General features: G+C 61.3%; 51 protein-coding genes and 1 pseudogene (1 of these 52 running past the window's edge). 32 read left to right on the top strand and 20 right to left on the bottom strand.

The features are described from left to right. Positions 1-314 precede the first annotated feature (314 nt). From acnA to GNZ12_RS42550, 5 genes are all read left to right on the top strand, one after another. A complete protein-coding gene (gene acnA / locus GNZ12_RS42530; RefSeq protein ID WP_172318816.1) occupies positions 315-2,915 on the top strand; it encodes an aconitate hydratase AcnA in 2,601 nt (866 codons plus the stop codon). A 2-nt stretch (positions 2,916-2,917) separates the two neighbouring features. Next, positions 2,918-3,991: a lactonase family protein gene (locus tag GNZ12_RS42535; RefSeq protein WP_172318818.1), complete on the top strand. Its 1,074-nt coding sequence runs from the start codon at positions 2,918-2,920 to the stop codon at positions 3,989-3,991. Between the two features lie 9 nt (positions 3,992-4,000). Then, positions 4,001-5,182, top strand: a complete 1,182-nt coding sequence (gene prpF / locus GNZ12_RS42540; RefSeq protein ID WP_172318820.1) for a 2-methylaconitate cis-trans isomerase PrpF — start codon at positions 4,001-4,003, stop codon at positions 5,180-5,182. Between the two features lie 113 nt (positions 5,183-5,295). After that, entirely contained in the window at positions 5,296-6,654 is a 1,359-nt protein-coding gene (locus GNZ12_RS42545; RefSeq protein WP_172318822.1) for a 2-hydroxycarboxylate transporter family protein, read from the top strand. A gap of 37 nt (positions 6,655-6,691) precedes the next feature. Then, a complete protein-coding gene (locus GNZ12_RS42550; RefSeq protein WP_172318908.1) occupies positions 6,692-7,435 on the top strand; it encodes an ABC transporter substrate-binding protein in 744 nt (247 codons plus the stop codon). A gap of 993 nt (positions 7,436-8,428) precedes the next feature. Here the strand turns inward: GNZ12_RS42550 and GNZ12_RS42555 are convergent. From GNZ12_RS42555 to GNZ12_RS42585, 7 genes are all read right to left on the bottom strand, one after another. Then, a complete protein-coding gene (locus tag GNZ12_RS42555) occupies positions 8,429-10,747 on the bottom strand; it encodes a sigma-54-dependent transcriptional regulator (RefSeq protein WP_172318824.1) in 2,319 nt (772 codons plus the stop codon). Positions 10,748-11,006: 259 nt separating this feature from the next. Continuing rightward, on the bottom strand, positions 11,007-12,623 hold the full coding sequence (locus GNZ12_RS42560; RefSeq protein ID WP_172318826.1) for a TolC family protein: 1,617 nt from the start codon (positions 12,621-12,623) through the stop codon (positions 11,007-11,009). Beyond that, positions 12,610-14,667, bottom strand: a complete 2,058-nt coding sequence (locus GNZ12_RS42565; RefSeq protein WP_172318828.1) for an FUSC family protein — start codon at positions 14,665-14,667, stop codon at positions 12,610-12,612. The genes GNZ12_RS42560 and GNZ12_RS42565 overlap by 14 nt, the downstream gene beginning before the upstream one ends. Next, on the bottom strand, positions 14,648-15,697 hold the full coding sequence (gene mdtN, locus GNZ12_RS42570; protein WP_172318830.1) for a multidrug transporter subunit MdtN: 1,050 nt from the start codon (positions 15,695-15,697) through the stop codon (positions 14,648-14,650). The genes GNZ12_RS42565 and mdtN overlap by 20 nt, the downstream gene beginning before the upstream one ends. After that, a complete protein-coding gene (locus GNZ12_RS42575) occupies positions 15,694-16,014 on the bottom strand; it encodes a hypothetical protein (RefSeq protein WP_172318832.1) in 321 nt (106 codons plus the stop codon). The genes mdtN and GNZ12_RS42575 overlap by 4 nt, the downstream gene beginning before the upstream one ends. A 247-nt stretch (positions 16,015-16,261) precedes the next feature. Beyond that, positions 16,262-17,281: a DMT family transporter gene (locus tag GNZ12_RS42580; protein ID WP_172318834.1), complete on the bottom strand. Its 1,020-nt coding sequence runs from the start codon at positions 17,279-17,281 to the stop codon at positions 16,262-16,264. Between the two features lie 31 nt (positions 17,282-17,312). Continuing rightward, entirely contained in the window at positions 17,313-17,942 is a 630-nt protein-coding gene (locus tag GNZ12_RS42585) for a TetR/AcrR family transcriptional regulator (protein WP_172318836.1), read from the bottom strand. A gap of 325 nt (positions 17,943-18,267) precedes the next feature. On the opposite strand from GNZ12_RS42585, the gene GNZ12_RS42590 reads away from it, so the two are divergent. After that, positions 18,268-19,638 (top strand): DUF1214 domain-containing protein, encoded by a 1,371-nt coding sequence (locus GNZ12_RS42590; protein ID WP_172318838.1) that lies wholly within the window; start codon positions 18,268-18,270, stop codon positions 19,636-19,638. Positions 19,639-19,711: 73 nt separating this feature from the next. Here GNZ12_RS42590 and GNZ12_RS42595 read toward each other — a convergent pair whose 3' ends face one another. Both GNZ12_RS42595 and GNZ12_RS42600 read right to left on the bottom strand, forming a co-directional pair. Beyond that, positions 19,712-20,041, bottom strand: coding sequence for a hypothetical protein (locus GNZ12_RS42595; RefSeq protein WP_172318840.1), 330 nt, complete (start codon positions 20,039-20,041; stop codon positions 19,712-19,714). 316 nt (positions 20,042-20,357) lie between these two features. Then, positions 20,358-20,555, bottom strand: coding sequence for a hypothetical protein (locus GNZ12_RS42600; protein ID WP_169485020.1), 198 nt, complete (start codon positions 20,553-20,555; stop codon positions 20,358-20,360). A 239-nt stretch (positions 20,556-20,794) separates the two neighbouring features. Between GNZ12_RS42600 and GNZ12_RS42605 the strand changes: the two genes are divergently transcribed. After that, positions 20,795-22,624, top strand: a complete 1,830-nt coding sequence (locus tag GNZ12_RS42605; RefSeq protein ID WP_172318842.1) for an ABC transporter transmembrane domain-containing protein — start codon at positions 20,795-20,797, stop codon at positions 22,622-22,624. Positions 22,625-22,651: 27 nt separating this feature from the next. Here the strand turns inward: GNZ12_RS42605 and GNZ12_RS42610 are convergent, their stop codons facing one another. The 4 genes from GNZ12_RS42610 to GNZ12_RS42625 form a co-directional block, all read right to left on the bottom strand. After that, positions 22,652-23,095 carry a cupin domain-containing protein gene (locus tag GNZ12_RS42610; RefSeq protein WP_172318844.1) on the bottom strand — a complete coding sequence of 148 codons (444 nt, stop codon included), beginning with the start codon at positions 23,093-23,095 and terminating at the stop codon, positions 22,652-22,654. 109 nt (positions 23,096-23,204) lie between these two features. Beyond that, positions 23,205-24,224 carry a MerR family transcriptional regulator gene (locus tag GNZ12_RS42615; protein ID WP_172318909.1) on the bottom strand — a complete coding sequence of 340 codons (1,020 nt, stop codon included), beginning with the start codon at positions 24,222-24,224 and terminating at the stop codon, positions 23,205-23,207. Between the two features lie 110 nt (positions 24,225-24,334). Beyond that, positions 24,335-24,733 (bottom strand): CopM family metallochaperone, encoded by a 399-nt coding sequence (copM, locus tag GNZ12_RS42620; RefSeq protein WP_172318846.1) that lies wholly within the window; start codon positions 24,731-24,733, stop codon positions 24,335-24,337. Between the two features lie 84 nt (positions 24,734-24,817). Beyond that, a complete protein-coding gene (locus GNZ12_RS42625; protein ID WP_172318848.1) occupies positions 24,818-25,015 on the bottom strand; it encodes a heavy-metal-associated domain-containing protein in 198 nt (65 codons plus the stop codon). 302 nt (positions 25,016-25,317) lie between these two features. Here GNZ12_RS42625 and GNZ12_RS42630 point away from each other — a divergent pair, with 302 nt between their 5' ends. The 10 genes from GNZ12_RS42630 to GNZ12_RS42670 all read left to right on the top strand — a co-directional run bounded on the left by GNZ12_RS42630 (position 25,318) and on the right by GNZ12_RS42670 (position 33,313). Continuing rightward, complete coding sequence (locus GNZ12_RS42630; protein ID WP_172318850.1) at positions 25,318-26,286, top strand: O-fucosyltransferase family protein; 969 nt, start codon at positions 25,318-25,320, stop codon at positions 26,284-26,286. Positions 26,287-26,488: 202 nt separating this feature from the next. Beyond that, positions 26,489-26,593, top strand: a complete 105-nt coding sequence (locus tag GNZ12_RS44060) for a potassium ABC transporter ATPase (RefSeq protein WP_216356524.1) — start codon at positions 26,489-26,491, stop codon at positions 26,591-26,593. Further along, complete coding sequence (gene kdpF, locus GNZ12_RS42635; protein ID WP_028193906.1) at positions 26,590-26,685, top strand: K(+)-transporting ATPase subunit F; 96 nt, start codon at positions 26,590-26,592, stop codon at positions 26,683-26,685. The genes GNZ12_RS44060 and kdpF overlap by 4 nt, the downstream gene beginning before the upstream one ends. Further along, entirely contained in the window at positions 26,682-28,490 is a 1,809-nt protein-coding gene (gene kdpA / locus GNZ12_RS42640) for a potassium-transporting ATPase subunit KdpA (RefSeq protein ID WP_172318852.1), read from the top strand. The genes kdpF and kdpA overlap by 4 nt, the downstream gene beginning before the upstream one ends. 13 nt (positions 28,491-28,503) lie before the next feature. Further along, complete coding sequence (kdpB, locus tag GNZ12_RS42645) at positions 28,504-30,639, top strand: potassium-transporting ATPase subunit KdpB (protein ID WP_172318854.1); 2,136 nt, start codon at positions 28,504-28,506, stop codon at positions 30,637-30,639. A gap of 18 nt (positions 30,640-30,657) precedes the next feature. Beyond that, the gene (gene kdpC / locus GNZ12_RS42650; RefSeq protein WP_172318856.1) at positions 30,658-31,239 is read left to right on the top strand and encodes a potassium-transporting ATPase subunit KdpC; all 582 of its coding nucleotides are present in this window, start codon (positions 30,658-30,660) and stop codon (positions 31,237-31,239) included. 147 nt (positions 31,240-31,386) lie between these two features. Continuing rightward, positions 31,387-32,085 carry a response regulator gene (locus GNZ12_RS42655; RefSeq protein WP_172318858.1) on the top strand — a complete coding sequence of 233 codons (699 nt, stop codon included), beginning with the start codon at positions 31,387-31,389 and terminating at the stop codon, positions 32,083-32,085. Positions 32,086-32,202: 117 nt separating this feature from the next. Further along, positions 32,203-32,418 (top strand): hypothetical protein, encoded by a 216-nt coding sequence (locus tag GNZ12_RS42660; protein WP_172318860.1) that lies wholly within the window; start codon positions 32,203-32,205, stop codon positions 32,416-32,418. A 6-nt stretch (positions 32,419-32,424) separates the two neighbouring features. Then, the gene (locus GNZ12_RS42665) at positions 32,425-32,772 is read left to right on the top strand and encodes a hypothetical protein (RefSeq protein WP_172318862.1); all 348 of its coding nucleotides are present in this window, start codon (positions 32,425-32,427) and stop codon (positions 32,770-32,772) included. 124 nt (positions 32,773-32,896) lie between these two features. Further along, complete coding sequence (locus GNZ12_RS42670) at positions 32,897-33,313, top strand: universal stress protein (protein WP_172318864.1); 417 nt, start codon at positions 32,897-32,899, stop codon at positions 33,311-33,313. A gap of 1 nt (position 33,314) precedes the next feature. Here the strand turns inward: GNZ12_RS42670 and GNZ12_RS42675 are convergent, their stop codons facing one another. Then, on the bottom strand, positions 33,315-35,288 hold the full coding sequence (locus tag GNZ12_RS42675; protein WP_172318866.1) for an APC family permease: 1,974 nt from the start codon (positions 35,286-35,288) through the stop codon (positions 33,315-33,317). A 253-nt stretch (positions 35,289-35,541) separates the two neighbouring features. Next, on the bottom strand, positions 35,542-36,165 hold the full coding sequence (locus GNZ12_RS42680; protein WP_172318868.1) for an ABC transporter ATP-binding protein: 624 nt from the start codon (positions 36,163-36,165) through the stop codon (positions 35,542-35,544). A 294-nt stretch (positions 36,166-36,459) separates the two neighbouring features. Here GNZ12_RS42680 and GNZ12_RS42685 point away from each other — a divergent pair, with 294 nt between their 5' ends. Continuing rightward, positions 36,460-37,770, top strand: coding sequence for an MFS transporter (locus GNZ12_RS42685; RefSeq protein ID WP_172318870.1), 1,311 nt, complete (start codon positions 36,460-36,462; stop codon positions 37,768-37,770). On the opposite strand, the gene GNZ12_RS42690 is transcribed toward GNZ12_RS42685, so the two are convergent. Next, positions 37,688-38,821: a helix-turn-helix transcriptional regulator gene (locus GNZ12_RS42690; protein ID WP_172318872.1), complete on the bottom strand. Its 1,134-nt coding sequence runs from the start codon at positions 38,819-38,821 to the stop codon at positions 37,688-37,690. The two genes, GNZ12_RS42685 and GNZ12_RS42690, sit on opposite strands and share 83 nt — an antisense overlap. Positions 38,822-39,115: 294 nt before the next feature. On the opposite strand from GNZ12_RS42690, the gene GNZ12_RS42695 reads away from it, so the two are divergent. From GNZ12_RS42695 to GNZ12_RS42720, 6 genes are all read left to right on the top strand, one after another. Next, complete coding sequence (locus GNZ12_RS42695) at positions 39,116-39,400, top strand: hypothetical protein (RefSeq protein WP_172318874.1); 285 nt, start codon at positions 39,116-39,118, stop codon at positions 39,398-39,400. 249 nt (positions 39,401-39,649) lie between these two features. Then, positions 39,650-40,477: a helix-turn-helix transcriptional regulator gene (locus GNZ12_RS42700; RefSeq protein ID WP_172318876.1), complete on the top strand. Its 828-nt coding sequence runs from the start codon at positions 39,650-39,652 to the stop codon at positions 40,475-40,477. A gap of 146 nt (positions 40,478-40,623) precedes the next feature. Further along, entirely contained in the window at positions 40,624-41,745 is a 1,122-nt protein-coding gene (locus tag GNZ12_RS42705; RefSeq protein WP_172318878.1) for a polyamine ABC transporter substrate-binding protein, read from the top strand. Between the two features lie 94 nt (positions 41,746-41,839). Beyond that, the gene (locus GNZ12_RS42710) at positions 41,840-43,363 is read left to right on the top strand and encodes a DUF3138 family protein (RefSeq protein ID WP_172318880.1); all 1,524 of its coding nucleotides are present in this window, start codon (positions 41,840-41,842) and stop codon (positions 43,361-43,363) included. A gap of 19 nt (positions 43,364-43,382) precedes the next feature. Then, positions 43,383-44,819, top strand: a complete 1,437-nt coding sequence (locus GNZ12_RS42715; RefSeq protein ID WP_172318882.1) for an amidase — start codon at positions 43,383-43,385, stop codon at positions 44,817-44,819. A gap of 52 nt (positions 44,820-44,871) precedes the next feature. Further along, positions 44,872-46,575 (top strand): amidohydrolase, encoded by a 1,704-nt coding sequence (locus GNZ12_RS42720; RefSeq protein ID WP_172318884.1) that lies wholly within the window; start codon positions 44,872-44,874, stop codon positions 46,573-46,575. 27 nt (positions 46,576-46,602) lie between these two features. On the opposite strand, the gene GNZ12_RS42725 is transcribed toward GNZ12_RS42720, so the two are convergent. The 3 genes from GNZ12_RS42725 to GNZ12_RS42735 all read right to left on the bottom strand — a co-directional run bounded on the left by GNZ12_RS42725 (position 46,603) and on the right by GNZ12_RS42735 (position 49,105). After that, entirely contained in the window at positions 46,603-46,848 is a 246-nt protein-coding gene (locus GNZ12_RS42725) for a hypothetical protein (RefSeq protein ID WP_172318886.1), read from the bottom strand. Between the two features lie 89 nt (positions 46,849-46,937). After that, the gene (locus tag GNZ12_RS42730; RefSeq protein WP_172318888.1) at positions 46,938-47,732 is read right to left on the bottom strand and encodes a sulfite exporter TauE/SafE family protein; all 795 of its coding nucleotides are present in this window, start codon (positions 47,730-47,732) and stop codon (positions 46,938-46,940) included. 188 nt (positions 47,733-47,920) lie between these two features. Beyond that, positions 47,921-49,105: an acyltransferase family protein gene (locus GNZ12_RS42735; RefSeq protein WP_172318890.1), complete on the bottom strand. Its 1,185-nt coding sequence runs from the start codon at positions 49,103-49,105 to the stop codon at positions 47,921-47,923. A 75-nt stretch (positions 49,106-49,180) separates the two neighbouring features. On the opposite strand from GNZ12_RS42735, the gene GNZ12_RS42740 reads away from it, so the two are divergent. From GNZ12_RS42740 to GNZ12_RS42760, 5 genes are all read left to right on the top strand, one after another. Beyond that, positions 49,181-49,441, top strand: a complete 261-nt coding sequence (locus GNZ12_RS42740; protein ID WP_172318892.1) for a hypothetical protein — start codon at positions 49,181-49,183, stop codon at positions 49,439-49,441. A gap of 65 nt (positions 49,442-49,506) precedes the next feature. Next, positions 49,507-50,613 carry an OpgC domain-containing protein gene (locus GNZ12_RS42745; protein ID WP_172318894.1) on the top strand — a complete coding sequence of 369 codons (1,107 nt, stop codon included), beginning with the start codon at positions 49,507-49,509 and terminating at the stop codon, positions 50,611-50,613. Positions 50,614-50,708: 95 nt separating this feature from the next. After that, positions 50,709-52,301, top strand: coding sequence for a tannase/feruloyl esterase family alpha/beta hydrolase (locus tag GNZ12_RS42750; RefSeq protein ID WP_235994089.1), 1,593 nt, complete (start codon positions 50,709-50,711; stop codon positions 52,299-52,301). Positions 52,302-52,511: 210 nt separating this feature from the next. After that, complete coding sequence (locus tag GNZ12_RS42755) at positions 52,512-53,438, top strand: ABC transporter ATP-binding protein (protein ID WP_172318898.1); 927 nt, start codon at positions 52,512-52,514, stop codon at positions 53,436-53,438. Next, positions 53,435-54,196, top strand: a complete 762-nt coding sequence (locus GNZ12_RS42760; RefSeq protein ID WP_074288289.1) for an ABC transporter permease — start codon at positions 53,435-53,437, stop codon at positions 54,194-54,196. The genes GNZ12_RS42755 and GNZ12_RS42760 overlap by 4 nt, the downstream gene beginning before the upstream one ends. Positions 54,197-54,273: 77 nt before the next feature. Here the strand turns inward: GNZ12_RS42760 and GNZ12_RS42765 are convergent, their stop codons facing one another. Next, a complete protein-coding gene (locus GNZ12_RS42765; protein ID WP_172318900.1) occupies positions 54,274-55,323 on the bottom strand; it encodes a histone deacetylase family protein in 1,050 nt (349 codons plus the stop codon). A gap of 268 nt (positions 55,324-55,591) precedes the next feature. On the opposite strand from GNZ12_RS42765, the gene GNZ12_RS42770 reads away from it, so the two are divergent. From GNZ12_RS42770 to GNZ12_RS42780, 3 genes and pseudogenes are all read left to right on the top strand, one after another. Continuing rightward, on the top strand, positions 55,592-56,980 hold the full coding sequence (locus GNZ12_RS42770; protein ID WP_172318902.1) for a purine-cytosine permease family protein: 1,389 nt from the start codon (positions 55,592-55,594) through the stop codon (positions 56,978-56,980). A 216-nt stretch (positions 56,981-57,196) separates the two neighbouring features. Next, entirely contained in the window at positions 57,197-57,487 is a 291-nt protein-coding gene (locus GNZ12_RS42775) for a hypothetical protein (protein ID WP_172318904.1), read from the top strand. A gap of 79 nt (positions 57,488-57,566) precedes the next feature. Then, a pseudogene (locus tag GNZ12_RS42780) lies at positions 57,567-57,671 on the top strand (IS110 family transposase) (its annotated part continues 443 nt past the right edge of the window); the annotation flags it as partial.

The raw sequence follows: 57,671 nt of genomic DNA on the forward strand, positions 1-57,671 counted from the left end.
CGCTCCCGTCCGGATTTCACGCAGTGCTGGTAGTCGGTGAAGGGCTTCGCACTCACGATGCTTGCGCCCCTGATCCACTTTTCTGCCGTCCCGTCACATTGCGTTTATTGATCATATAACGCATAACGCTTCTGCGCAAGCATTGTAGGCTTGCCCCCTCGAAAACCCCTAAAACCAGTCATAATCCCCCGCTACCTAGCCGAATTCCCAGGGTTAACATTAGGCATTTATGTCTTTGCGTAATGCATTTTATGATCATAAAATGCATTTTAACAAGGCGCATGACCGCATGCACGACCCTCGGAGAGACCCCCATGTCCCACAATCTTCCTAACCAGTCTGTTGATTTCGTCAGCGTCCGCGACGCCAGGGACGCGATAGACGCCACTCAATTCGCGAAGATGCCGTATAGCGTTCGCGTATTCGCCGAAAACATCGTGCGCAGACAGCCCGCCCCTGATGCAGTTACCTATCTGCGAGCGCTGACCAACCGCCGGCATGACATTGACTTTCCGTATTACCCGGCACGTGTGGTCCTGCAGGATCTGCTTGGTACGCCGGCCCTGGTCGATCTGGCCGGTATGCGGGATGCGGTGGCGGAAGCGGGGGGCGACCCGACCGCCATCAATCCGGTCGTGCCGACGCATCTGGTGGTGGACCACTCGCTGAACGTGGAAGTGGCAGGTACAGACCCGGAAGCGATCGCAAAGAACATGGCGATCGAGAAGAGCAAGAACGCAGAGCGTTTTGAATTTCTCGCCTGGTGCAAACAGGCTTTCACGAACCTCGACGTGCTGATGCCGGGCAACGGCATCTTGCACCAGGTCAACATTGAGTACCTGTCCCCTGTCATTCAGGTGAAGGACGGGGTGGCGTTCCCCGACACGCTCGTCGGAACCGACAGCCACACGACGATGATCAATGCGCTGGGCGTGCTCGGCTGGGGTGTCGGTGGAATTGAAGCCGAGTCCGTCATGCTTGGCCGTGCTGTGTGGCTGCGTCTGCCGACCATCGTCGGCGTTGAGCTGAAAGGTTTCCGGCAACCCGGCATCACCGCAACTGATCTGGTCCTCGCCATCACCGAATTCCTGCGCAAGCTGAAAGTGGTCGGCACCATCATCGAGTTTTACGGTGAAGGCGCTCGCGCGATGACGCTGAGCGACCGGGCCACCATCTCCAATATGGCGCCCGAGTTTGGTGCCACTGCTGCACTGTTCGCCATTGACCAGAAGACGCTGGATTTTCTGCGACTGACCGGTCGTACCGAATCCCAGATTTCGCTGACCGAGGACTATGCAAAAGCGCAAGGACTGTGGGCGGACGACTTCGCCGATGCCGAATATGACCGTGTGCTGTCGTTCGATCTGTCGAGCGTGGGTCGCGCGCTGGCTGGGCCGGCCAATCCCCACGACCGTGTGCCCCTCTCAAGCCTGATCTCGAAGGGTATCGCCCGTCCGTCGGAACCCGCCGCGCCTGAATCGGACACCACCAGGCCAGTCAAGCTGGCCGATGGCGCGGTAGTGATCGCGGCCATCACCAGTTGCACGAACACATCGAACCCACGCAACATGATCGCCGCTGGTCTGGTCGCCCGAAAGGCGGTTGAACTCGGTCTTCAGCGCAAGCCATGGGTAAAGACATCTCTCGCGCCTGGCTCGAAGCCGGTCGAGAGCTATCTCCGGTCTGCGAACCTGATGACGCCGCTCGAAGCGCTGGGCTTCGGCATCATCGGATTCGGCTGCACGTCATGTAATGGCATGTCGGGCCCGCTGCCAAAAGAGATCGAAGCCGACATCGTCAGTCGCGATGTACGTGCCGTGGCAGTGCTTTCTGGCAACCGGAACTTCAACGGTCGTATTCACCCGCGCGTCAAGGAGGCATTTCTTGCTTCGCCCCCGCTGGTTGTCGCGTATGCGATCGCCGGGACGATTCACATTGACATCGAAGAAGGCGTTCTCGGAACCGACAAGTCCGGCGCACCGGTGTATCTGAAGGATCTGTGGCCGTCCGATGAGGAAATCGATGCATTACTGAAGGAAAGCGTACGCGGCGACCAGTACCTCGAAATCTACACGGAGATGTTCCGCAAGAGCGAACTGGCCGAAGGGCAAAGCGCGGTGCCGGCACAGTTTCCGTGGCGCGAGGACAGCAACTACATCCGCCGTCCGCCGTACTGGCAGTCCGACCTCACGAGCGCCGCGCGCTTCGCGGACATGCGGGCGATTGGTGTATTTGGCGATAACGTCACGACTGACGATCTTTCACCTTCAGGCGCAATCCTTCCGGAAAGCGCGGCGGGTGAATACCTGATCCAGCACGGCGTGCAGCCGGCCGAATTCAACTCCTACGGCACGCGTCGCGGCGATCACCTGGTTGCAATTCGCGCCACGTTCGCGAACAACCGGCTGCACAACGAAATGGCCGCGGGCAAAGAAGGCTCGTTCACCCGTATGGAGCCGGAAGGCACGATCATGCGCCTCTTCGATGCAGCTGAACGCTACGTCTCGCGCGGGCAGGAACTGATCGTGGTGGCCGGCAAGAACTATGGTTCAGGCTCGTCGCGCGACTGGGCGGCAAAGGGCGTGCGTCTGATCGGTGTGCGTGCCGTGGTGTGCGAAAACTTTGAGCGTATCCATCGCTCGAACCTGGTCGGCATGGGCGTATTGCCGCTTGAATTCGCTGAAGGTTACGATCGCACGACGCTGGCACTGGATGGCTCGGAAGTCTATGCAGTCGAAGGTGTTGGCGGGAAAGTTTCACCGGGTACGGCGTTGACTTTGCGCATCACGCGCAAAAATGGCGAGGTGATCACGGCCCCCGTCAAATGCCGGATCGACACTGAAGAGGAAGCGGAAATCTTCAACGCTGGCGGCCTGCTGCCGCGTATCTCTGGCGAAATGCTCGAGGCTGCATAAACATGGCCTTCGTCTTCGCCTATGTTGGATGCCGCCCGACGCGCGAGCGCAATGCGCGTGGCAAGGGGATCGGCGTTTATGCGGTTGATCCGGTATCGGGCGCATGGGAGCGGGTCGAATCATGCGAGGCACTCGACAATCCGAGCTTCCTTGCGCTTAACGAAACGCAGGACGTGCTATATGCCGTGCATGGTGACGGTACGGAGGTCAGTAGTTTCGCGGTCGATGCATCGACTGGCCGGCTCAGCCTGCTGAACCGGCAGACCTGCCAAGGGCGTAATCCAGTGCACCTCGCACTGTCGCGCAGCGGTGATGCGCTTGTCGTCGCGAACTATGCGACGGGGTCTGCCGTCCAGTTTCCGATCGAGACAAACGGCGCGCTTGGGCCGGTCTCGTCTCTTGTCGAACTGCCGGGAACGCCGGGCCCGCATCGTATCGAGCAGGTGTCGTCACATCCGCACCATGTCGCGCGCTTCGCGACCCAGCGATACAACACAGAGTGGCACATCGTGCCAGACAAGGGGCTCGACACCGTCTTCGCCATCAGATGGAGCGGTATTGGCAACGCGCCGGTCGTCACCTCGGGTCGGAGTCGCGAAGGCGCAGGGCCGCGACATGCTGCATTACATCCGTCGCTGCCACTCGTCTACGTTGCAAACGAACTGGATTCCACGTTGACGGCCTGGGGATTCGAGCCGTTGAGTGGCGCACTGGAGCCACTGCACACGACATCCCTCCTGCCTGCCGGTCGTCATGAACTCTCACGCGCCGCGGGCATTGCGATCCACCCCGACGGCCGCGCGCTATACGTTTCGAACCGTGGTCACGACAGTATCACTACGGTCGAACTTGACGGTACGACGGGCATTCCTGTGAAAACAAGGTGGACCGACGCTCAGGGTCAGTGCCCACGGTTCCTGTGCCTGAGCCATGACGCCCGCATGCTCTACGTCGCCAATGAGCTATCCGACTCGATCGTTCAATACCTGATTGATGCAGTCAGCGGGACTCCGTCACCGACGGGCCGTGTTGTCAAAACGGGCAGTCCTGTGTGCATCACCTTCAAAACTCAATAGGAGCATCACGTGGCCCAATACAGGATTCCTGCCGTCTATATGCGCGGCGGCACGAGTAAAGGCGTCTTCTTTCGCGCAGACAGCCTGCCTTCAGACCCGGTTCTGCGGGACAAGATTCTGCTGCGCGTGATCGGCAGCCCGGACCCTTACCAGAAACAGATTGACGGGATGGGCGCGGCTACGTCGAGCACCAGCAAGCTGGTTACAGTCGGACCTTCATCACGCCCGGACTGCGACGTTGACTATCTGTTCGGTGCCGCATCGATTGAGAAGCCGGTTATCGACTGGTCGGGCAACTGCGGCAACCTGACGTCCGCCGTTGGCCCGTTCGCCATTGCGCAGGGACTGGTCCATGCGCCGCGTGACGGCATCGCGACGGTGCGAATCTGGCAGGCCAACATCAACGCGAAGATCATTTCGCATGTGCCGATGAAAGATGGCCAGGTTGTTGAAGAGGGCGACTGCGAACTGGACGGCGTGACTTTTCCTGCGGCAGAAATCAGGATCGAGTTCCTTGATCCGGGTGGCTCGGAAGACGGTGAAGAAACTGCCGGAGGGATGTTTCCGACGGGAAATCCCGTCAATGCGCTGGATGTTCCTGGTTATGGCGCGTTTCAGGTCACGATGATCAACGCGGGCAATCCCGCGATTTTCATTCACGCGGAAGACCTCGGCCTGCGCGGGAACGAGATGCAGGCGGACGTCAACAGCAATGCGTCGCTACTTGAAAAGTGCGAAGCGATCCGCTCGCACGCCGCTGTACGCATGGGTCTGGCTGCTACGGCCGGAGAAGTGACAGCGCTGCGGCCCCATACACCCAAGCTCGCTTTCGTGTCGTTGCCGACTGGCTATGGAGCATCGAGTGGCAAGACCATTGACCCGTCGATGGTCGACATCAACGCGCGAATCCTGTCGATGGGGAAACTTCACCATGCGATGACGGGCACCGGCGCGGTGGCGATCGCTGTTGCCGGCGCGATTCCGGGCACAGTCGTCAACCAGCTTGTGGCAGGCAAGAAGTCCGGGCAGATCCGCTTCGGTCATCCATCCGGCGTGATGGCGGTCGGTGCAGAAGCCGAGCAGCGCGATGGTACGTGGGTTGTCACGAAAGCAATCATGAGCCGCAGCGCACGCCGTCTGATGGAAGGCCACGTATTCGTGCCGTCCTCTCTCGATCCAGCGAACCACTGACTCTCCCTTATGCAGCGCCTCCCGTGGGCGCTGTGCCCCTCGCACTCAATGTCCACATTAACGAATCGGCGCACAAGACCGATCCATACGTAGTACGACTACGGAGACACCGCATGGAACGCACTGGTGAATTGTCAATGGAAGCTCAGAAAGCAGAACGTGTTCCATTCTGGCCGAACGGATGGTGGGCCATCGTGGACCTGCGCGTCGGCATCATTCCTTTGCCTATTTACGTACTTCTGGTCGGTCTGATTATCGCTTTCGTGGTGACGGGGAAGGTTCCCGGCGAGATCTCGATGGCAATCGCGGTACTTGTTGTATGTGGTTTCACGTGTGCGGAAATTGGCAAGCGCCTGCCGTTCTTCCGGAAGATCGGCGCGGGAGCAATCGTGGCGACATTCCTGCCTTCAGCGCTTGCGTTTCACCATCTGCTTCCGGTCAAGCTGCTGACCATGGTGACCACGTTCACCAACGTCAGCAACTTCATGTATCTGTTCATTGCATCGATCATTGTTGGCAGCATATTCAGCATGGATCGGTATGTGTTGATCCGTGGCTTTGTGAAGATCTTTGTCCCGCTGGCAACGGGGTCCACGATGGCCGGCATCGTAGGAACGGCAGTAGGTACTGCTTTGGGTCTCGGTACACAGCACACACTGCTGTACATTGTTGTTCCCATTATGGCTGGCGGTGTCGGCGAAGGTGCGATACCGCTGTCAATGGGCTACTCCGAAATCCTGAACGTCGCGCAGGGCCCGGTGTTCGCCCAGGTGTTGCCGTCAGTGATGATCGGCAGTCTTTCGGCGATCCTGTTCTCCGGTCTGCTGAGCTGGCTCGGTGAAAAAAAACCGCACCTAACTGGCAACGGCATGCTCCAGCCCGACGCGGATCGACATAGCGACGCTCCGAAAGAAGAGATTCCCGGTGCGCCGGATGTCAACACCGTCGCGGCGGCAGCGATCACCGCGATATCGCTCTACCTGGTGGGGCTGTTGTGTCACCGCCTGCTGGGTTTACCTGCGCCTGTTGCGATGCTGTTCGTGGCGGTCTTTATCAAGATCGGGCGCTTCGTGTCTCCGAATCTGCAAGGCGGTGCCCGCATCGTCTACCAGTTCTTTTCGACAGCAGTGACCTATCCGTTGCTGTTCGCGATCGGCATTGCGATGACGCCATGGGACAAGTTGATGGCCGCGATTAACGTGCCGAACGTAATCACGATCGTCTGTACGGTCGCAACCTTGATGGCCACCGGCTTCGTAGTAGGGAAAAAGCTCGGGATGTATCCGATCGATGCAGCGATCGTCAACGCCTGCCACAGTGGACAGGGTGGTACTGGCGACGTAGCGATCCTGACGGCGTGCAACCGGATGGCCTTGATGCCTTTTGCACAGATCGCGACGCGGATTGGAGGCGCGCTGACAGTCACTGTAACTCTGCTTGTACTGTCAAGGCTGCACGGATCGAGTTGTTGATGGAGCTTTCACCTTCAAGACACTACTTTCCTTGACCATGATTCCTGTTACGCATGACGTGTTGGCCGATCTGGCGCCGAACGGTCGCCTTCGTGCCGCAATTAACTACGGCAATCCTATTCTAGCGAACAAGGACGCCGCTACCCACGAGCCCAAGGGAATCTCCGTCGATCTAGCCCGAGCGCTCGCCAGGCAGCTAGGTGTGCCTGTTGATTTGATCCCGTACGACGCTGCAGGCAAGGTAGTAGACGCTCTCGAGCAAAACGAGTGGGATGTTGCATTCGTCGCGCGAGACCCAATACGGGGCAAGGGCATTGAGCAAACCTTCCCGTACATCATCATCGAAGGGGCTTACCTCGTGCGCGAGGGCTCGCCAATCAGGTCGAACGATGAAGTAGATCAATCCTGGAACACGGTCGTCGTCGGCCGGGGTAGCGCTTATGACCTGTTCTTGACGCGGACCATTACGAAAGCAAAACTTGTCAGGTCACCGACATCGCCTGGCGTTGTGGACATGATGCTTGCCGACGGCTATGGCGTTGCTGCCGGCGTGAAGCAGCAGCTAGTGAGCGATGCCGAAAGAGTGACCGGGCTGCGATTGCTCGAAGGCCGTTTCATGGTCATCGAGCAAGCGATGGGCACACCAAAGGGGCGTCCCGCAGGTGCAGAATTTGTAAGCGCGTTCTTGCGCACAATGATTGAAAGCGGCTTCGTGGCCAATGCCATTTGCACCCACGGCGCCAAGGGCGCGCTGGTCGCACCTTTATCCTCAAAAGGATGACCGCGCGGTGTGCGATCTTCCTTCTGGAAAGGGGCGTGGGCTCGGAAAGCATCCGAGTAGATGCTGGACCGCAACGCATGAATGGCCGCCTTAGGGAAAGGCGTAGGACCGTTGTGGGTCCGGCTTCGATCCCTGGCAACGTTTGCAATCCACACTCACTGCAGGTACCGACGATTCGACTCATCCGCTCAGTTCGGAGGTAAGGCGGGCGAGACGGGCAATGCGGTAGCGGTACATCGTTGCTTGCGGAGAATTTTTCAGTTGTTCGACGCGATCGCGCCAATATGTCGGCGGAAAAGGTTTTTGCGGCGCGCATGCGATGACGCGTTCGAGATGAACGAGTTCGCTTTCGAAAATGTGGTGATGCATTGTTCGAATCCCCCGGGGATGGCCAGCGTGGTCCGCTCGCGACGTCGCTCACAATCTGAATGCCTTGCGAGGATCGGTGGGTTTGCCGCGATTGGCGCAGGCTGGTTAAAAAGGACAAGCCGCCGCTGCCTGTTCCCGGGAGGGAGAGCAACGACGGCCGAGCCCCGCAGCGGCCCGCCCGGTGCATAGCCAGACGGATCCGCCATTCCGGCGTCACGCGTTGCAACGATCTTCTCTGCGGAAGCATTCAGTCGCCACGTGTCGACACACGATAGTCACAACTACAACAACAGCACAGCCCTCTCAATCTATCGCCAGCGACTCAGTATCGTTGGCGTCGATCAGCGCGTCGTGCACCTGGCAGCGCGCGATCTTTTTTTGGTCTCCCGGCTTCCCAGCTTGTCGGACAGATTCGTCGTATGTTCTGGGCACGGCTACCGCCCGTGAGAGTTATTTTTCAGGCGGTGGCGAATATCCAATTTATAAATGCAATAAACGTGCCGCGCTGTCAAACCGCATAGGGGTGGGAATATCGGAACATTCCAGTCGCGATATTGGACAGTCTCGTCCACTTGATTTCCGGGAAGTGGACGATTTCGTCCAATAGGTTATTCCCTGCGCAATTCATCCGCCATTTGCGATTCCTTTGGTGTAGGGACCGAGAGAAACTTCACGCTGAAGCTCGGCAAGCAAACCCATGGCGCTGGTGACGCGAGTGGTCGGATCTGTCGTCAGCGAGCGCAAACCGCGCTCAAGAATGTCGATGGCTTCCGCGATGCGCCCGGTGGCGCGCAGCAGATCGGCGAGGTAACGCGCGGCGTCCACGCGCGCAGGCACCGAACCGAACGCGAGCGCAGTGGACAGCGCGGTACGCAGACCCAGTTCCGCAGCGTTCACCTCGCCGAGTGCCCACTGCGCGCGTGCCCGGGTGACCAGGAGTTCGCCCAGGTAGACACGTTCCTGACGGGCGAGGGTCTCGTCGATCGCGGCGGCGAGCATCGCCTCGCACGCCTTCGCGCGGCCGGCGCGCAGCAGCATCTCGCCCTGCTGCCACGCCTTGAAGGAATAGAACAGCGCACCGCCATTGCACACGACGTGGTTATCGTAGCCGTCGAGCATGATGGCTTCCGCTTCCTCGGAATGACCGAGCGAACTGAGGTGGCACGCGCGGAGGATCTGGCCGATGCCCCGATAGAACGCGAAGCCGTTCGCGATCGACACCGATTCGAGTTCACTCGCGAGGTGGCCCAACCGGTCCATGTCATCGAACAGGCAGGCGAGCCAGGCGGCGCCCTGCAGGTTGACGGCATGAGCGAACGCGTGCGCGCCCGGCTCGGACGCGCGCAGGATCAGCATCTCCATGGCGCGCCGCGCCTGCCCGAATGCGCCGATCTGGTAGGCCGCGAGTCCTTCGAAAGTCAATGAGAGACTGGCGAGATCGATCCCTTGCGAGCCCGTACGGGTGTCGTCGCGCGTCACGCCAAGCAGGTTGCCGCGCGCGAGACAGGCAAGGGCTTCCTCGCTGTCGCCAAGCCAGAAGAGGGTGTTGGTCATCGCGACGTGGGCTTCGTCGAGTGACACCCGGTCACCGCCGTTCTGCGCGCGCTCCAGCATGTTCTGCGCGGTCGCACGCGCCTGCTTGAGTTGAAGCGTGGTCAGCTGCGTGGTCCAGACGCCGAACTGGATCCCGGCGATTTCAGCGGGCGTACAGACGCCTTCGCCAATCGCCAGGGCGGCGGCGTAGCAGGCAGTGGCCTCTGCGTACAGCCAGCCGTGCACGCTGCGCAAGCTCATGCCGAGCAGCCGGTAGGCATCGAACTGAAGGCGGCGCGCGGCCTCCTGTTCGTGGGGCGTCTGTAGCAGCTCGAGGCAGCGCCGCAACGGCGGAATGGCTTCGACGAACTTCGACTCCTCGATCAGCGCGCTCGCATGCTCGAGACACTTGCGCGCTTCCCGGTGATGTTCTTCGCGCGACTTCAGCCGCCGCTCGATGGTCTTGCGGCCCACCCCCAGCAGGGTGGCGGCTGCACTTTTATTGCCCGCGGTCCGTTCGAGCGCGCGGTCGATCAGGAGGTCCTCGGCGGCGGCGAGTTTGTCGCGTCCTTCGAGTTGCAACAGCATGTCAGCGAGGTTTGCACGCGACACCGGTCCGCCGGTCTCATTGGCGAGAAACGGTTCGAGCGAGTCGACGTCGATGAGCGTGCTTTCGGCGAGTACGCTCAACTGGCTGATCAGGTTGCGCAATTGCCGGATGTGGCCCGGCCACGCGTGCTGGCCAAGCCGGCGGATGGCAGCCGGTGAAAACTCAAGACGACGCACGTGCTGCGATGCGAAATGGGTAACAAGGGCGGGAATGTCCTCGATGCGCTGCTCAAGTCCGGGCACGGCCAGCACGAAGACCGCGAGCCGGTAGAAGAGGTCCTCGCGGAATAGCCCTTCGCGCGCGAGTTCGCGCAGGTCGCGGTGGGTCGAGGCAACCACGCGACCGGTGAACTGCAGACTGGTTGACGAGCCAATCGGACGGAAGGTTCGCGTTTCGAGTACGCGCAGCAGTTTCGGTTGCAGCGCGAGCGGCAGTTCGCCGATCTCATCGAGTAGCAGCGTGCCGTTGCCGACCTGCTGGAGAAGTCCCTGGCGGTTTTCGCCGGCGCCGGTGAACGCCCCTTTAACGTGCCCAAACAGTTCGGCTTCGACGAGGTTCTCTGGAATCGCGCCGCAGTTGACGTCGACGAACGGTTGATCCTGGCGCAGGCTGTGCGCGTGCACGCGGCGAGCGACCAGTTCCTTGCCCGAACCAGTCGGCCCAAAAATGAGCAACGGATGATCGGTGGGGGCGACCCGATCGATCATGCGGACCAGTTGGCGAAACGCTGGCGCGCCGCCCACGAAGGCACCGGAATCAGCCTTGTCGTGGGCGAACGGAGCGACAGGGGGGTGACTCATTACGAAGTACGCTCCACATGAACCGCGCGTGGCGCTACGCGGAAATTGCCGTCGACAAGACGGGACGGACGGCCATGCATCGCCCTGGTGCCTGGCCAGATTTTCCAATTGCGCTGTCGGACCGTCCGCTGCAAGAACAGGCAGAGTATGACGGCTTGTCGCCGATCTTGTCTTTTCGACAATAACGCTTGTCGAGGCTGGTTTCAAATGAACTTCGCGCTAGAAGAGGGCGAGTCAACTCGCACCCCCAATCATGTCCTCACCAGTTGTCCCGCATCGGAATCGATTCAACGGATCCAGTCGCCAACGCAAGCGCCGCGGCAGCCGACAACGCGCTGCTGTAACTATCCGCGTCCGCATTCTTCGCCGCCAGCAATTGATTTTGTGCAAGCAGCGCGTCGGTGACCGAGCCGACACCTTGCCGATACGCGTCGAACGCGGCGTCATACGTCGTCTGCGCCGCAGCAAGCAACTCTTTGGCAGCAGCCTGCGCGGCAAGACTTGTCTGCAGCGTATTCTGCGCAGCAACGATTTGCCGAACCGCTTCTTCACGGCTTCGAGTAAGACGGGTCGACGCGCTGTCCGCATCGTTGCGCGCCTGCGCGAGCACCGCCGATCGCAAGCCACCGTCATACAGCGGAATCGTCACGCCGACGATCACACTGCCGCCGTAACGGCCGCCGCTCAGGTTCACCGTCGGCAATTGCTGACCGATGGCCGGAACCGCTGAAATCGACGAACTGCCGGTGTTGTACGCCCCTGTCGCTGAGACGAATACCTTTGGCATGAAGTCCGACTCGGCCGCCTTCACTTTCGCCAGATTGACCCGCTCGGCTGCATAGGCGCTCAACACGTCCGGGCGGCGGGCGATCGCGGACGACACGATCCGGTCGATCGAGTCGCTGGTCGGCGCCGGCAGCGTGCGCGCCGGCATCTCCGCGATCCTGGGTTTCGACAGCGGAGAAATCCCCATTGCGGAGATCAGCGCGAGGTAGCTGTTGCTTTCGACGCCTTGCGCCTCTACGAGCGCGAGCTTGGCCTGCGCGCGATTCTGGTTGGCTTGCGCCACTTCGATGACGGTGCCGATGCCATGTTTGTAGCGCGACTGTGCCGCAGCCAGGATCGCGTCGGCGTTGTCGAGGCCTTGTTGCGTCGTGGCGATGCGGGCGCGCGCGGCCTGGTACGCGTAGAACGCGACGCTGACATCGAAAATGACCTGTTGGTGGACCGCGGTGAAGCCGATGTTCGCCATCACCGATGCCTGCGACGCGGCCTCGACGCGCGCGGCACGTCCGCCGAAATCGAACAGCAGCCATTGCAGCGCGACCACTGAAGTTGTGCCATGCCCCGTTGCGGTGGCCGACGAATCGCCGAACACGGAAGTGCTCGAATCATGGAGACCGGCGTATTGCCCCATTGCCGCGACCGACAGTTGCGGAAGATACGCGCTCTTCGCGATGCCGGCTGCGAGCGCCACATTGCGCGCGTCGTTCCAGGCGATGCGGGTCAGCGGGTTCGCCGATTCCGCCAGATCGATCAGTTCGGGTAGCGAGTATGCATGCGCCTGCTCCAGTGCCGGCGGAGGCGGCACGGCGGCGAGCACGGGGTTGGCGGGTAATTGGTAACTGCGTGCGGAGGCGGACGAGTTAGCCGATGCAACTGGGTTAGCCGAAGCAGCTGAGCTAGCCGGGTTAGCTGAATTCGCCGACCCTGCAAACGCCGCCGGCCCAGGCACGATGGCGCCGGCCGCGTCCGTCTGCGGATACCACGGACGGTCGGGGCTGTCCGGAGCCATGTCCAGAGATGATGTGGCGCATCCGGCCAAACCCGCTGCGGCCAGGATCGCCATTGCGAATGAAGGGTTAAGCCGGCGCATGAGTCGCGGGTTCCTTCGCTGCGTCGTTCGACGCAGCGTGTTCGAGTTGAGTGAGGCGTGCATCGCCGAGGTGCAGCAAAGCGGTGCGTGTGTCGTCGTCGTTGGCTGCTGCATCCGGTACAGCCGCATTGGGTGCGACCGGTAACGCCGGCCCACCCATGACGCGCTTAAGCCAGCCGTCGATCGCGGCATCGCGCGGGCGTCGTTCGGCGAGCAGGAACATCGGTCCTTCCAGCGCGTCGAGCTTGGCCAGCGCGCTGCGGCGTTCCGCGATCCACTGCGCGTCAGGGCGAACCCACGACGGCTCGTAGTGCATCAGCGCGAGGTCCTGTTCGAGCGCGCCGCACTGAGCCATGGCGCTCGCGGCCTGCGCCCGGCGCGTGACGGCATCGGGCAGCGCCGCCAGCCGTTCCCACTGCTGCCGCAACGCGGCGAGCCCGGCGTCGACGCGCGCCGCCACGGTGACCGGCCACACGCGTGTGAAAACCAGATAGACGACCACATTGCCGATCAGGATCCCGATCGTGCGATCCCGCGCGAGCGTCAGATCGTAACCAGGCGCCGCGCCCTGCAACACGCACATGAAGAACACCAGGGCGATCTGGAAGCCGGCATAAGCAATCCGTGGCGAGCCGAACGCGATCCACGCCGACAGCCATGCACCGATCAGCACGAGCGCCATCAACCCGGCGACGGACGACAGGACCGGCACCACGAACAGGATTGCCCCAATACCCAGGACCGCGCCCACGAGACACCCGGTGATCCGCAGCGTCATCTTCTCGACGGTCTCGGCGGTGGTGCCGAGCGAGACCATATAGACCGTGATGAAGCAGGTATGGATACCCGGCCAGTTGATCTGCGAATAGAGCAGATAACAGAACATTGCCGCCACGGTGGTTTTCAGGGCGTAGCGGACGTGCTCGGGATTCGTGAATGCATCCGGGAGGAAGAATCCACCGCGCTTGCTCGCGGGCGGCGGCGCGGTCCTCGTTTCGTCTTGAGCCTGGGTTCGTGCTTCGGCTGGCGCGTCGGTTTCGACCTGGCCTTCGCCCGCAATATCGGTTTGCGCTTCGACTACGGCGAAGCGGGTGATCACATCATGCAGATCCTCAACGACGATTCGCGCGAGCGGCGTCAATTCGTCCACGTTGGGCAGCTTGAGTTCGATGTCGACCGGATAGCCGCCTGCCTCGAGCATCCGGGCCATGTTGTCCAGCGTCCCGGCAATCGGCACGGCGAACGATGCCGGCAGCCGCCCAGACGGTTCGCTGGCCGCCAGATCGGCCGCGACCAGAATCGCCAGCGTCGACGACACGGCTTGCCGCAGCGGCCCGATATCGTCACGCACCGACGACCCGTCGACCACCGAGAGCTTGAGCCACGTGCCGATTTCCGCGTCGCCCTCGTGCAGGCATGCGCTGAGGGCGTCGGCCGTCGCCTCGGGTTCGACCAGGCTCTGCGCCGCGAGTCGCAGACGCTTCGCGAGCGCGCGGCCGGCCAGCTTCCGCGGCGACGGCGCGATCAACAGGTTGACGCCGATCGAGATACCGACCGGAATCGCGACCATCAGCCAGACGTAGAGCAGGGCGCGCGTCGCCACTTCGCCGAACGGTACGCTGCCGAGTTCGCCGAGCGCAAAGCCGACGATCATCGCGAGGATCGCGCCCACCGGCCGCAGCTTGCTCGCCGAGGTCACGAACAGCAGACCGAACGATAGCCCCGTGATGCACGCAACCCGCCACATGGGATCGTCGAGCGCGAACATGGCCACCACCGTGACCAATCCGATCATCTGCGTGACCAGCACCATCAGCGCCGAGCTCAGCATCACGCTCAACACCCGGTCGGGCCGGTTCAGGAAGAACACGACATAGGCGGAGATCGCGGCTTCCGGCGTGCCGTACGCGCTCGTCACGAACGCCGTCAGCGCGCAGATCAGCGCGATGCGCGTCGCCATCGCCGCGCGCCCGGGATAGGGCGCAAGCAGCTTCAGGATGTCGGCGGGGCCCGGTCGGGCAAGATCACCGGCAGGCTGCGCCATGCCGGACCTCGACTATCGCACTCGCACCGATCCGCACCAGCCGGGCGGCCGGCTCGTCGAGCCGCACACGCACGGGGAAACGCTGGGCGACCCGCACCCAGTTCACGGACTGCTGGACGATCGGCAAGGTACGCGGCAGATTGATACGGTCGGAATCGGCCACGCCCGCGCCGATGCCGACCACTTTGCCGTGAATCGCCTGGCTGCGGTCGATCATGGAATAGACGGTCGCACAATCACCCGGCTGGATCCGCGCGAGCGCCCCTTCCCGGAAGTTGGCGACGGCGAACCATTCGTCCGCGTGGACGAGCGTGAAGATCGACTGATGCGGCGCGACCGTCTCGCCCGCCAGCACCGACAGCCCCGTGACGAAGCCATTTTGCGAGGCACGCACGACGGTGTCGTCGAGGCTGCGCTGCGCGAGCGCGAGCGCAGCCTCGCGTGCGTGCACGACGGCGATGGCGTCTGCCTCGTCGCCGATGGTCTGCGCGGTCGCCTGCTTCTGCTCCTGTGCCTGCTTCAGCGACAACGCGGCGTCGTGTTGCGCGACTTGCGCCTGATCCAGTTGCTGGACTGGTACGTAGCCTTTCGCCACGAGCGGCGTGAGCCGCTGGACGGTGCGCGACGCCAGTTCGTAGTTGTGTGCGGCTTTACCCGTCTGGTCGCCGGCGATGGCCGCATTGGAGCGCTCGCCGACAATCGTCCTGCGCCGCGTTTCGAGTGCCGCGCGGGCCAGTTCGAGGTCGGCCTGGGTCTGCGCGACCATGAGCCGATAAGGCACAGGATCGATCTCGAAGAGCACGTCGCCCTTCGCGACCCGCTGGTTCTCTTCCACGGGCAGCCGGATGATCCGGCCGCCGACCGGCGACGCGACGTGCACGACGTCGGCATCGATCGTCGCGTCGTCCGTTGACGGAAACCGGGTCGTCCGGTCATAGCCGTACCAGGCCGCCGCGACGCCAAGTACGACGATCACGCCCGCGATCACGCGGCCTTTGGCAGAGCCTTGGCGCTTACCGGCAATTTTCATAGAAGCTGTCCTGTTCCCGAAAGCCAGAAGAGCACGCAGACCGTCAGACCGATGGCCACGCAGACGGAGAGCTGAAACGGGACGATCTGCGCCCACCCCGTGGAAACGAAGATCCGATGGGCGATGAGTGCGCCGACGAGCCCGACTACCGCGCTCAACAGCCAGAGCGGAAAGTAGGCGCCGAAGATTTCATACGACGGCGCACCGCGCAGCGTACATCCCTGCAAGGACAGGCTCAGGGCAAGCGCGGCCGGAAGAGTCGGCGTGCGGTGCACGATCGGGGTGCAGGCACGTCCATGATTTGGCTTGAGCGGCATTGCGGCGTGGCAAGGTGAATGAATACGTTATGGGAGCAACGGAATCACGGGCACTTTACCAGTGCGGCGGTTTCGTTTCGACGTATTCTGCACTTGCACGCGTTGAGTTATTCCAGATCGTTGATATCGAAACGGACAGTTGTGTTTCGAAAAGCGCGCGCAATGCGTGATGGATATTAAGCATCGTGCTTGCGCGCGCTGATGTCCTTATGTCGTTGACATCGTTAAAAATGGTGTCCGTCAAACTCTACGGCACGGCTTTTCGAGCCTGGCGTCGCAAATAGATGTTGTTGAAAATCAGCGCAGCGCCAGTCATACACGCACCGGCGATTTGCCAATGTCCCGGAACCACGCCGGTCAGCGAAGACACGACGAACGTCGTGACGGGTAGCACGTCCATGAACAGCACGCCGTTGAGCGGGGTGAGAATCTTGTTACCCATGTTCCAGAACAGGATCGCAATGAAGCCGGCAATCGGGCCCATATAGAGAAGGTGAGGGACGACGCCGCGCAATGCCGTTGCCGATGGCACCGGTACAACGTGAAGCGCGAACAGCAACACGTTGAGGCCGATGATCGTAGTGAGTCCGAGCCAGGTGGTCATCGTCGTGTATTTGAGTGCGGACCAGTTCTTGAAGTGGGACGCGCTAAAGGTGTATATCACCCAGCACAGTGCGCCGAGCACGATTAAGGCGTTCGCCGAATAGTGCTGCGGTTCGCGCAGAACGGCAGCGATGTCCCCTTTTGTCACCACGAGCGAGACGCCGGCGAATGACATCAGGATGAACAGAAACGAATAGAGCGGCGGGCGGCGTTTGCGTACGATCGAGTTCACGAGCAGGCCCATCATGGGCTGTGTTGCCATCATGATCGATGCAGTCAGGGCGCCCTCGCGTCCCGCCAGTTGTTGCCCCAGAAAGACGAACGATCCGAATCCGCAAAAGCCCACCGATCCGAGCAGCCACGCCAAGGCAAACGATTCCCCATTGGCCTTCAGCGCGCCTTTTCCTTCCTTTATCAGCAAGAGGGTGAGAAACGCGGTGCCCGCGATCAGATATCTAAGCGACGTAAACGTGAATGGATCGACATGCACGAGGGCGCTGGTCATCACTGGAAACATGATGCCCATCAATATCGTTGCCATTACGCACAACACGACACCCTTCCCGTAGCTGCCGCGGATCGACTGCGCAACCGGACCGACCGATGGGGTGCCAAGACCAGACACCGGTGCGGATGCAGCCGAAAATTCGATGGGCTTATTCATGAATGATCGTTCCAGAAATAGGCAAAAATTTTTAGACCAGCGCTCGCATTGTCATGTCGACGATCGACACCAGTTCGTTCTTGCTGACATTCACTTTGCCTAGCACGCGCAAGCCCTGAACCATGCAAAGCAGGAAGTTGCCGACAGCTTGCTCGTCGAGCCCGGCGTTGAATTCCCCCGCTTGCTGGCCGCGGACCACGGCGGCGACGAGATGAGAGGCAATCCGTCTCAACGTGGTCTCGATGTGAGGGCGTAAAGCCTCGTCAGTCGGCAACATCTCGATGGCTGCGTTCGTGATGAGGCAGCCGTGTCGTCCCGACAGCTTGCTGGAGACCTGGGTGTAATGAAGCAAAGCCTCACGAAGTGCCTCGCGCGGTGGCAGATCGACGGCGAGCCGCTCTTTCAGGCGCGCAATGGCGCCCTCTGCGTAACGATCGAATGCGGCGACCAGAAGCCCGTGCTTATCGCCAAACGTGCTATAGAGGCTGGCGCGAAAAAGGCCCGTCGACTGGCACAACGATTCAATCGACGTGGCATGGTAGCCCTGTTCCCAGAAGACCTTGCCGGCAATCCCGGTGACTTCGTCAAGATCGAATTCACGCGGCCGCCCGCGCTCGGACGGCGGGGCGGAAGGACCGGTAGAAGCAGGGTGTCGTCTCATGGTGAGCGAATATTAGGACTGATCGTTCTGAAATTCAAGCGCTTTCGCAGAAGAGAGAAAACGGCGTCCGGCTCTGCCAGAAGGCAAACGGGTTTTCCATGACGCGAAGTCAGCAGGAAGGGGCGCCACGTCCGCCACTCAACGAGTGGTGACTCGCGTGCTGCTGAACGTTTCACCCAATAAAACGAATTGGCCGTTTTATTGACTCTAAAAATAATCAAATTGCATACCGCCAGGTTGAATTTCCTGAAACGGCATCGTTACGCTATCAACGATTCGACGTTCAATGTAAGCTCTCCCGCATTATTACTTTGGAACCAATTAGATGGAAAACACCTTGAAAGCGTCGAGATGGATTTCTTCCTGGATCGTGGCTGGTTTTATCGGGTTGGGCATTACTGCCTGCAGTTCGTCGGGTACATCGCCGGGAAACGGAACGGCCGCGAGCGCGGCAGTCCCCACGGATGACCAGATCGTGTCCGCGTGGGACTACCTGTATGGGCGCTATCTGGTGTTGCAGCAGGAGAATTACGACATCAATGTGGAGAAGGTCGGCTACAACAAGATTAAATACAATCCGTTGGGATCGGCCCAGTTTGTGAATCCCAACCTCGACGTCGCCTACCTTGAGGCATGGCTCGCCGCAGACAATGATCATGCCGTCATCCTGAACGTGCCGCGAGTCAAGGGTCGTTACTACACGGCTGAATTGCTCGACGGATGGGGCGAAGTCATCACCAATATCAACGAACGCACGTACCCTGACCACCCGAATGGAAAGTTCGCGCTGGTGATCAAAGGAACCAATCCGCCGGTGCCCTCCGATGCCGTCAAGATTGAATTGCCTTCTGCCAAGGCGAAGTTGCTGGCGCGCGTGGAACTTAAAGGATCCCCAAAAACAGCAGTGCGGCTGCAGCATCAGTTCACGGTGCATGCTTCGCCTGACATCGCGATCGATCCGCCCTTTGCCGTACCGGCCTTTACGCCGGCAGCGCCAATCCGCGCCGAGATCTTCGATCACGTAACCGAAGTACTGGCAACCTATCCGGACGCCATGCCGAAGGCACCGGAGTACCAGGCAGCGGCAATCAACGTTGCTAACTACATGAAGAGCAACGACGACGCTCGCAAGCGGGTCGACGATGTGATCAGGACCAAGGCGATTCCTGGCTTTCTGGCAGGCGCCAGGGGCTTCGGCACACAGAAGGGCGGTTGGTCCGTCTCTTATGTGGCGGGCAAGTTTGGCAATGACGTGATGGCGCGTGACATCATCAACTACGGCGGTCTGTGGGCAAACGCCATTAGCGAGGCCATCTATTTTGTAGGTCTGACCGACAGCGACAAGCAGCCGCTTGATGGCAGCAAGACCTATGAGATCCGGTTTGCTAAAGGCGAAAAACCGGACGCGCATGTGAATGGATTCTGGTCAGTCACGCTGTACAGCGTGCCGGACTACCGCGTGGTACCCAACGCGATACACCGCTATAACCTGAATAATGTGTCCCATCTCAAGGCCAACGCGGACGGCAGTACCAGCATCTGGCTGGCGCCGGTACGGCCGAAGAACGTGCCCCAAAGCAACTGGCTGCCTACGCCTGAGGGCAAGGGATTCTCGCTGACTTTCCGCGCGTATGTGTCGAAGCAGGAAGTCCAGCAAGGTGAATGGTTCCCAGCGCCGATCATGGCAGTGCAATAAGCTGTCTGGCTGCGACAAGCCGCTTTGGCCGGCATTCTGGACGGGACGATGCGGTGTACGCTGCGTTCCGCGGTTACTGCGGTGTCGTGGCCTCGGGCATATCGTCTGACGCCCGTAGCGCCGCATTGGCCGTGACAAGCAACCCCGCATCGTGTTCGTGCAGCGCTGCATCGACCGCGTCCAGGGCCTTCTTCAATTCCTTCAAGTCGGACTTCGTCGCATTGCCGGTTTCTGAAATTGCTTCGGCCTCTTTCTTCAGGCGCTTGACGAGTTTCGCGGCGAACCGGCTGTCGAGCGTCCCTTCGTGTACGAACGCGTTGATCTGCGTTGCCAGCGCGGTCAGCGCTGTTGCGGTCGTGTCGTTCGACTCGCCGGCCGGGTTGGAGGCGGACTTCTTGCTCATCATGGTTCTCCAGGTGAATCCAAGTGTACTGATCAGGAATAGACCGTGCAAAGCACGGCCATTTGAAAAAGCGACAGGGGCTTTGTATGGCGCCGCGATGTAACGCGGCTTTCAGGAAGAGGTCGCGCCGCTGTGTGGGCGCGAGGCAGGTACGCCTTAGCTTAGCACGGCCCGGTAGCCGCTGAATGACAGTTGCTCGCACGCGAGATTGATGACTGACATGCCGCGCTGGCTGGCTGGCTTGCCTGCATGCCAACACGAAACAGTCGTGATGCCCTCGGCTAAGCCGGGGAAAATGCGGGGGTAAGCTCGCCACCTAGCGACGCCCGCTGCGGCCCCACACGTAGCGCACCCAACGTTGCCACCTGCTCCGCTGTGGAGCGATAGCGTTGCGCGACGCCTGCTCTTCGCGGTCGCGCTCGACGCTCTTCTGCACCTGTTCGTGGATCTGGCGCAGCGTCAAGCCACCGGGACCTTTCAGTTTGTCGGGATCGGAATCGGAATCGTCTGTCATGGGAATGGCCTCATCCGGATGAGTCGACTCGATCTTGATACAGATGCACAGTTGCGGCAAGCACATGGAAACAGTCCGCCGGCAGGCGTGTTGCCGGATAGGCGGGCCGTCCTTCAAGACGGTGCGTGGCGGCGCATGCAGAAGCACCCAGGGATCAACGCCAGGCTTTTACGTGAACCGCCTTCGAATCCGCAGGACTGGCACAATCTGGGTGACCTCCGATTCGCTTGGGAATCCTCATGCCAGATGCTGTTCCGCCTTCGTCGCCCTCATCGCCTTCGTCACGTGTCGGCCCCCTGTTTGCCCTGTTTCCGTTCCTGCGCCCGTATGCCGGCCGCTGGGCGCTCGCGTTCCTCGCGCTGGTGACGTCGGCGGGCGCCACCCTGGTGTTGCCGGTCGCGTTCAAATATCTGATCGATCGTGGCTTCGCGGGGGGCGACCGGGCGCATATCGATCGCTATTTTCTCGCGCTATTCGTCGTATCGCTGGTGCTGGCCACCGCCACAGCGCTGCGCTTTTACCTCGTGTCATGGCTGGGCGAGCGGGTCACGGCTGATTTGCGCCGTGCGGTCTACGACCACGTGCTGGGGATGAGTCCGCAGTTCTTCGAGACCACGCAGACCGGCGAGGTACTGTCACGACTCACAGCCGACACCACGTTGATCCAGACGGTGGTGGGCACCAGCCTGTCGCTGGGATTGCGCAACTTCTTCCTGCTGACCGGTGGCGTGACGATGCTGGCGGTGACGAGCCCGGTGCTATCCGGTTACATCATCGCCACGCTGGTCGTGGTGGTCGCGCCGATCGTGATCTTCGGCCGGCGCGTGCGGCGGCTCTCGCGTGCGAGCCAGGACAAGATCGCGAACACGAGCGCGCTGGCGGGCGAGGTGCTCAACGCCATGCCGACCGTGCAGTCGTATACGCAGGAGCCCTTCGAGGCGCGGCGGTTTGCCGGCGCGGTGGAGGCGGCCTTTGAGACCGCGCTCACGCGTATTCGCGCGCGTGCCTGGTTGACCGCCGTGGTGATCGTGCTGGTGTTCAGCGCCATCGTGTTCGTGCTGTGGCTTGGCGCGCAGGCGGTGCTGGCCGGGCGCATGACGGCGGGCCAGTTGTCCCAGTTCATCCTCTACGCGGTGTTCACGGCCGGCGCCGTGGGCGCGGTCGCCGAGGTGTGGGGCGATCTGCAGCGCGCGGCCGGCGCCACCGAACGTTTGCTGCAACTGCTGGCGGCGCGCTCGCCGGTGGTGCAGGCCGGGACCACGGTCGCGCTGCCTGTGCGAGGCGAGGGCATCCGCTTCGACAACGTCAGCTTCTCGTATCCATCGCGCCCTGGCATTGCTGCGCTCTCCGCACTCTCGCTCGATGTCCGTCCGGGTGAACACGTCGCCTTGGTCGGCCCGTCCGGCGCGGGCAAGACCACGCTGTTTCAACTGCTGCTGCGCTTTTACGATCCACAGTCCGGCAGCATTCTGATCAACGGCGTCCCGACGCGTGACGTGCCGCTTGCCGAATTGCGCAAGGAAATCGGCGTGGTGCTGCAGGAATCGGTGATCTTTTCCGGCAGCGTGCTCGACAACATTCGCTACGGCGCGCCAGAAGCCTCACTTGCGCAAGTCCAGCGGGCCGCCGACATGGCCGCTGCGGCCGGCTTTATCGAAGAACTGCCGCAAGGCTACGATACCTTTCTCGGCGAGCGCGGCGTGCGACTGTCTGGCGGACAGCGCCAGCGCATTGCGATCGCTCGCGCGATCCTGAAGAACCCGCCCATCCTGCTGCTGGACGAAGCCACCAGTGCGCTCGATGCCGCCAGCGAACGACTGGTACAGATGGCGCTGGACAATGCCGCGCAGAACCGCACCACACTGGTTATCGCGCACCGCCTCGCGACCGTGCAACAGGCCGACCGCATCGTCGTGCTGGAACAAGGCCGCATCGTCGCGCAGGGCCGTCATACCGAGCTCCTTCTGAGCTCACCGCTCTATGCCCAGCTTGCTGCCTTGCAGTTCGGCGAGCAATCGGGGCAGGCGGTGCAGCGAGGCGCGGTGAGCGACCCTATTGGGTCTGCGTAAAGAGGCGACCCTGGTCGCAAACCTTGTTCATTTCGGCGGCGCCGGCACTAGGCCATACCTGGTCATGACACCGATCAGCTTCTCACGGTCGGGCGGGCCGCCTGCATTGATTATTGCGCCGACATCACGAAAATACTGAGCGCCAATGTCGGGCGTAAGGACAATCAATGCGCGGGCTGTGTCATTGTGCGGATTGCTAAAGTGATGGACAGCGCCTCGTGGAGTGAACATCCAATCTCCTGGTGTCAGGTCCCGGACATTCTCATTCACCGAGTATCGAAGCATGCCCTCCAGGACATAAACGCATTCTTCGTTATTTGTGTGGCTGTGTGGCGGTGGAACTTGCGAGTCAGGCGGCACGGTCAACTCGAAAACGCCCATGCCACCTGTTGCCGTTCCGTCGATCAGGTACTGAATGCTCAGTCGGCCAACGTTGATGGGTTCGCTTGAAGCCGCGTCGTTGAGCGTCATTTTTTAACTCCTTCGGATGGAGAATTCTTTTCAGTTCAGCGACCAAGGGAACCCAATGCAACCTGGATTATGCGCCTCCTGGATCAGTTTGAAGGCGGAACAGATCGAATCATTGAGCCTGCGCGATCTCTAGCGCGTCGCGGAGGTAGGCGAGCATCTCCCGGTCGATTCCCGTGCCCGCCAGTATCGCGGGCTCGTTCTCGTATGCGGCCTGGAGTTTCCGATGGGTCTCCGGGTCCGTACCGACATAAGAGTTGAACAGATCCATCCAGCGCTGCGCGAGCTTTTGAACCGATGGGTCGTCGACGGATTTGCGGCTATCCATGGCGCTCCTGACTTCCGCGACGAGCCCCGGCCATTCAGACACGTAACGCTCGTCTCCGTCACGCATGCGCTGCAGTTCCTGTGGCGACAGATATTTCGCGTAGAGCGCGAACTTCGAATGCCTGACAGCGCGTGTCATGTAGGCCAGCATTTCCATCGTGATGCCGCTCTTCACCTGTAATACCGGTTCGTTGCGATGCATGGTGTCGAGCTTCGAAAGCAGGCGCGGATCGCCGCCGGTGTAATCGGCCACCATCGACATCCAGCGGCTTGCCAACGCCTGGGCCTCCTGACTTTCGACGGGAATGCCGCGATCCATCAGTGCGTGCACCGCCTGAATCAATGCCGGCCAATTCGCCGCCCCGGCTAGCTTGTTCGAACGAAGCTGGCTCTGCTCGTCCGGCGTAAGGTATTTATCTTGCATGGTCATCAACTCCAACGTGGTTAGCCAGTCGGCAAGATCGGGCTCTTCTCCCGTCATCAACTGGCCACGCAAACGATGAAGTCTGTCGCGCAGGTCGGTTGCACGATCGATCTGTTGAGTCAGCGCTGCTATCTGCTGCTCGATAACCGTCGAGAGGGTAGAGTCCGGTCTTGCCAGCAAGGCCCCGATGTCGGCCAACGACAGATCCAGCCGCCGCATCGCCTGGATCTGATGCAGCCTGGCGATGTCGTCGCGGTTGTAGAGCCGGTAGCCGGCATCGGAGCGGGCAGAAGGCGTGAGCAATCCGATCGCATCGTAGTGATGAAGCGTGCGTACCGTAATGCCGGATCGGCTGGCTAGTTCACCTACTTTCAGCAGCATCGAAATTGCTCCTTTCTTCATACCTGCATGGAGACTAGAACCTGACGTTGCGTGAGGGTCAAGCACGGCGTTAAAGCCTCAGAGCCTCAAAGCGATGAGCTTGCCCGTTGTCACTTCACACCGTGCTTCGCCTGCCAGCGCTGCGTGAACGCGATCTCGTCGTGTTGCGCCTTGATGATGTTTCGGGCCAGGCGTTTCAACTCGGGATCTTTACCGTATTTCAGTTCCACCTGCGCCATCTCGACCGCGCCTTGATGATGCGGAATCATATGCGCCACGAAGTCCTTGTCGGCATCGCCCGTGTAGGCAGGCGCGTCCATGCCTTGCATCATTTTCTCGTCGGCGTCCTTGAACGCCTGCGTCGATGCGCTCGACCCGGCGTCCGTTGAACCGGACATGTCCATGCCGGGCATCGAGGCACCCTGCTGGGCGTAGACGGGTGCAGCCGCGACGGCAATTGCAACGCCGCTGAAAAGGCAAAGGGCACGGAATGCGCGAAGGTTATTCATATTAGGTTTTCCGTAGGGGAAAAAGTCATTTCAGGCGAATAGGCCGCCTAGTTCAATCGACAGACCTGACCTGATGCGATCTGGTTAGCCCTTGGGCGACGGATGAAAGCCCGCTGCCTCGATGGCCTCGATGACGCGTGCCGGCGGCAGCGTCGAGGTGACCGTCACGATTTTAACGGGAACATCGACATCGACCCTCGCTGCGGGGTCGAGGCCGGTCACTGCGCGCGTAATGGCATTGGCGCATCCGCCGCATGACATATCCGGGATATTGAATTCCATTTCTTGCCTCCGATGAGAAATCAGAACTCAAGCGTGGACCTTCCCATGGTGGGAAGGTCAAGCGTTTACGCAGATGTTCATGCTGTCGCCAGCCGTAAGAACGCGATTCATCAATGCGGTGAATCCCGGGTATCGGCCGTCCATCCAGGGAAAACCTTACCGGGCTTTTGTGCGATAGCTCACGAAGACAAGCCAAACTTACTTGGCCAAACTTTTTGAGATGTTATGCTGGGCCGTCCCTTCCTTTGCAGAAGACAGGTACGTGCCATTTCATAGAATACCTAATTAATTAGGAGTCAGGCATGTTGAAAAAGGTGGTCGATCGGGCGAAACAGATCCGACGCAGCGAGGGATTCAAGCATTCCGTGGCTATGCCGCGCCGGATTTCACTTCATGCTAAACAACGTTTAAACAGGGGCGTTTTTTCCATCGAGATTCAGGAGAACTCCGGGTTTTTCTCCGTGATGCAGATGGTCCTGTTTATTCTGATGTATTGCGACGAGAAATGCCTCACCCCGTGCATTAGCGCACGCGGTGGGCTGTATGGCGACGCCGAAGGAAAACTGGACTGGTTCTCGGCTCTCTTCGAGCACGTGCACACTGCCCCGGGACCCGCGTTCACTCAAAAGGTGAGAACGTCGACAGTGCGCGACCTGGTCCAGCTGGGCTTTCGCCAGCGCTATGAAGCCCGGCTTGAACTCAGTAGCGCAAGCGAACTCTTCCTCGCGCACTATCGTCCGGCCGCGCATATCTACGAAGAAGTCGACGCGATCTGCCAGAAGCTCGGGCTCGGCGAGTCGACGCTGGGCGCGCATTTCAGAGGTACCGACAAGACGCTGGAAGCCGTCCCGGTTTCATGGGGAAGCTTTTGCCGGCAGGTGGAATCGACGCTTGCAGAAAACCCGCAGTTAACCCGTATTTTCATCTCGAGCGACGAACAGGCGTTTATCGATTTCTTTATTGCCTGGCCATTCAGCAAGCCGGTCAGGGTAGCACCGGCAAAACTGCTCGCATCCGGCAGCACGCCCGTTCACTTCAGCGGCTATCCGGGACTCGAAATCGGCCGCGAGGCGCTGGTTTCCTGCTTGCTGCTGGCCAATTGCGGGTTCCTTGTGAAGACGCCGTCCTATCTGTCCGCATGGTCGAAGATATTCAATCCCGCCCTGCCGGTGAAGCTTGTATCGCCTCCGCGTCCGGACGCATTCTGGTTCCCGGATAGCCAGCTCTGGCTCGAACAGGCTGCGCACGATAAAGCGGCTCGAGCGGCATAAGCGGCAGCATAAACGCCGGCCGCTTTCAAACGGTAGTTCGAACGCCTGAAAATCCCCCAGCAAGACCATGCCGCCGCGCCAGTCCGGCGGCCTCTCACACCACGCCCATCGTTTTTACGAAACGCCGCGAAGTATTAACGCTTCGTTTACGCGGATTTGCCTAAATTTCACGGTGCAGGAGTCCGTTGTGGGAGACGAAGCCATGGATCTGCTTTACCTCATTGCAATCATTGCGTTCGGCGGCCTCGTCGCGGCCTTTGTGGTTGGCTGCGACAAGCTTCGCCGCGCGCCCGGAGGCCGTCCATGACGACCTGGATGACGTGGCTCGCGGCGGCCTCGACGCTGATTCTGTTCGCTTACCTCGTGTATGCCTTGCTACGCGCGGAGGCCCTCGAATGAACTTAAACAACCTGTTTCAGCCCGGCCTGTTCATCGTCGTGCTGATCGCGCTCGCCATCCCGCTCGGCCGCTATATGACAGGCGTGGTGGACGGGTCTTCGGTCGTCGTGCGTCGTATCGGGCGGCCGATCGAAACCGCGCTCTACAAGCTCGCCGGGGTCGACCCCAGCGCCGAAATGTCATGGAAGTACTATGCGCTAGCCGTACTGGCGTTTAATACGCTCGGTGTGCTCGCGGTGTATGGATTCCTGCGTCTGCAGCAATGGCTGCCCGCGAACCCGCAGGGCTTCGGCCCGATGACGCCCGACGCCGCCTTCAACACGGCCGTCAGCTTCGTGACCAACACGAACTGGCAGGACTACACGCCGGAATCGACCGTCAGCTATCTGACGCAGATGGCTGCGCTGACGGTGCAAAACTTCTTTTCCGCCGCCACCGGCATTGCGGTCGTGGTCGCGTTGATTCGCGGTTTCGCGCGCCATACGACGGCGACGATCGGCAATTTCTGGGTCGATCTGACGCGTATCACGCTGTATATCCTCGCGCCGCTCGCGACGGTGATCGCGCTGGTCCTGATCAGCCAGGGCGTGATTCAGAACTTCAAGTCGTATGAGGATGTGCCGACGCTGCAGGTGACGACGTATCAAACCCCGAAGACCGACGCCCAGGGCAACCCCGTCAAGGACGCGAAGGGCAATCCAGTGATGGTGGACAACAAGGCCGACAAGCAGACCATTGCGATGGGGCCGGTCGCGTCGCAGGAAGCGATCAAGATGCTCGGTACGAACGGCGGTGGTTTTTTCAACGCCAATTCCGCGCATCCGTACGAGAACCCGACGCCGTTCGCCAACTTTGTGCAGATGATTGCGATGCTCGTGATCCCGGCTGCGTTGTGCCTGGTGTTTGGCCGGGTGGTGGGCGACCAGCGCCAGGGTTATGCGGTGCTCGCCGCGATGACGATTGCTTTCGCGGTTGCCTGCTGGGGCGAGATTTCGTCTGAGCAGAACGGCAATCCGCTATTCACGTCGCTGCATGTCGATCAAACCGCGTCGGTTTCGCAACCGGGCGGCAACATGGAAGGCAAGGAAACCCGCTTCGGCATCGCACAGTCGGGCATCTTCACCGTGGCGACCACCGCCGCATCATGCGGCGCCGTGAACAACGCACACGATTCGCTGACACCGATGGGCGGCTTCGTTCCGCTCCTGCTGATCGAACTCGGCGAGGTGATCTTTGGCGGCGTGGGCTCGGGTCTGTACGGCATGCTCGTGTTCGCGTTGCTCGCGGTATTCGTAGCCGGCCTGATGATTGGGCGAACGCCGGAATACATCGGCAAGAAGATCGAGTCGTACGAGATGAAGATGGTGTCGATTGCCGTGCTGCTCACACCGCTGCTCGTCCTGGTCGGTGCATCGATTGCCGTGCTGACGGCAGCCGGCGTGGCGGGCATCGCGAACCCCGGTCCGCACGGATTCTCCGAGATTCTCTACGCGTACAGTTCGGCCGCCAATAACAACGGCAGCGCGTTCGCGGGCCTCTCGGTCAATACGCCGTTCTACAACGGGACGCTGGCCGTCGTCATGTGGTTCGGCCGCTTCGGTTCGATTGTGCCGGTGCTGGCGATCGCCGGATCGCTCGCCGCCAAGAAACGCATCTCCGCTACCGCCGGCACGCTGCCGACGCATGGCCCACTGTTCGTCGTGCTGTTGCTCGGCACGGTGGTGCTGGTCGGCGCACTGACGTATGTGCCGGCGCTGGCGCTCGGCCCCGTCGTTGAACATCTGATCATGGTCGCGGGACATTGACTGAGAGGACAGCATGACTAACGAACTCCAACCGCCGGTTCATCAGCCTGGCAACATCGGTCAGGCACGCAACGCCGCGCGCTCGATGTTCGACCCGGCGATTGCGCGGCCGGCGCTCCTCGATTCGTTCAGAAAGCTCGCGCCACGCCATCAGTTGCGTAACCCGGTGATGTTCTGCGTGTACATCGGCAGCATTCTGACGACGATTCTGTGGATCGCAGCGCTCGGGGGCCAGGCCGAAGCGCCCGCCGGTTTCATTCTCGCGATCGCGCTCTGGCTGTGGTTTACCGTGCTGTTCGCCAACTTCGCGGAGGCGCTGGCCGAGGGCCGCTCGAAGGCGCAAGCGGCTTCGCTGCGCAGCGCGAAGCACAACGTGATGGCGAAGAAACTGCAGGAGGCGCATCCCAAGGCGCCGATCCTCATGACGACAGCGACCGATCTGCGCAAGGGCGACGTCGTGCTGATCGAAACCGGCGACGTGATTCCGGCGGACGGCGAGGTGATTGAAGGCGTCGCCTCGGTCGACGAGTCGGCGATCACGGGGGAATCCGCACCGGTGATCCGCGAGTCAGGCGGCGATTTTTCGTCGGTGACGGGCGGTACGCGTGTGCTGTCGGACTGGATCGTCGTGCGCGTCACGGCCAATCCGGGCGAAGCCTTCCTCGACCGCATGATCGCGATGGTGGAAGGCGCCAAGCGGCAGAAGACGCCGAATGAAATCGCCTTGACGATCCTGCTGGTTGCGCTGACGCTCGTGCTGCTGTTCGCTACCGCGACACTGCTGCCGTTCTCGATGTTCTCGGTCGAAGCCGCGAAAGCCGGCCACGTGGTCACGATTACGGCACTGGTCGCGCTGCTGGTGTGCCTGATCCCGACGACCATCGGCGGCTTGCTGTCGGCCATCGGCGTGGCGGGCATGAGCCGGATGATGCAGGCGAACGTGATTGCCACCTCCGGCCGTGCCGTGGAAGCGGCTGGTGACGTCGACGTGCTACTGCTCGACAAGACCGGCACGATCACGCTCGGCAATCGCCAGGCGTCGGCCTTTACACCGGCGCCGGGCGTCACGGAGGAACTGCTCGCCGACGCGGCTCAGTTGTCCTCGCTAGCGGACGAAACACCGGAAGGGCGCAGCATCGTCGTGCTCGCGAAGCAGCGCTTCAATATCCGTGAACGCGATATGCACGCGCTGCAGGCAGTCTTCCTTGCCTTTAGCGCGCAGTCGCGCATGAGTGGTGTCGATCTGCCCGACCGTGAGATTCGCAAGGGCGCATCCGATGCGATCAAACACTATGTCGAGGCGCACGGCGGCCGTTTTCCCGCGGAGCTGACGGCTGCGGTGACGGAAATCGCACGGCGCGGCAGCACACCGCTGGTCGTCGCGCAGTTGGTTCGCGGCGAGAGCGGCGCACGCTGTATGGGCGTGATCGAACTGAAGGACATCGTCAAGGGCGGCATCAAGGAGCGCTTCGCCGAACTGCGCAAGATGGGCATCAAGACCATCATGGTGACGGGCGACAACCGGCTGACCGCGGCGGCGATCGCCGCCGAGGCGGGCGTGGACGATTTTCTCGCCGAGGTGACGCCGGAGGCGAAACTAGCCACGATCCGCTCGCACCAGGCCGAAGGGCGGCTCGTGGCGATGACCGGCGACGGCACCAACGACGCCCCGGCGCTCGCGCAAGCCGACGTGGCGGTGGCGATGAACACCGGCACGCAGGCCGCGAAAGAAGCCGGCAACATGGTCGACCTCGATTCGAATCCGACCAAGCTGATCGAGATCGTCGAAATCGGCAAGCAGATGCTGATGACGCGCGGCTCGCTCACCACGTTCTCGATTGCCAACGACGTCGCCAAATATTTCGCGATCATCCCGGCGGCTTTCGCGACGACCTATCCGCAACTGCGTGTGCTCGACGTGATGCATCTGAGCTCGCCGTCGTCGGCCATTCTGTCGGCGGTGATTTTCAACGCGCTGATTATCGTTGCGCTGATCCCGCTGGCGCTCAAGGGCGTGAAGTACCGGCCGCTAGGCGCGGCGTCGCTGTTGCGCCGCAATCTGCTGGTCTACGGGCTGGGCGGCATTCTGCTGCCGTTCCCGTTCATCAAGCTGATCGATATGGTGCTGAACGTGTTCGGCTGGGTTTGACCCAATAGAGTGACCATCATGAAAACGCTGCTTCGTCCGGTACTTGTCCTGTTCATCCTGATGACCGTGATCACCGGGGTGATCTATCCAATCGTTGTGACCGCAATCGGTCATGCCGCCTTTGAGCACCAAGCGAACGGCAGTCTGCTCGTGCGGAACGGCAAGCTGGCCGGCTCCGCACTGATCGGCCAGCAGTTCGATGCGCCGACCTATTTCTGGGGACGCCTGTCGGCCACCACGCCCCAGCCGTACAACGCGCAGAACTCGGGTGGTTCGAACCTCGGCCCGACCAATCCCGCGCTTGCCGACGAAATCAAAGGTCGTCTCGATGCCTTGAAGGCGGCGGGTAACGACATGTCGCAACCGGTGCCGGTGGATCTGGTGACGTCGTCGGGCAGCGGCCTCGATCCGGAGATCAGTCCGGCGGCTGCCGCCTATCAGGTGGCGCGCGTGGCGAAGGCCCGCGGCCTGCCGGTCGATCAGGTCACCGATCTGATCGCGCGTAATACATCGGGGCGGCAGTTCGGTATCTTCGGCGAGGTACGCGTGAATGTGCTGAAGCTCAACCTGGCTTTGGACGATCTCAAGCCGATGCATTGATTGGCCCGCGGCTTTGGCGCCCTAGCTGCCGTTGCCGCCGTTGCCTTACCGGCCCGCGTATGCAGCGCGCTTGTCCGAATGATTGATGGAGACCCTGCCTCTACGTTGGCCGCCGCCTCAACAGGATGCGACCGACGTGGCACATTCATGAGCGATCCCACCGTTAGAGTTGTTGTGATTGATGAAGACAACACCATTCGCCGCTTCATTCGCACGCGCCTCGAAGCGGCCGGCATGAGCGTCTTCGAAGCGCCGACCGGCGCGCAAGGCCTGGCGCAGGCGGCGACGCGGCTGGCGGATCTCGTCATCATCGATCTCAGTTTGCCGGATATGGACGGCATCGAGGTGATCCGTGAGTTGCGCGGCTGGTCCGCGATGCCGGTGATCGTCCTGTCGGCGCGCAGCAGCGAGGAAGATAAGGTCGCCGCGCTCGACGCCGGCGCCGACGATTACCTCACCAAACCGTTCGGCTTACCCGAGCTTAGCGCGCGGATTCGCGCGCATTTGCGCAGGCAGGCCAACGGCGACAGGGTCGGCCTGCCTCAGCTTAAGTTCGGCCTCGTCACGGTCGATCTTGGCGCGCGAAGAGTCGTGCGCGGCAGCCGGATCATTCATCTCAGCCCGACCGAATATCGCCTTCTCTCCGTGATGCTGCGCTATCCCGGACGCGTATTGACGCATGAGCAACTGCTGGGTGAGGTATGGGGCCCCTCGCAAACCGACAACCACCACTACCTGCGAATTTACATGGGGCATCTGCGTCACAAGCTCGAACGCGATCCGGCGCATCCTGAACACATCGTGACCGAGTCCGGCGTGGGCTACCGGCTGGTCGGCGTGCACTGAATTTCACAGGATTTTTATATCGCTGGCGGCAATCGTTTCCCGGCCTTTATGGCGTTGTCCGTAGAGTTTGAGTTGGGCGTTCCGCCGTAAAAAAATCTGTGATGGGCTGGAGGTTGTATGGCATTCAAACAAACAAAGGGCGACGTGACCGTCGAGGCTTGCGTATTCCCCGCACCGGGCAACATGTTCAAAGGCGCGCTGCGCGTGACGACCACCCGGCACGACAAGCAGATCCAGCGGGTTACCGGACGTGGCTGCGGCCGGCCGATGCGTGATTCAGGCGAAGCGCTGGCATTGGCCGAGGTTGAAGCACGCCGCATGCTCGGGGTTTGAGATTCCATGACCCCCTCAAAGCCCGCCATGATGTTCAGAGGGTTGTGCAAGGTCGTTGCCATCGCTTTCGTCACCAATCAGGTTCTCACGACTATTTTTACGTACGTCGCGCAGCAACTCGATGCAGCGTTGCCTCATGAAACGATCTGGCTTTTCAGTTGCGTGACATGCGGGTTGCTCACACTATGGCTGCAATCCGATGCGCGGCGCGCGTTCGGCTTCGCGCGTGAGAAGGGTTTCGTGAAGACGGGCGGGGACCAGAAGCAGGATCTGCAGATTGCCGAGGACTGTCCGAAGCGGTGGCTGGTAATTTTGCATATCGAGCTGAATCCCGCTGCGATACAGGCATCGTGAGATTGCCACGGCGCCGCTGTGGAATTCGCCCATACGCTGCAAATAAAACCAGCTGATTTTTTTACGCGACGTTAACGCCGCATTGGTTAAGCTAAAAGTACAAAGTACCCGCTTGGAGTTTTCGATGATACGAATGCTCATCCCTGTTCTCGACCACGGTGGCGCGATAGAAGCTGCGCGCTACGCGGCGTTCATGTTTCTGGAACGCGGCGTCACCGAAGTCGACTTGCTGGAAGTACTCGAGCCCGTCGATCAGGGGCGCGCGGCAGCCTTCCACAGCCGCAGCGCACTGGTGCGCCAGGAAAAGCAGGCCATGCTGAAGGCATTGATCGACGTCCGCACCGTTCTCGAAGAAGCGGGCGTGCCGTACCACTGGAAACGGGTATTCGGCCACCGTACGAAAGCGATCGCCGACTACGCGGCGACCACCCAGCCCGACGTGATGGTGATCGATGCCAGCCATATGGGCTTCTTCCGCAGACTAGCCATGTTCGCGTCGCTGTCAAGGCGCACGGTTACGCCGGTGACGATGGTTCACTGAATCACCCAATGTTCATCGGCAGCAGCACCATCTGTTTGCCTTCCTGATGGAGGCGCGTCTGGATTTCCACCGGCGTGTGATTGTGCAGCCACCGGGTCAGGATATTCACCCGTTTGAAAATCAGTTTGCTGGCGAAGCAAACGCTGTTGGGGAATTCATCCATCGTGGCCCCGGCCAGCTTGATGAACTCGTCGACTGGGTCGGTGCCGAAATCGATCCGGTATTCGGCGGCGATGCCGTGCCGGCGGCAGAACGCAACGTAATAGTCGAGCGATGCCGAAATCGTTTGCCGCAAGCGCTCCAGGTGCTCCGTGCCTTCGTAGCTTTGCGCGTCCACTTCGCCTACGGCTAGAAAGATCACATTCTTGAAGTGATCGGGAAACAGCCGGTTCACCCATAGCAGCGCATGCATGCTGGCCCCACGGTGTTTGCCGACGAGCAGAATGGCGGTCGGCTGGGCCGGATCGGGTTTGAGCGGGAGAGCCGCGTCGCTGACCTCGGGTGGCGCGCCGGCAAAGAGCGCATCTTCCTTCGCAATCAGTGTGCGGGTCTCGTTGTAATGCCGTTTGATGACGAAGCACAGGGCCACCACCGCGCCGGTCACCAGGACGGTTAGCCAGCCCCCCGCCGTAAATTTTTCGATCAGCGTAATGACCAGCACGGTGCTGGTGACCGATAGCCCAAGCGCGGATAGCGCGAAGTGCTGCAGCCAGTGTTCGCCGTCGCGGCGATGGCCCCACCAGTAAATGCACAAACCCAGCAGGGAGAGGCTGAAGGTCAGGAAGACGTTGATGCTGTACAGCACCACCAGCACCGACACGTCGCCGTGCGTCCAGATGAGTATGGCGAGGCTTGCGAGCCCCATCACGACGATGCCGTTCTGTCTGACGAGGCGCGCGGACAGATCGCGGAAATGACGCGGCACCCACGAATCCGACGCCATGTTCGACAGCACGGCCGGTCCGTCCAGAAAGCCGGTCTGTGCGCCCACCAGTAGCAGACCTGCCTCGAAGGCTAGCACCGCGGCAAGCAGCGCGTGTCTTGCGAACGCCGAGCCCAGCCCGAGATGATCGATGACGCTGCCGAACACCACCGCATTGAGCGTCTGACCTTCCACCGCCTGGGCATGCCACAACATGTACAGCAGGATGATGCCGCCGGCCGTGAAGGCGAGCGAAGTGGACATATAGAACATCGTCGTCCTGCCGTTCGGCACGCGCGGCTCGGCCAGCATGTTGACATTGTTCGACACGGCCTCAAGGCCCGTGTACGTGCCGCCGCCCAGCGAGAACGCTCGCATGAGCAAGGCCGCCACCACGAAGGGGCCGACAGCCTGCGACATGCCGCGTGCCTCGCCGATGGCGCCCGGCACGACGGCGGCCAGATGATTGCCGTGTACCGCTATGCCGTACACGATGAGACCGAGATGCAGCACCACGAAGCCGAGGAAGATCGGCAACAGCACCATGATCGACTCGCGCATGCCGCGAAAGTTGAGACCGGTCATCAAGACGATGAGCGTGAGTTCGGTGGCGAGCTTGAATGCCTGCGCGCTCACCGGCAGCAAGCTGAAGAATGCATCCACGCCGCTTGCGAGCGACGTGGCGACGGTCAGCACGTAGTCGACCAGCAGCGCGGCGCCAGAAACCAGGCCAGGGTGCGGGCCCAGTAACGCTGTCGCGACGCGATAGCCGCCGCCCCCCGTGGGAAACAGTTGGATGACCTGGTTATACCCGAGCGCGATGATGAAGACCGTCGCGGCGGTCGCCAGGGCGAGAAACAACGCAAGCGCGGTGTGTTGGCCGAGCGCCAGGAAGGCTTCTTCCGGCCCGTAGCATGACGATGACAACCCGTCGGCACCGAGGCCTACCCAGGCCAGCAGGGGGGTGACAGCGATCGCGTGGCGAGTTCGGGGATCAAGGGGATCCAGCGGCTTACCGACAATCAGACGCCAAAAGTTAGCGAAGACGGCCATGTCCCCTCCAAGCCTGGTCAGACGTGCCGGCGTGAATGCCGTTTTCGAATCTCGACGGTTTGACGGTTCGGCGCCCCAGTGGCCCGGGCCCAAGGCGAATGACAGTCAGCGACTGCTGCTGCGATCATTGGCAACCGACCAGGAAAATGTAGGGCAGATTCGCGCGGTGCGCCAGTGGACGATACCCGGGGAGGGCCCCGTCATGGAATCGAAAGATTGAGCCTTGCGCAAGACCGCCGCGCGCGGAAACTGTTTAGCCGCGCATCCCCAGATCCGCAAAACCGAGGGTTCTCGCCTCGCAAGCTTGCGTAAAGGCCGTGTCGTAACTTGAGAAAAAGACCGTGCGGGTTTCGGCCAGCGTTTTAAACAGATCGATTAGAACCCCGCGCGCCGAAGCGTCGAGTCCGCCGACCGGTTCATCCGCGATCACGACTTTCGTCTCGCCGAGTACGGCCCCTGTCAGGAAGAATTTCTTGCGTGTGCCAAACGACATCTGCTCGAAGCGCTTGTCGAGATGCGGCTCGAGTCCGAAGCGTCTGGCAAGCTCAAGCGTGGGGCTGCCGACCGTTGTCTTTCTCTCCGACGCCACACGGTCCAGATAATCACGACCGGTCTGGTCCGGATACGTCATGCAGTCTTCGGGCACATACGTGAGCACGGATTTCGCCTCGTGCGGCGCGGTGCGCAGCGAATGCCCGCCGAGCCAGACCTCGCCCGCGTCCGGTTCGATCGTGCCGGCGAGGATGCCAAGCAAGGTCGACTTGCCGCTGCCGGATTCATCGTTGAGCGCCACGCATCCTGCCGCCGTGTCGTAATGCAGTCCCTGAAAGATGATGCGTTCGCTATAGCGCTTACTGAGGTTCTCGAATCGAAGCATGGAGTGCGGAGTGTGTCAGCCGAAGAATGTGCCGCGCGACGCTCACGCAGACTGCGATCAGCACGATGCCGGGCGGCGAGGATTCTTCGGGAAGTGGGCGGTGTAGAAGTGTAGCAGCGCGTTCAGATGCGGTCCCAACGTCTGACCATGACGCCAACTACCGGTCACGTACGCGACGAGAATATCTGCGTGCGAGCGTAAAGTTGCGTATCCTCGCGCCGTTAAAGCAAGGAGCTTGACCTCCACGCTACCAATCTCTTGAAACCATCGCCGTCCCCCCGTAAAACGCAATCCATGCAAACTGCTGCCCACGAAGCGGCCCAACCGTCCCGCGCCGAACTCAGGCGTATCGTCGCGGCCATTGTTATCGGTAACGGTTTTGTGGCTTACGACTTCACCGTCTACAGCTTTTCCGCGCTTATCATCGGTAATCTGTTCTTTCCCTCGAGCAATCCCGCGTCGTCGCTGCTGCTTTCGCTTGCCACCTTCGGCGCGGGCTTCGTGATGCGCCCGCTCGGCGCGATCATGATCGGCCATATCGCCGACAGCCGTGGCCGCAAAGCCGGCCTCACGGTATCGCTCACCCTGATGACCCTTGGCACATGGCTGATCGCGTGCCTGCCGGGCTATGCCGCGATCGGTCCTGCCGCGACGGTGTTAATGGTGCTCGCGCGTCTGATGCAGGGGCTCGCGGCAGGCGGGGAGATCGGGCCGGCGTCGGCTTCGCTGATGGAATCTGTCGCCTACCGGCACCGCTGTTTCATGGTGAGCTGGCGCGGCGCGAGCCAGGGCGCGGCAGCCTTCGCCGCCGCGCTGGTCGGGGCGAGCATGACGGCGCTGCTGTCGCCCGCCGCCATGCATGACTGGGGATGGCGCGTTCCATTCGTGCTGGGCGGCCTCATCGGACCGGTCGGCTGGTATTTGCGTCGCCGGATGCCGGTGGGCGCGCCGCTGCAGCGTGCGCGACTCAGTCCGAGGCGCCTGTTCACGGAGTACCCGCGTCCCGTCGTCTGCGGCCTCCTGATGATGGCGGCGCCTTCGGTGGGCATCTACCTCACCGTCTTCTATATGCCGGCCTACCTGGTTCGTACGCTGCACCGGCCGCCGGCAATCAGCCTGTTGACCGCCTGCCTCTCAGGCCTCGTGATTCTCGTGGTGACGCCGCTCGTGGCGCGCGCGGCCGACCGCTTCGCGAGCCGCAAGACGCTGCAGTACGCGGCGCTCGTGGCGTCGCTGGCGGCCGCATGGCCGGCGTTCTGGGCGCTGACCCACGGCGTGGGCGACGTCGCCGCGCTCCTCATCATCACCGCGTACGTGGCGCTTGCGGTCAACAACGCCGGCCCGAGTTCCGTGCTGATGATGGAGGCGTTTCCGGCGCATCGGCGCGCGGCCGGACTTTCGGTGATTTACAGCCTCGGCGTCGTTCTGTTCGGCGGTTTTTCGCCGTTCCTCGTGACGTGGCTGATCGAGCGGACGGGCGATCCGATGGTTCCGGCGTGGTATCTGATGGCCGCGACCCTGCTCACGCTTGTCGCGTTGAGGGCATTTCCCGAGGCAGAAGCGAGGGATGCGTGCCTTGCCAGTGCTTCACAGCCGCCGGCTTGAACGCGACTTCAGCGCTACCCGCGTTGTGCTGCTGCAGGTGCAACGCGCGCACCCGCATGTCCAGCGGGCTCATGTCGAAGGCGCGGCGAAATGCACGGGTGAAATCGGACGCGCTCTGGAAACCGAGTCCGTAGGCGATTTCCGTCACCTGAAGATGGGGGAAACGGACTAGTTCGTCCGCCGCTTCCCGCAAGCGGCGATTGCGAATGTAGGCGCCGAGCCCGCCTTCGTGCTCGAACCAGCGATAGATGGTGGCGCGTTTCAGTTGTAAGGCCTGAACCACGCGGGTCGGCGTGAGGCTACCCTCGTGCAGGTTGGCGTCCACATAGCGCCGCACCTGTCCCATCACGGCGGCCTGCATCGCCGCGCGACTCGCGCCGGTCAGACGCGACTCCTTGCGGAAGGCGGCGACCAGCAGCTGGGCGCCGGTTTGCAGTGCCGCCGCCGCGGCTGCCGGGTCGAGCCCGGGGATTTCTCTCGCGACTGCCGCCAGATGATCCAGCACGAGGCCGGTCAGCGGCGAACCCTGCTGGACAATTCGGCCGTGGATCGCCGTGCCGTCGCGCAGTTCCTCGTCCACGATCGCGGACGGTACAAACAGGGTCAGAAGCCGGCTGTTGGGCCGTTCGGCCCGAAACGGCTGGTTCATGTCGAACGCGACGATGCCCTGCACCGAACCCGGCGCGCTGCGTTTCTTGCGCATGCCCGTCACATGGCCGATTTCACCTTCCACGAACAGATGAAAGGCGTAATCGCGCCGCGTGTCTGTGGAAACGCGCGCGACCGACCGTTCCAGCCGTATCGATTCCGTGCTGCAGTCCGAAAACATCAAGCCGCCGACTGCATATAGATCGATTTCAGCGCGAAATCCCCGCGTGATCTGCTCCTTCGAAGGCGGCACATCGACCACATGCCCCACACGCTGGCGCCAGGCCAGAATTTGTTCTTCGGGTGCGAGCGCGTGCGTGCTGAAGCGGCTCGTGGACATGGCGGAGCGCGATTCGGCTGCGGCGGCAGCGGCCAGATGGTGCGGTAATGTGCGCTGGTTCATGGATCGGTTGCTGCGAACGAGGGGCGCGGTTCCGGCGGGGGCGCGGAGTTAACTGAATATTTCACACGTCGTGCGTCAAAACTGAGACGTATGGTAAAGCCAAACAAAAAACCTACGGTATTGTCGGATGATTAGATGCAGATCGCTTTTCATCGACGGCGCAATCAATCCACTTATAACAGGCCCCGTTCTGAAATCGCAACTGCGCGTTGTAAGCGCGCCGCTTCGGCATTCGCGGCGCAATGGGTGCGAGGGTCCAAGCTTTGCCGGCGGGTCAGTCACGGGGTATGAAAGATGAGCGGCACGAACAATCAACCGACCGCCCAGCGCGGCGGGCGGCATCCGTCCAGTCTGGTGGATAGCCAGCTGGCGCATCTTGAGAACATGGTTCAGTACCTGACGCGTGGGGACGCGGTCAGCGTACTAGTCCCGCTCGACCATGAGTATTGGGAAAAACGCATTCGCGTGCTGGAAGAGACTCACGAGTTGATTGCCAGCCAGCGCAAACGCGTCATCAAGCTTCTCGACCAGCTCGGGAGTGAAGCGCAGATAAAGCCGAGGCGGCGTACCGCTGCCTGAGTCTGAATCTGTCGAAGGGAAAGGTTGCAGTGTCGGGGGTAGGTGCGGGAGAGAAGACCGGTGTTACGAGGCACCGGCATTAAAAAAGTAGGACCTGAGAGTGCGGCGATGAAGCGGACGGGCCCAAAGAGGCCCGCCGCTCAGCTGCATAAGCGTTGGGCGCCCGGCATCGCGGCCGGTGGGCAAGCTGCTAAAGACGCCGACTTTTTGATGAGGTAGTGTGCTCCGATCATAAGAATCGAGACGGACATGACCGAATCGCACCCTGCTTTGCCTGTTCGCGCGCCGCTGGTTCAGGTCGAGCCGAGGGCCTTGGGCGACCTTGTCCACGCCGTCGGCACGGCGAACTTCCTGCCGAGTCTGAGCGCATTTCTGGAGCGTAGCGTCTTCGCCGATGCCGTGCATCTGGAACGCGTGCGGCTCACGCCGGGTTTCGGTAAGGGCTATGTCGCCGAGTGGCTCGGCAGCGGCGGTCCCGCGCGCATTCCGATGATCGTTCAGTTGATGGAGCTTTACTACGAGCGCTATTACGAACGGGACCCGCTGATCGCGTCGATGCGCGGAATTGTCGGCACCCAGTTGATTCAACGCGACGTTCACGCGATCGCCGACGTGGATTTTCGCCGTGCCCTGTACGACGTCGCGGATGCCAACCAGGAGTGCTTCCTCGTGCGCGGCTCGCGCAACATCCAGTATTCGCTGGCGCTGATCCGCACGCGCGAACGGCCCGCGTTTTCTTTCACCGAGCTCACCTTGCTGCGGCAGATGGGCGAATTCCTGTTTCCCTTGTGTGAATTGCACGCGAGCACGGCGGCCGTGCGGCGCTGTACCTCACAAGCGTCCGCGATCAAGCCGGCGTCGAGCTTCGAGGAACGGCTCGCCGCGAGCGAGATTCGACTGTCGCGGCGCGAGCACGAGATCTGCAAACTGTTGCTGACCGGCAAAACCGTGCCCGAAGCGGCGACGCGCCTGGAGTTGCGCGTGTCGACCGCCGAGTCGTATGTCAAACGCGCGTTCGCCAAGCTCGGCTTGCGCACCAAGGGTGAATTGTTCGCCTGGGCGCACGGCGAGGTCTGAACCTCGCGTTTACCCGCGCATCGATTTGCTGTTTGGCCCCCCACAGGCAGGGCAGACCGGCGGTTTTCCTCCGGATACAGTCGCTTCAACGCTTCGGCACCGACGGTGCAAAGCGCTTGAGACGCATCCATTCGGAGGAAACGTAGATGGCAACAGCAGCATCGGGGCGCTGGCTCACACGCGTTCTTGCAGCACTGGCGATGGGCGGCGCGGCTTACTACAGCACGCCGTCCGTGCAAGCCGACGAGCAGGTCGTCAACGTGTACAACTGGGGTAATTCGATCGGCAAGGACACGGTCGCGAATTTCCAGAAAGCAACCGGCATCAAAATCGTGTACCTGGAGTTCGATTCCAACGAAACGCTCCAGGCGAAACTGCTATCGGGAAGTTCCGGCTTCGACGTGGTGGTGCCGTCCGACGCATTCTGGGCGCGCCAGGTGCAGGCCGGCATCTTCCAGAAGATCGACGCGACGAAGCTCCCTAACGTCGCCCATCTGGACCCCGAGATCATGAAGATTCTCGCGGCGGAAGATCCTGGCCATCAGTACGGCATTCCCTGGTCGTGGGGCACGGACGGGCTCGGCATCAACGTCGAAAAAGTGACTGCCGCGCTCGGCGCCAATGCGCCGCTGAATAGCTGGGACCTGCTGTTCGATCCACGCAATGCCCAGAAGCTGAAAAGCTGCGGCATATCGATGATCGATTCTCCCGCCGATGCCTTTGGCCTCGCGCTGCTCTATCTGAAGAAGGATCCGAACAGCCACAATCCGGCCGATTATCAGCAAGCTTATGAGCTGCTCAAAGGTATTCGCCCGTATATAGCGCAGTTCAATTCGAGCAGTTATATCAACGATCTGGCGAACGGCGACATCTGCATTGCTTTCGGGTGGTCGGGCGACGTCAACACCGCGCGCCTCGCCGCCATCGATGCGAAGAAGTCTTATCACATCAAATATGTCATTCCGGATGCGGGCGGTCCGATCTGGTTCGACATGATGGCGATTCCAAAAGACGCCCCGCATCCGGAAGCCGCGTTGAAATGGATCAATTTTGTGCTGTCCGAAAAGGAAAGCGCCAACCTCACCAATGACACGGCCTATCCGACGGCGATACCGGGTGCGAAGCCGCTGATCAAACCTGTGGTGCTGGCCGATCCTTCGGTCTATCCGCCGCCTGAGGTCTTCAAGAAGCTGTTCTCCGTGCATCCACTGCCTACCGATCTCCAGCGCCTCGAAAACCGGCTCTGGAGCAAGCTCAAGATCGATTGATCTCCCGCTGATCTCCCTCTGATTTCACTGACCAGGAGTGCCGTCCCGCGCGCGAGCGCGGCGGGACGCGCTCGCCCTGGAATAGGCCCACACCATGAAACTCACCCGTGTTGCAGCGCTATGTCTGCTCGCGTTCAATAGCGTTGCCGTGCTGGCGGCGACGCCGGCAAGCGGCGGATCCGACGCGGCGCAACTGGACGCGTTGAAGGCTCAGGTCGCCGCGCTTCAATCGCAAGTCGATGCGCTGCGCGCAAGCATCGCCACCGTGTCTGCGGCCGCGCCTGCGCCCGTGGCCGCCGCGCCGCCCGTGGTTCTGACGAACGACGACGCGACACAGATGCGCCAGCAGTTGAACAACATGACGCTCAAGGTCGACTCGCTCGAAGATGCCGCCACGACGGGGCCGCTAGCCGGCCTGTCGATCACCGGTTATCTCGATCCGGTCTATCTGTACAACCGTGCCCAGCATTCATCGGGCTTCATGTTCGTCAATCACGATCCGGGTGTCTACGACTACTACAACAGTACGATCGGCGACCTCTATCTCGACATCAAAAAGACCTTCGGCGTGGGCCCTATGGCGCCCGCCGCCGAAATCGTGATCGAGCCGAACCGCGGTTTCGGTTCGGTTCTGAGCAACGAGCGCGGCGGCCTCGGCAACAACATCCTGACTCAGGCGGATGTCACCGTACCGCTCAATGCGACCACCACGTTTGCCACCGGTTTGATGACAAGTCTCGCCGGCTATGAAGGGCAGCCTTCGAATCAGATGTTCACGCTGACCCATGGCCTGCTGTACGACTTCAGCGAGCCGGGCAATATGGTCGGCATCGGGCTGAAGGGGGCGAACTCCACCTACAACCATCTCTGGCAGGTACTGTTCGGCAACGAGCAAATGCGCACCTCCGGGGCGATCGTCAACGCCGCGAACAACACCACCAAGAGCAACTGGACCCCTACGCTGAGCGCGCGCTTCGACGACGTTCTCTCGACCGCGCTCGATATCGGTATTTCCGGAACCATCGGGCGGCAAACGCTGTTCTCGTTGTGTCCGGATAGCGGCGGCTATGGATACCAGTGCAATGCGTCGTCGCCGTTCGGCATGGTTCGCTACGTGGAAAGCGACCTGACTTACACGCGCGACAAACTGCAGTTGAACGCGCAGCTTGACTACGGCGAGTTGCAGAAGGGCGCCTGGAACGGCGGGACGGCGCGCTGGTATGGCTTCTCGTTGCTCGGGCATCGCAAGTGGACGACCGAATGGCTCGGCCATATGGGCGCGACGCTGCGCTTCGACTATCTGAACGACACGGCCAACGGCGGCGGTGCCAGCAACATTCTGTACGGCGCCACGGGCGGCAATCCGGCGGTCAACGGCACGAGCGGTTTCGGTGTGGATCCGGCCTGCCTGCAACGATCGACAAGCAAAGGCAGCGAGTGCAAAGGCAGCGCGCACTACGACATCACGGCCGATCTGCTGTTCTACCCCACCGCTCAGATCATCGTGAAGTTCGAATACCGGCACGACCAGGCGAGTCACGCGGTGTTCCTCAACAGCAACGGCAGCTATTCGCGCGGCAACGATATCGCTGCGGCGCAATTCATCTACTCGTTCTAAATCTTTCTACGTACCGCTTATGAATCGAGAACTTTGCTACCTGTCAGCCACCGATGCGATTCGCCGCTTTCGCGCCGGCTCGCTGTCGCCGGTCGATTTGATGTCGAGCGTACTGGAGGCCGCCTATGAACAGCAGGCCAGTGCCAACGCGACAACGGTGATTCACGCCGATGCGGCGTTAGAACGCGCGCACCTTGCTGCGCGGCGCTACCGTGAAGGCACCGCGCGGCCGCTGGAAGGTATTCCTGTGGCCGTCAAGGACGAAAGCGCGGTGGCCGGATGGACCATCACCAATGGTTCGACGGTGCGGGAGTACTTCGCCGATAAAAATCATCCGATGGTCGACAGACTCGTCGACGCCGGTGCGATTCCGCACGTGCAGACCACGACGCCTGAATTTTCCTGCCTCGGACAGACGTGGAGTCGACGGTGGGGCGTGACGCGCAACCCGTGGAATCTGCATTACACCTGCTCCGGTTCCAGCGGCGGCACCGCGGCCGCGCTCGCCGCGGGCTGCGCACCCATTGGCACGGGCAGCGACATGGCGGGCTCGATCCGCTTGCCGGCAGCGTTTCAAGGGCTATACGGATATAAACCGCCGCTTGGGCGCGTGCCGACCGCGGTCGGGGACGAGCTCTTCGCGTTCGCGACCGAAGGGCCGCTGGCGCGCAGTTTCGACGATCTGGTTGCGATGCAGAACGTCATCGCCGGGCCGCATCCTGATACCTACGCTGCCTTGCCAGCGGCGCCGCTGCCCACCCGCTACGACGATCTGAGCGGCTGGAAAATCGCCTTCAGCGTGACGCTCGGCAGTCCTGCCATCAGCGCCGATGTCGAAGCCAATCTGCACCATGCGCTCGATGGCTTGCGCCGCCGTGGCGCGGTCATCGAACCTGTCGCGATCGATTGGGATCTCAAGGAAATTGGCGAGACGTTGATCGAAGGCATCTTCGGCATTTACTTTGGCGACCACTTCCGTTCATTGCCCGCCGATGCATACGGACAACTGAATTCGTACGTACGGATGCTGTGGGACAAACACCGTGATCGCCGTGCTTCGTTGACGCCCGCTGCTCAATGCGCCGCGAAGCTACAGCAGGATATGCACGCGAAAGTCTGGTCTCAGGGCTATCGTGCATTGCTGTGTCCCACTTCCTTTACGACTGCGCTGCGTGCCGACTTCGATCCGTCCGTCGAGCCGGAAGTCGAGATTGCAGGCAAGTCGATCGAGAGCTACCTCGGCTGGGCCGCCACGCCGCCGTTCAACCTTCTCAGCCGGTCTCCCGTGATCTCCGTGCCGACCGGCTTCGGCGCGAATCACGTGCCGACGGGCATGCAGATCGTCGCGCCTTCGTATCAGGACGAGGTCGCTTTCCAGATCGCGGCCAATCATGCGGCAGCCGACCGTTCTGGCCTGTACAGCAGCGTGTTCCCGGATTTTCGCAGCGCGCCGTGAGCCGTTTTCACGTGATCGCAGAAGGACGAATATGAATCAACATGGAGTGAGCATGAATACAGAGGCAGCCGATTATGTTTTCGTCAATGCACGGGTCTATACCGTCGATCAGCAGAAGCCGTGGGCTGAGGCTGTTGCCGTACGCGGCGACCGAATCGTTTGCGTCGGCGATGAAAGCGCGGTGCGCGCGTTTATCGGCGAAGGGACCCAATGCATCGACGTCGGCCAGAGATTGATGCTGCCGGGTTTTGTCGAATCGCATTGGCATTTTTCGACAACCGCTTTCGCGTTTCAGGCGTTTGTGAACTTCGAAGACCCTCAGAAGGTGCTCGACGCATTGCGCGACTACGTGACTGGCCATCCGCACGAGAAGGCGATTAGCGGCATGGGCTGGGTCCAGGCAACCATGCCCGCGCATTTGCTGCGTAAGGAGACGCTCGACGAGATCTGTCCCGACCGCCCGGTCTGTCTGCTCTCTACCGATTTCCACAGCATGTGGACCAATTCGAAAGCGCTGGAGATCGCTGGTATCGATCGGGACACGCCGGTGGTGGAAGAGGGCGCGAGCTGGTTCGAGAAGGATGCGGTGAGCGGCGAACCCACTGGCCTCGTCGTGGACGGCGCGGCCTATTCGCTGCTGATGCGCAGATTGAGCGACGCCGGCTATTTTCCACAAGGCATCGACCTCTATCTGCAATCGTTTTCTGTCTGGCAAGAAAAACTCGCGGCGGCGGGCATCACGACGGTTTTCGATGCGGGCTTTCTCGACCCGAGTGGCGATCAATCGCTGCTCTACGAGACCTTGCAGCAGATGGAGCGCGAAGACCGCCTCAAATTGCGGGTAGTCGGCAGCTACGCTGCGCTGGGCGCGGTGACCGATCCAGTCGCGACGCTGCTGGATTACCGCTCGCGTTATCACTCGCCGCTGGTGAAAGCCCAGGTGCTCAAGCTATTCGTCGACGGCACCGAAATGAACCATACGGCGTATCTACTGGCGCCGTACGCCGACCAGCCGCATACGTGCGGCGACACAGCGATGCCGGAGGAGGATTTCAGGCGGCTGTTGCTCGAAGCGGACCGGCACGGCATTGATGTGATGATGCATTGCGTGGGCGACGCCGCGGTGCGGCTCGCGTTGGATGGTCTGGAGCAGGTGAATGCGACGAATCCGCCGCGCGAACGGCGCCACGTGATTACCCACGCGTTCCTGACCCATCCGGACGATATTCCGCGCTTCCGTCGGCTCGGCGTGCTCGCCAACACGCAATTGCAATGGGGCGTGGTGGATGCCTATAGCGAGTTGATTCGTGAATACTACGGCGAAGAACGCTGGAGCAATATGTACAAGTTCCGTACCTTCATCGATCAGGGCGTGACCGTTTCGATCGGTATGGACGGACTGGCGTGTCAGTGCCGTTGCCAGCACCGGCCGGTCGAGCATATCGAATCGGGGCACACACGCCAGTTAGCAGGCGAGCCGAATGCACCGGTGTTGCCCGACCGCAATGAGCGCCTGAGCATTCCGCAACTGATTGCGGCTTACACGATCAACGGTGCGTATCAACTGCGCATGGAGCACGAGATCGGATCGCTCACAAGCGGCAAGCGCGCGGACTTGATCGTGCTGGAGAGCGATCTGTTCGAAGTTGCACCGCATGATATCGGGCGCATGAATGTCGCGCTGACGATGATGAACGGAGCGGTCACACACGGGTCGCCGGAAGCGTTGGCGGTATCCGTATCGCGCTCCTGCTAGCGGGGCTTGCCTGTTGGACTGCCGGTGCTATGCAAAATCGGATGGGCCGGGCGCTGGCACGCCGGGCGGCGTGTCGGTGTCGCCCAGGCTGTCCTCGGCCTCTTCTTCAGGCGCCGGGGTGTCGCCTTTTTGTGGCAGCGGCTGATCCAGACCCGGTTCTACCGGCGTTGGAATCGCATCGCCGATGGGCTTGGAGACGTCGATGGGCGGGCTGCCCGGGTCTTCATCAGGCTCGTTGCCGTGCTCGTTTGGGGGGTTGGGCTGATTAGTCATGACGGTTCTCCGGTGGATGAATAGCAAATCATCTATCAGCAATGCGCGTTCCACGGCATCGCTTTACCGGCGGGCACATTCCAAAACCTTTATAAAACCCCGGATTTCCAGACCATCTGCGCGGCGGCAGCCAGAACGAACACCAGCACCAACACCCGAAACGCCCCGGGCGGCAGCCTGTCCCGTAGCGGTCGCACTAAGAACATCCCGACAATCACCGGCACACTCGCGCAGGCCGAAATGGCCAGATCGCTCAAGCTGGCATGGGCACCGCCGCTAAATGTAGCGACCAGCGTGATAATCGACACCACCAGAATAATTGCGATCTGCTTCGTAAAGACTTTCCCGGTGGCGCCCGTGGCGATCAAATACATCGCCAGCAAAGGCCCTGGCACCGAAGCGATGCTCTCCATCACCGCCGCACCAAATCCCAGCACGAACCCGGCCGGCTTCGCCCACGTCGGCGACAACGTAAGCCGCGGCGAAAGCAACAGGAGCAGCGCCGCAACGATCAGTAACATGCCCGCGGCGGCCTGCGCGCGATGCGGCGCCAGCGAGATCAAGACGCTCACGCCGACGATGTTGCCGATCACCGTCCCGATCAACGGTGCAGCAATGCGCCGGACCGTCGGCAGCATGTCGCCGCCTTCCAGCGCCTGTGGAATATTGCCGAGAATGATCGGCATCGACAGCAATAGAACGGCCTCCTTGATCGGCATGAACTGGCTGAGAATCGGCATCGCAACCAGCGGCACGCCGATACTGACCACGCCCTTGACCATGCCGCCCAGCAACAGCGCTGCAATGATGCCAAGCAGCGCGTAAAGGCTGAGCGTCTGCAGGCTCGCGCCAAGTACGCCGTTGGCGAAACTGAAATGAAACATGGTTGAGGTCCGCGAGCCAACCGCGCGGACCAGATGGGCCGGATGCGCGGGCAGTGGCTTGTTTTTATCGTTCGGCCAGTTCAATGCCCGCGTGTCGCGCAAGGGTCGAAGCAGCCAGCTAAGTGAGGCCGCATGATACCGTGCCCGCGCTCAAGCCGTCTGAAGGCAGAACGTAAGGAATGGTGCCTTCAAATGGCGTCTGAAGCGGTGCCTTCATCGCTCAGCGCACGCCCATTGCGAACGGCTAACGGGGCCGGTGTTTGCGCAGCCGCTGGCGTCGCGGTGCCCACCGGCGCGCGCCGCGTCTTCAAGCGAAGAATCGGCGCTTCGATCAGTCGCCAGGACAGCACGGCCATCGTCAGCGAAATCGCAAACGACGCGGCGATCCCGGCGAGGTGCGCCCACAGCGGTACGGTGCCGCCGAAGAACGCCGCCGCGTGACGGTTGCGGGTCAGGTCCGGAATCAGATTGTGATAGAGATAAAAGCCGTAACTGATGCGCCCGAAGCTCACCAGCCAGCCGGTTTCAAGCAGACCGATCACCGCCGCGTTGCGGCAGCACGCAATCGAACACACAAGCGCCGCGATAGAGACGCCATACACAGCACTGACCGTCGTGAAGGCAAGCGAGCTGCCCAACTGACTCCACCTTGGCTCAGTCGCACACAAGCCCACCAGGCAAACACTCAACACGAACAGCGTCATGCCATGCCCGAGCATGACGCGCAAGCGGCTCTCTTTCCCTGCGATCATCAAGCCGCCTATCCCGCCCAACGCCAGCAGCCAGAAGTTGGTCAGTGGATGCGTATAGATCGTGATCTCCTGCCACCGTGCCGCACGCATCGCCAGCAGCGAAAGGAGTCCAACCGCGACGATCGTGAGACACACCGCGCGATGCCGGCGCGCCGCAACCAGCAGCAATAACGGCGCAAACACGAGATAAAACTGCTCTTCAATCGCGAGACTCCAGAGATGCGAGTAACGCCCCGGCCAGTCATGGAGCACCGAGCCGATCCAGAAGTTCGACAGATAAGCGAAATGGAATGGCATGCCGCTGGCCAGTTCGGGACTCCCCATCCCGAACGTCATGAGCACACACATCACCACCAGCATCAGGTAGTAAATCGGAAAGATGCGTAGCGTGCGGCGAAACAGGAAGCGCTTCAGTTCAGCACCGAACCGGCTGCCGTTTGTTTCGATGCGCGTGCGTTGCGCGGACAGGATACCGATGATCAGAAAGCCGCTCAGCGCGAAGAAGATCCACACGCCGAGGTGGCCGATCTCGCCAATGTCGCCGAATAGACGGTGCTGAAAAAATACCATTAGGACTGCAATCGCGCGCAATCCGTCGAAGCCGGCAATCCTGTTGTTCATTGGGGTGGTGCTCTAGTGCGAAGGCAGCGCGTGAAACGCGGGATGCCCGACGGGCCTCTACGAACCCATCCTACGATGAAAAAAAGCGAAAAAAATCGCGCATCGCAAGCGGCGATTTTTTTTCCGCAGGCCTTACCGATTGCGCTCACGCCTGACGCATTAAAAGCCGCAAAACTTCCCGCAATCGAAGGCGCGATGACGCAGCATTACCGCACGCCGACATCTGAATTTCAGATTGCTGCCACTTCGCCTGCATTTAAAGGGTGGTTGTTAGCGCAAGTCGACGGGGCACACGGTATCGATGGGAACGTTTTATTGTTATGGAGTTCCTACTGAGGACAACGGTATCTGACCGCTTTTCAAGGCGCGTTGCCTGCACGCGCCATCTTGCGAGAACCTGTATGGACCCACGCCGCGGACGCTCGATCGAAGTGGATTTCTTTCGCGGCGTCGTGCTGATTGTTATCGTGTTGGACCACATGCCCGGCAGCACGCTGTCGCATCTGATGTTGCACACGTATGCCTTGTGCGACTCGGCCGAAGTGTTCGTGTTCCTCGGCGGCTATGCGTCGGCGGCAGCGTATACGGCGGTGCTCGCGGGGCGTGGCGAGAACGCGGCGAAGATGCGCTTCGTCTGGCGCTGCTGGGAGATCTATCGCGCCTATCTATTGACGGCAGTATTGACGCTGCTGTCCGGTGCCGTTCTCGCGCAATGGCATCTGAACCCGCCGATGGTCGACCTGAGCGGCTGGCAGCCGTTCGTGATTCAGCCACTGCGCGAGACGTTCGATATTGCCGTGCTGCGGCACCAGCCGTATTTATCAAGCGTGCTGCCCATGTACGTCGTTTTTGCGTTATGCGTGCCGTTCGTGGTGCCGCTGGCGCGCCGTTCGTCGCTCGCGGCGCTGGGCTTGAGCGTGACGATCTGGGCGCTGGCCCGTCCGTTGGCCGGACTATTCAGCATTGACGACATGGCCGACTGGGCTTTTAATCCGTTTGCATGGCAACTGATGTTCGTGCTCGGTATTCTGTGCCGGGTGCAACCCGTCAGCGAGCGCTTTCACGCGACCCGCACCGCGCGCTGGTTCACGCGCGCCGCGGTGGTTGCGGTGCTGGCATTCGCTATCGTCAAACTCTTTGTGCTGACGCAGCCGCTGCCCGGCGTGCATAAACAAAACCTTTCCGTGGAACGTGTGATCAACTTCATCGCCATTGCCTGGCTCGCCGCGCAGTTCGTGCGCCAGGGCCGCGTCGCGTGGCTCGCACAGCGGTTGCCGGCGGTGGTGACGGTCGGCCGTACCGGGCTCGTGTGTTTCGTCGCCGGCACGCTGGTGTCGTTGATCGTCGATACGGCGACGCCGCATACGTTCCATGGTTTTCGCGGCACGCTGATCGGACTCGGCGGCGATCTGGTCGCCATCGGCGCGCTGCTGATGATCGCGCGCGGCTGGAACGGCTGGAAAGGGCAGCCGTCGCGCCCGGCGGTCAACGGCGCGGGTTACGGATGAGGGCGCGTGCGCGCCATCAGTGTTATCAGCGCCATGGGCGTTCTACGCGAGGTTCGCGCACGGTCATCACGGTTGCCGGCGCAGTGCTATGCCTGATGAGCGCCTCAGAGGTATGGGCCGCGCCCAAGGACGATCCGCTCGCCATGCATTGCGCGGAATTCGCGGGTGCAGTGTTACCTCCTGAACTGATCGCCTTGCCCACTGCCGGTGTGCAGATCGAAAGCGCGGCGATGGTGGCCGCCACGGCGCCGGGCAATCAGCAAGGCGGCGAATATTGCCGCATCACCGGCCGTATCAAGGCGCTCAAAGCCGGCACGCCCGATATCCGCTTCGACCTGAATCTGCCGCGCCGCTGGAACGGCCGCGCGCTGCAGATCGGCGGCGGGGGCTACAACGGTGTGGTGGTGAGCGGCACGGGCGTGATGCCGTTCTCTCCGGATCGCGCACCGCTTGCGCAAGGCTATGCGACCTTCGGCGACGACTCCGGCCATGTGGGCGATTCGTCGCTCGCGGTCTTTGGCCTCGTCGACGAAGCGGTGACGAATTTTGGCTACGCGCATCTGAAGAAAACGCACGACGTCGCGCTCGCACTCATTGCGCGCGCTTACGGCCGGCCGCCGCAACGGATGTATTTCGCCGGCGGCTCGACGGGTGGCCGTGAAGGCTACACGGTGATGCAGCGCTATCCCGACGACTACGACGGTGTGATCGCCAATTCGCCCGCGCTCAATTTTACCGGCGTGCGTTTGATGGGTGTGAAGCTCGGCCAGGCGGAATTCGCAACGCCCGGCGGTTTCATTCCACCGCTGTTGCTCGAACATGTGGTTCAACGCACGCTAGCGGTCTGCGACCGGCTCGACGGCGCGGCGGACGGCATCATCAGTGACGTCGCCGGGTGCCGGGAACACGAAGCGGAGATCATCGCCTCGTTGCGCTGCGCCGGACGTGCGCCCTCGCACGACGAATGCCTCACTGACGCGCAACTTTCCACCTTGCTGGTGATGCGCGACGGCCTGTCGCTGCCGTACAAGCTGGCGTGGGGTGTCACCGGCGATCGTGGCTACAACGTCTTTCAAGGCACGCATCTGAGCGGCCTGCTTGGGCTCGCGCATCAACCTGAGCGCTTGCCGTTGCCGACCTTCTTCGCCAACGGCTACCTGTTCGCGCAGGGCGATGGCTACCTCCGCTATTTCGTGACGCGGGACGCGGCGTTCGAATCGCTCAGGTTCGATCCGCTGAATCCCGGTAAATATCGCGGACAGCTCGTCGCGCTGTCAGAGACGATTGGCGCGATGAACCCCGACCTCGCACGCTACATCGCGCGCGGCGGCAAGCTCATCACGCTGCAGGGCCTCGCCGACGAAGTCATCAGCCCGAACCAGACCATCGCCTACTACGAAGCGCTGATCGATCGATTCGGCATCGACCAGGTCGATGCGTTCATGCGGCTGTACATGGTGCCGGGTTATCAGCATGGCAGCGGGGTGTTCATCCCCGCCGTGGATCTGCTGGGGGCGCTCGACAATTGGGTCACACGGGGCGTCGCGCCCGAAACCCTGATCGCTACGGATATCGCGGCAGCAACCAATGGACGCTCGCGTCCGTTGTGCCGTTATCCGCTGTTTCCCCGCTATGGCGGTAAAGGTAATGTGAATCTCGCCAGCAGCTTCGCGTGCGCCGAACCGTGACGGAATCCGGCAGGCAGGTCCTGCAAAGACCACAGCCGGTGTTGAACGGCTGATACGCCGCGCCGGCGGATCCTGATCCGGGTCATCGGCTTTTTCACAATCTCCAGGTTGCGCTGCAAGTTTTTTCACTTTCAATTACATTGCGGGTGCGGTCGCACATTCGCACTGCCCCCTTTTAACCCAATACCGGTGTCTGCCATCGTCGAATCCATGCAGCCAATCGTCTCGGTCACGAATCTGTCGAAAACCTACGCCACGGGTTTTCATGCGCTCAAAAACATCAACCTGGCGATCAACCGCGGAGAAATCTTCGCCTTGCTTGGGCCCAACGGGGCGGGCAAGACCACCCTCATCAGCATCATCTGCGGCATCGTCAAGGCAAGCGTCGGCAGCGTGACGGTGGACGGCCGCGACATCGCGACGGACTATCGCGGCGCGCGCTCGCTGATCGGCCTCGTGCCGCAGGAACTCACCACCGACTCGTTCGAAACCGTCTGGGCGACCGTCTCGTTCAGCCGCGGGTTGTTCGGCAAGCCGAAAAACCCCGCTTACATCGAAAAGGTGTTGCGCGATCTGTCGCTGTGGGAAAAACGTAATAACAAGATCATTACGCTATCGGGCGGCATGAAGCGCCGCGTGCTGATCGCGAAGGCGCTCTCGCACGAACCGCGTGTGCTGTTTCTCGACGAACCCACGGCCGGTGTCGACGTCGAGTTGCGCCGCGATATGTGGAAGCTGGTGCGCTCGCTTACCGCCAACGGCGTGACGATCATTCTCACCACGCACTACATCGACGAAGCCGAAGAGATGGCTGACCGCATCGGCGTGATCAATGCGGGCGAAATCATGCTGGTGGAAGAGAAGACGGAGTTGATGCGAAAACTCGGCAAGAAGCAGTTGACGCTGCAACTCGAGAGTCAGCTCGGGGAGGTGCCGCCAGCGCTGGCCGGATATGGACTGGATGTCGCCAAGGGTGGCAACGAGCTGATCTACACGTATGAGGGCGACGGCGGGCGCACGGACATCATCTCGCTGCTCAAAGCGCTCGACGACGCCGGCATCCGTTTCAAAGACCTGCATACGACGCAAAGTTCGCTCGAAGACATCTTCGTCAGTCTGCTCCGGGGTAACTCATGAATATCTACGCAATTCGCGCGATCTATAAGTTCGAGATGGCCCGCACCTGGCGCACGCTGATGCAGAGCATCATCGCGCCGGTGATTTCAACTTCGCTTTACTTCGTCGTGTTCGGCGCGGCAATCGGTTCGCGCATCAAGGAAGTGGACGGCATCAGTTACGGCGCGTTCATCGTGCCGGGTTTGATCATGCTGTCGCTGCTGTCGCAAAGCATTTCGAATGCGTCGTTCGGGATTTACTTTCCGCGCTTTACCGGCACGATTTACGAGTTGCTGTCGGCGCCGGTGTCGTATTTGGAGATCGTCGTGAGCTATGTGGGCGCGGCGGCCACCAAGTCGATTCTGCTCGGGCTGATCATTCTGGCGACCGCCGGCCTGTTCGTGCCGCTGCAAGTGCAGCACCCGTTCTGGATGATTCTGTTTCTGGTGCTGACCGCGGTGACGTTCAGTCTGCTCGGTTTCATTATTGGCATCTGGGCGGATAGCTTCGAGAAGTTGCAACTCGTGCCGCTTCTCATCATCACGCCGCTCACGTTTCTCGGCGGCAGTTTCTATGCGGTCAATATGCTGCCGCCGTTCTGGAAGGTCGTGACGCTGTTCAATCCGATTGTGTATCTGGTCAGCGGATTTCGCTGGAGCTTTTATGGGCTCGCCGATGTGGATGTCGGTGTCAGCCTGGGGATGACCGCGTTGTTTCTGGCGGTGTTTCTCGGGATCGTCGCGTGGATCTTCAAGACTGGGTATCGGCTCAAGAGCTAAGGGCTTTGGGGCGAACCGGCCTGGCGAAAATCTCCCGGCCGGTTCGCACTGACCCGGCGCGACGACCGTATGCGATATCACCGCGCCGCAACCTGCGTGTGTGCTTCGAAACCCGTCAGCACACCGACTGCGTTCAAGCCGATTTCCTCCACGGCATAACCCCCTTCCATCACGAACAGCGTCGGCAAGCCGAATTGCGCGATTGCCGCGCCGATGCGCGGATAGTCCTTGCTTGTAAGCCGAAACTGCGAAATCGGATCGCCTTCGAACGTATCGACCCCGAGCGACACGACCAGCGCATCCGGCGCGAACTGCTCGATCTGCTCGCCGGCATGAGCCAGCGCCACCGCGTAGGTGGACCAGTCAGTGCCCCACGGCAGCGGATAGTTGAAGTTGAAACCTTGGCCGGCGCCGCGGCCGGTTTCCTCAGCGTAGCCCAGCAGGTAGGGATAGTCGATCGACGGGTCCGCATGCAGCGACACGAACAGCACATCGTCCCGCTCGTAGAAGATCGATTGCGTGCCGTTGCCGTGGTGATAGTCGACATCGAGTATGGCGACACGCCGCGCACCGTGCGCGAGCCAATGTTCGGCCGCGATCGCGGCATTGTTCAGGTAGCAATAGCCGCCCATCACGTCGCGTCCCGCGTGATGCCCAGGTGGCCGGCACAGCGCGAAGGCCGCGCGTTCGCCACGGCTCACGCACTGCGCGCCAGTCAGTGCGACATGCGCGGATTCTTCGATCGCGTCCCAGGTGCCCGAGGTAATCGGCGCGCCCGCATCCATCGCGTAGAAGCCCAGCTTGCCGTCGATGCTGAGCGGGGCGCGGTCGCGCCGCAGGCCGCGCGCCGGCCAGATGGTTGGCAGTGCATCGTGTGTGCGGCCGAGCGCGCTCCATTCCTGCCACGCGGTCTGAAGAAAGTCGAGATAGGCGTCGCTATGCACGCGATTTAACGCGTCTATGCCGAAGCGGGAGGGCGCAATCACCTCGCCGAGCCCGACCTGGCGCAAGCGCTCGTGAACGATATCGACGCGCCGCGGCGTCTCGAAGCACGGCTTCAATTCGCCGTCGATCAGTTCGCTGCGGCCGTGGTGAAGGCGATGGCGTTCGCCGTAGATAGTGATCAAGCGTGTCTCCGGAATGAAATGCGGCTTGAAGAAAAAGCGATCCCTTGCACACTGACTATCGCCGCAACCGACCGCTCTCTCCAAGAAGATTAAACCGATCCAATGGAGAGGCACCGTCTATGCAAGCGTTGCGCCGCTACGTATGCATTTCGGGATGAATATAGGTAAAACCAATTCAGTAGCAAGCTAATTTGTTCTTTCCGAGGTTTTTTTGTCGTCGAACAGTCGGGCTGAGAATCCCATTTGACGAACCTCAAGGAATACGCTGATGAATCAGGAAGACACGATTGGCCGTCTGGAACAAAGTACGATCCAGCCCATTCCTGCCGCCGAGCGGCACGGCAAGGCGAGCGATCTGTTCACGATCTGGTTCGGCTCGAATATCACGTTGCTGACGATCGTCACGGGCGCGCTGGCCGTCACGGTGTTCAAGCAGCCGTTCTGGTGGGGTGTGCTGGGGATCGTGATCGGCACGCTGGTCGGCGCGGTGTTCATGGCTCTGCACTCGGCGCAGGGCCCGCAACTGGGCGTGCCGCAAATGGTGCAAACGCGCGGCCAGTTCGGCTCGATCGGTTCGCTGCTGGTGGTGGGCCTCGTCGTGATCATGTACCTCGGCTTCTTTGCGTCGAACCTCGTACTCGGCGGCCAGGCGCTGCAAAGCCTGACGCCTGCTGTCAGCGTGAATGACGGCGTGATCGTGGTCGGCGTGCTGAGTCTGGTGGCGACGATCTTCGGCTACAACCTGATCCATGCCTATACGCGTTTGATGACCTGGTGCTCCGGCGCGGTGCTGGTGCTCGCCTTCGTGTGGATCATTTTCGTGCATGGACTGCCGGCTGATTTCCTCACGAAGAACAGTGCGAATCTGACGGGTTTTCTGGGCACGATTTCGGTGGCGGCGCTCTGGCAGATCGCCTACGCGCCGTACGTGTCCGACTATTCGCGCTACATGCCCGCTAACACCGGGTCGCGGACCGCATTCTGGGCGAGCTATTGGGGCTGTTCGCTCGGCTCGATCTTCCCGATGGCGCTGGGTGCCGTGATCGGCCTGGTGGTCGCGGATGGCGACGTCGTCAACGGCCTCACCACGCTCACGCGTGGCATCAGCACACTGGTGGTGATCGTGCTGTCGATCGGTATTGCCGCAACCAATGCGATGAATCTGTATTGCGGCGCTCTCTCCACCATCACGATCCTGCAGACGCTGTTTCCCTCGTGGTCAGGCAAAGCACGCGCGCGTACCGTTACCGCCCTGGTGCTGTTTGGTATTTCGCTGACGATCGCGTTGTTCGGTCAAAGCAACTTCCTCGCGACCTACACGAACTTCATTCTGTTGCTGCTTTACGTGCTGGTGCCCTGGACGGCGGTCAATCTGATCGACTACTACCTCGTCTGCCACGGCCAATACGACGTTGACTCTTTCTTCCGTCAGGACGGCGGCATTTACGGCCGTTTCAACGGCATCGCAATCTTCTCGTACCTGTTCGGCATTGTCGTGCAACTGCCCTTTGTTGCTACAGACCTGTACACCGGGCCGATTGCGAAGAGGCTCGACGGTGCGGATATTTCGTGGGTGGTCGGTCTTGCGTTGACCTCGCTGGTTTATTACGTGGGTTGTAAGCGGTTTTCTCGTACGGCTGCGAGCGCGGCTGCCTGAACATCTGCCCCCCCGGCAGTCCCCAGGCGATCTGTCGGGCAATCCCCTTAGTCCATCCGGACGATGACCGCCCGCGTCGAATCGCCGTCAATGACGGTATGAACCGAGAACGGTGCGACATGGCTTTCCGTCCACCGTATCGAGGCGCACAGCCGCGCGGCAGGCGTTGGGGCCGCGGATAGGGATGGGGGGGAGCGTGATGCGGGAGGGCTGTAAATGAAACCCAGAGTTCAGCGGGACGGACTGATTGCCGGCGTACTGGTGGCGATTGGCGTGATCGGTGTATCCGTGCGGCAACTCTACGCGTGCGCCTGGAGCGACGAGTTTCCCGGCATGGTGTGCACGGCCGGTTCGTCGCTGTCGTTGTTTCTGGGCATCACCGGGCTGGCTGCGCTGGCTGGAAAAGTCTGGGCACGCCACTCGGGCGCGGACGAACAGTGCTTCACATTCCTCGGCGCGGTGGGCGGTGCTGCGCTGGTGTTTGCGATGGTGGTGACAGGCTTCTAGATACTATGAGGGCAGCACGAGTGAAGCCTCAGGTGTAAAACGGGAGCCACAAACCCTGTTTTCCAAGAGGAGTACGCAAATGAATGCGCCTCGCACGGCCCTTCACGGGCAGGATACAACCATCACCGGATCGCTGTATGTCGCCTTTGAACTGGGTGACAGGAGCTGGAAGCTCTCGCTGGGC

The sequence above is a fragment of the Paraburkholderia solitsugae genome (assembly GCF_013177695.1).
In the GTDB taxonomy this organism is placed as follows: Bacteria; Pseudomonadota; Gammaproteobacteria; order Burkholderiales; family Burkholderiaceae; genus Paraburkholderia; species Paraburkholderia solitsugae.

Bases quoted from the DNA above. Each gene is read 5' to 3' on its own strand.
- GNZ12_RS42665 (WP_172318862.1), top strand. From the start codon at position 32,425: ATGACCCCCTCAAAGCCCGCCATGATGTTCAGAGGGTTGTGCAAGGTC.
- GNZ12_RS42615 (WP_172318909.1), bottom strand. From the start codon at position 24,224: ATGCTGCTGAAAGTAGGTGAACTAGCCAGCCGATCCGGCATTACGGTA.
- GNZ12_RS42625 (WP_172318848.1), bottom strand. From the start codon at position 25,015: ATGGAATTCAATATCCCGGATATGTCATGCGGCGGATGCGCCAATGCC.
- GNZ12_RS42590 (WP_172318838.1), top strand. From the start codon at position 18,268: ATGGAAAACACCTTGAAAGCGTCGAGATGGATTTCTTCCTGGATCGTG.
- GNZ12_RS42710 (WP_172318880.1), top strand. From the start codon at position 41,840: ATGAAACTCACCCGTGTTGCAGCGCTATGTCTGCTCGCGTTCAATAGC.
- GNZ12_RS42715 (WP_172318882.1), top strand. From the start codon at position 43,383: ATGAATCGAGAACTTTGCTACCTGTCAGCCACCGATGCGATTCGCCGC.
- GNZ12_RS42685 (WP_172318870.1), top strand. From the start codon at position 36,460: ATGCAAACTGCTGCCCACGAAGCGGCCCAACCGTCCCGCGCCGAACTC.
- GNZ12_RS42585 (WP_172318836.1), bottom strand. From the start codon at position 17,942: ATGAGACGACACCCTGCTTCTACCGGTCCTTCCGCCCCGCCGTCCGAG.
- GNZ12_RS42630 (WP_172318850.1), top strand. From the start codon at position 25,318: ATGTTGAAAAAGGTGGTCGATCGGGCGAAACAGATCCGACGCAGCGAG.
- GNZ12_RS42605 (WP_172318842.1), top strand. From the start codon at position 20,795: ATGCCAGATGCTGTTCCGCCTTCGTCGCCCTCATCGCCTTCGTCACGT.
- GNZ12_RS42580 (WP_172318834.1), bottom strand. From the start codon at position 17,281: ATGAATAAGCCCATCGAATTTTCGGCTGCATCCGCACCGGTGTCTGGT.
- GNZ12_RS42740 (WP_172318892.1), top strand. From the start codon at position 49,181: ATGAAAAAAAGCGAAAAAAATCGCGCATCGCAAGCGGCGATTTTTTTT.
- GNZ12_RS42760 (WP_074288289.1), top strand. From the start codon at position 53,435: ATGAATATCTACGCAATTCGCGCGATCTATAAGTTCGAGATGGCCCGC.
- GNZ12_RS42675 (WP_172318866.1), bottom strand. From the start codon at position 35,288: ATGGCCGTCTTCGCTAACTTTTGGCGTCTGATTGTCGGTAAGCCGCTG.
- GNZ12_RS42680 (WP_172318868.1), bottom strand. From the start codon at position 36,165: ATGCTTCGATTCGAGAACCTCAGTAAGCGCTATAGCGAACGCATCATC.
- GNZ12_RS42535 (WP_172318818.1), top strand. From the start codon at position 2,918: ATGGCCTTCGTCTTCGCCTATGTTGGATGCCGCCCGACGCGCGAGCGC.
- GNZ12_RS42745 (WP_172318894.1), top strand. From the start codon at position 49,507: ATGGACCCACGCCGCGGACGCTCGATCGAAGTGGATTTCTTTCGCGGC.
- GNZ12_RS42560 (WP_172318826.1), bottom strand. From the start codon at position 12,623: ATGCGCCGGCTTAACCCTTCATTCGCAATGGCGATCCTGGCCGCAGCG.
- GNZ12_RS42660 (WP_172318860.1), top strand. From the start codon at position 32,203: ATGGCATTCAAACAAACAAAGGGCGACGTGACCGTCGAGGCTTGCGTA.
- copM (WP_172318846.1), bottom strand. From the start codon at position 24,733: ATGAATAACCTTCGCGCATTCCGTGCCCTTTGCCTTTTCAGCGGCGTT.
- kdpB (WP_172318854.1), top strand. From the start codon at position 28,504: ATGACTAACGAACTCCAACCGCCGGTTCATCAGCCTGGCAACATCGGT.
- GNZ12_RS42555 (WP_172318824.1), bottom strand. From the start codon at position 10,747: ATGAGTCACCCCCCTGTCGCTCCGTTCGCCCACGACAAGGCTGATTCC.
- kdpF (WP_028193906.1), top strand. From the start codon at position 26,590: ATGACGACCTGGATGACGTGGCTCGCGGCGGCCTCGACGCTGATTCTG.
- GNZ12_RS42575 (WP_172318832.1), bottom strand. From the start codon at position 16,014: ATGCCGCTCAAGCCAAATCATGGACGTGCCTGCACCCCGATCGTGCAC.
- GNZ12_RS42755 (WP_172318898.1), top strand. From the start codon at position 52,512: ATGCAGCCAATCGTCTCGGTCACGAATCTGTCGAAAACCTACGCCACG.
- GNZ12_RS42725 (WP_172318886.1), bottom strand. From the start codon at position 46,848: ATGACTAATCAGCCCAACCCCCCAAACGAGCACGGCAACGAGCCTGAT.
- mdtN (WP_172318830.1), bottom strand. From the start codon at position 15,697: ATGAAAATTGCCGGTAAGCGCCAAGGCTCTGCCAAAGGCCGCGTGATC.
- kdpA (WP_172318852.1), top strand. From the start codon at position 26,682: ATGAACTTAAACAACCTGTTTCAGCCCGGCCTGTTCATCGTCGTGCTG.
- GNZ12_RS42720 (WP_172318884.1), top strand. From the start codon at position 44,872: ATGAATACAGAGGCAGCCGATTATGTTTTCGTCAATGCACGGGTCTAT.
- GNZ12_RS42670 (WP_172318864.1), top strand. From the start codon at position 32,897: ATGATACGAATGCTCATCCCTGTTCTCGACCACGGTGGCGCGATAGAA.
- GNZ12_RS42695 (WP_172318874.1), top strand. From the start codon at position 39,116: ATGAGCGGCACGAACAATCAACCGACCGCCCAGCGCGGCGGGCGGCAT.
- GNZ12_RS42610 (WP_172318844.1), bottom strand. From the start codon at position 23,095: ATGACGCTCAACGACGCGGCTTCAAGCGAACCCATCAACGTTGGCCGA.
- kdpC (WP_172318856.1), top strand. From the start codon at position 30,658: ATGAAAACGCTGCTTCGTCCGGTACTTGTCCTGTTCATCCTGATGACC.
- GNZ12_RS42655 (WP_172318858.1), top strand. From the start codon at position 31,387: ATGAGCGATCCCACCGTTAGAGTTGTTGTGATTGATGAAGACAACACC.
- GNZ12_RS42705 (WP_172318878.1), top strand. From the start codon at position 40,624: ATGGCAACAGCAGCATCGGGGCGCTGGCTCACACGCGTTCTTGCAGCA.
- GNZ12_RS44060 (WP_216356524.1), top strand. From the start codon at position 26,489: ATGGATCTGCTTTACCTCATTGCAATCATTGCGTTCGGCGGCCTCGTC.
- GNZ12_RS42690 (WP_172318872.1), bottom strand. From the start codon at position 38,821: ATGAACCAGCGCACATTACCGCACCATCTGGCCGCTGCCGCCGCAGCC.
- GNZ12_RS42730 (WP_172318888.1), bottom strand. From the start codon at position 47,732: ATGTTTCATTTCAGTTTCGCCAACGGCGTACTTGGCGCGAGCCTGCAG.
- GNZ12_RS42700 (WP_172318876.1), top strand. From the start codon at position 39,650: ATGACCGAATCGCACCCTGCTTTGCCTGTTCGCGCGCCGCTGGTTCAG.
- GNZ12_RS42735 (WP_172318890.1), bottom strand. From the start codon at position 49,105: ATGAACAACAGGATTGCCGGCTTCGACGGATTGCGCGCGATTGCAGTC.
- GNZ12_RS42770 (WP_172318902.1), top strand. From the start codon at position 55,592: ATGAATCAGGAAGACACGATTGGCCGTCTGGAACAAAGTACGATCCAG.
- GNZ12_RS42775 (WP_172318904.1), top strand. From the start codon at position 57,197: ATGAAACCCAGAGTTCAGCGGGACGGACTGATTGCCGGCGTACTGGTG.
- GNZ12_RS42750 (WP_235994089.1), top strand. From the start codon at position 50,709: ATGAGCGCCTCAGAGGTATGGGCCGCGCCCAAGGACGATCCGCTCGCC.
- GNZ12_RS42565 (WP_172318828.1), bottom strand. From the start codon at position 14,667: ATGGCGCAGCCTGCCGGTGATCTTGCCCGACCGGGCCCCGCCGACATC.
- GNZ12_RS42600 (WP_169485020.1), bottom strand. From the start codon at position 20,555: ATGACAGACGATTCCGATTCCGATCCCGACAAACTGAAAGGTCCCGGT.
- GNZ12_RS42545 (WP_172318822.1), top strand. From the start codon at position 5,296: ATGGAACGCACTGGTGAATTGTCAATGGAAGCTCAGAAAGCAGAACGT.
- GNZ12_RS42550 (WP_172318908.1), top strand. From the start codon at position 6,692: ATGATTCCTGTTACGCATGACGTGTTGGCCGATCTGGCGCCGAACGGT.
- GNZ12_RS42595 (WP_172318840.1), bottom strand. From the start codon at position 20,041: ATGAGCAAGAAGTCCGCCTCCAACCCGGCCGGCGAGTCGAACGACACG.
- acnA (WP_172318816.1), top strand. From the start codon at position 315: ATGTCCCACAATCTTCCTAACCAGTCTGTTGATTTCGTCAGCGTCCGC.